This window comes from Pseudomonas graminis, from assembly GCF_013201545.1.
GTDB lineage: Bacteria > Pseudomonadota > Gammaproteobacteria > Pseudomonadales > Pseudomonadaceae > Aquipseudomonas.
This window is the reverse complement of sequence record NZ_CP053746.1, coordinates 1064523-1121591: the sequence shown is the minus strand read 5'-3', so window position 1 is coordinate 1121591 and position 57069 is coordinate 1064523. Positions and strand designations below refer to the sequence as shown.

The following is a 57069-nucleotide window of genomic DNA, read 5'->3' as shown; positions in this document are numbered from 1 at the left end:
GAAGTCGTTGATACCCCGGAAAACCGTGGGATGATCAACAAGGCTTACTACATGCTGCGCGTCGAGGGTTAATCGATGAAACTCAATGATCTGAGTCCAGCGCCGGGTTCCCGTCGCGAAAAGCATCGTCCGGGCCGTGGTATCGGTAGCGGTTTGGGTAAGACCGGTGGCCGTGGCCACAAAGGTCAGACCTCCCGCTCCGGTGGCACCATTGCTCCGGGCTTCGAAGGCGGCCAACAGCCGTTGCATCGTCGTCTGCCTAAGTTCGGCTTCGTCTCTTTGAAAGCTATGGATCGTGCTGAAGTTCGCACCTCCGAGCTGGCTAAAGTAGAAGGCGTCGTCACTGTGCAGTCCCTGAAGGATGCCAACGTGATCAACCAAAACGTGCAGCGTGTGAAAATCATGCTGTCCGGTGAGGTTACTCGCGCAGTCACCCTCAAAGGTATCGCAGCCACCAAAGGTGCGCGTGCGGCTATCGAAGCAGCTGGCGGCAAGTTCGAGGAATAAATGGCTAAGCAAGGTGCTCTCTCAGCGCTAGGCAAAAGCGGCGGGTTGTCCGAACTCTGGGCTCGTCTGCGTTTCCTGTTCCTGGCGATTATCGTCTATCGGATCGGTGCGCATATTCCAGTTCCGGGTATCAACCCTGACCGACTGGCGGACCTGTTTCGACAGAATGAGGGGACCATTCTTAGCTTGTTCAACATGTTTTCCGGCGGTGCGCTGGAGCGCATGAGCATCTTTGCACTGGGGATCATGCCGTATATCTCGGCATCGATCATCATGCAGCTCATGACCGCAGTCAGCCCACAGCTGGAGCAGTTGAAGAAGGAAGGTGAGGCTGGTCGTCGTAAGATCAGCCAGTACACCCGCTATGGCACCGTCGTCCTGGCCTTGGTTCAAGCCATTGGCATGTCCATTGGTTTGGCCGGTCAGGGCGTTGCGTTCTCAGCAGATATCGGCTTCCACTTCGTTGCAGTTACCACGTTTGTTGCTGGTGCACTGTTCATGATGTGGCTGGGCGAGCAGATCACTGAGCGCGGTGTTGGCAACGGTATCTCGATGTTGATTTTTTCGGGTATCGTCGCCGGTCTTCCGAGGGCGATCGGGCAGTCTTTCGAGTCTGCGCGTCAAGGTGATATCAATATCTTCGCTTTGGTCGCCATCGGTTTGCTGGCAGTAGCGATCATCGGTTTCGTGGTATTCATCGAGCGTGGTCAGCGTCGTATTGCTGTTCACTACGCCAAGCGTCAGCAGGGCCGCAAGGTCTTCGCAGCGCAGACGAGCCACTTGCCCTTGAAAGTGAACATGGCGGGCGTAATTCCTGCCATCTTCGCGAGCAGCATCTTGCTGTTTCCGGCTTCGCTGGGTGCCTGGTTCGGTCAGTCTGAGGGTATGGGCTGGTTGCAGGACATCTCGCAGTCGATCGCACCTGGTCAGCCGTTGAATATTCTGCTGTTTAGTGCAGGGATTATTTTCTTCTGCTTCTTCTATACGGCGTTGATGTTCAATCCGAAAGACGTAGCGGAAAACCTGAAGAAGTCCGGTGCCTTTATTCCGGGCATTCGTCCTGGTGAGCAGTCTGCACGCTATATTGATGGCGTTCTGACTCGTCTGACCATGTTCGGTGCTCTCTACATGATGGCCGTATGCCTGCTTCCACAGTTTCTCGTGGTCGCTGCAAACGTGCCGTTTTACCTTGGCGGGACCTCGTTGCTGATCGTGGTCGTGGTTGTGATGGACTTCATGTCCCAAGTGCAATCGCACCTCGTTTCGCACCAGTATGAATCCCTGATGAAGAAAGCCAACCTGAAGGGCTACGGCAGCGGCATGCTGCGCTGAAGCACCCATAAGGTTCGAGGAGTTGGTGATGAAAGTTCGTGCATCGGTGAAAAAGCTGTGCCGCAACTGCAAGATTATTCGCCGCGAAGGTGTTGTTCGAGTAATTTGCAGCGCGGAACCACGTCACAAGCAGCGCCAAGGCTAAATGTGATCTGTGCTAAAAGCCCAGCAGCTAGTGCGCTGCTGGGTTGATTATTTGTTATTACAGCGATATTATCTCGCGCCCTATTTCTTGGCTTCCGGGGCGTAGGTAGCTGTCAATTGGAGTCCCACTGAATGGCCCGTATTGCAGGCGTTAACATTCCAGATAACAAGCATACTGTTATCTCGCTGACCTACATCTATGGTGTTGGTCGCACAACTGCACACAAAATCTGTGCTACTACCGGGGTTAACCCGGCGGTGAAGATCAAAGATCTGAGCGACGAGCAGATTGAACAGCTGCGTGGCGAAGTCGCGAAGTTCACCACTGAAGGTGATCTGCGTCGCGAAATCAACATGAAAATCAAGCGCTTGATGGACCTCGGTTGCTATCGCGGTCTGCGTCATCGTCGTGGTCTTCCAGTGCGCGGTCAGCGTACCAAGACTAACGCGCGTACCCGTAAAGGTCCGCGTAAGCCGATCCGCAAGTAATCGCCCCAGCGAATCGACAGGAATTAAATCATGGCAAAACCTGCTGCTCGTCCTCGTAAAAAAGTTAAAAAGACAGTGGTTGATGGCATCGCCCACATCCATGCATCTTTTAACAACACAATCGTGACCATCACCGACCGTCAAGGTAACGCTCTTTCCTGGGCAACCTCCGGTGGTTCGGGTTTCCGCGGTTCTCGCAAGTCCACGCCGTTTGCTGCTCAAGTAGCTGCTGAACGTGCTGGTCAAGCTGCGCTGGAATACGGCCTGAAAAACCTCGACGTCAACGTCAAAGGTCCAGGTCCAGGTCGTGAATCTGCTGTCCGTGCTTTGAACGGCTGCGGCTACAAGATCGCCAGCATCACCGACGTGACGCCAATCCCGCATAACGGGTGCCGTCCGCCGAAGAAGCGCCGCGTGTAATCCAGGAGATTGTAAAGAATGGCTCGTTACATTGGTCCAAAATGCAAACTCGCTCGTCGTGAAGGCACCGATCTCTTTCTGAAGAGCGGCGTGCGCGCGATCGAATCGAAGTGCAACATCGAAGCAGCACCTGGTATCCACGGCCAGCGCCGCGGTCGCCAGTCCGACTACGGCACCCAACTGCGTGAAAAGCAGAAAGTCCGTCGTATTTATGGCGTTCTCGAGCGTCAGTTCAGCGGTTACTACAAAGAAGCTGCCGGCAAGAAAGGCGCAACTGGTGAGAACCTGCTGCAACTGCTCGAATGCCGTCTGGACAACGTTGTATACCGCATGGGCTTCGGTTCGACTCGTGCCGAATCGCGTCAGCTGGTATCGCACAAGTCGGTAAGCGTAAACGGCAAAACCGTGAACGTTCCGTCCTACCAGGTCCGTGCTGGTGACGTAGTGGCAATTCGCGAAAAAGCGAAGAACCAACTGCGTATTGTCCAGGCTCTCGATCTGTGTGCCCAACGTGGCCGCGTAGAATGGGTAGAAGTAGACACTGAGAAAAAATCTGGCGTCTTCAAAAGCGTCCCAGCCCGCAGTGATCTGTCCGCCGACATCAACGAAAGCCTGATTGTCGAGCTCTACTCCAAGTAAGGGCTAGAAAATAGGTGCATCCATGCAGATTTCGGTAAATGAGTTCCTGACACCCCGCCACATTGATGTGCAGGTTGTCAGTCCGACCCGCGCCAAAATCACGCTCGAGCCTCTCGAGCGTGGTTTCGGCCATACCCTGGGCAACGCGCTGCGCCGCATCCTGTTGTCCTCCATGCCCGGCTGTGCAGTAGTCGAGGCCGAGATAGACGGTGTACTCCATGAGTACAGCGCCATCGAAGGCGTACAGGAAGATGTCATTGAAATCCTGTTGAACCTTAAAGGTCTGGCTATCAAGCTGCACGGTCGAGACGAAGTTACGCTGACCTTGTCGAAGAAGGGTTCGGGGGTGGTTACCGCTGCCGATATTCAGCTGGATCATGATGTCGAGATCGTGAACCCCGATCACGTAATCGCTAACCTGGCGTCTAACGGCGCCCTGAACATGAAGCTCGTTGTAGCTCGTGGTCGCGGTTATGAACCAGCAGACTCGCGTCAGAGCGATGAAGACGAAAGCCGCAGCATTGGTCGCTTGCAGCTCGACTCTTCGTTCAGCCCGGTTCGTCGCATTGCATACGTGGTGGAAAACGCCCGTGTCGAGCAACGTACCAACCTGGACAAGCTGGTTATCGATCTGGAAACCAACGGTACTCTGGATCCTGAAGAGGCTATCCGTCGTGCAGCAACCATTCTGCAACAGCAGTTGGCTGCGTTCGTCGACCTCAAAGGTGACAGCGAACCCGTTGTAGTCGAACAGGAAGACGAGATCGATCCGATCCTGCTTCGTCCGGTTGACGATTTGGAACTGACCGTACGTTCGGCCAACTGCCTTAAGGCGGAGAACATTTACTACATCGGCGACCTGATTCAGCGCACCGAAGTAGAACTGTTGAAGACTCCGAACCTGGGCAAGAAATCCTTGACCGAGATCAAGGACGTTCTGGCTTCTCGTGGTCTCTCCCTCGGCATGCGCCTCGACAACTGGCCGCCTGCAAGTCTTAAGAAGGACGACAAGGCGACTGCCTGATCGTCGTAATCACCGAACGTAGTGTTTGGTAAGGAATGAACCATGCGTCATCGTAAAAGTGGACGTCACCTGAGCCGTACCAGCTCTCACCGTAAGGCCATGTTCCAAAACATGGCGGTGTCGCTGTTCGAGCACGAGCTGATCAAAACTACCCTGCCGAAAGCCAAAGAACTGCGTCGCGTTGCTGAGCCGCTGATCACCTTGGCCAAGATTGACAGCGTTGCTAACCGTCGTCTGGCATTTGACCGTACCCGTTCGAAAGAAATGGTCGGCAAACTGTTCAACGATCTGGGCAAGCGTTACGCAACTCGTGAGGGTGGCTACCTGCGCATCCTCAAGTGTGGCTTCCGCGCTGGCGACAACGCGCCAATGGCGTACGTCGAACTGGTTGATCGTCCTGTCGGTGGCTCTGTAGAAGCCGCTGAATAAGACATCAGTCACTACAAAAAACCGGGCCTAGTGCCCGGTTTTTTGTTGTCTGCAACAAAGCCTCTTGGATGGCCGGACTTTGCTCAATCAGCGGTGATTCTAAGTGATAAACGGAACCCTCCTCATTTACCGGCGTTTTCGATACCAAATGTCCGAATTTCGCCGGGTTTCCGCGTTTATTTGCTATCCCCTGGGGTGACCAACCAGGCTGGTTGGTTCAAACTAACGCCTTTCACCAAGAGATGGACGGCGATGCAAGGCCACCCGGATGTAATTGATTACCTCAACACGCTGCTGACAGGCGAACTCGCTGCGCGCGACCAGTATTTTGTCCACTCGCGGATGTACGAAGATTGGGGTTTCAGCAAGCTGTACGAACGTATCAATCACGAGATGGAAGAAGAGGCTCAACACGCTGATGCGTTGATGCGCCGGATTCTGATGCTCGAAGGCACCCCACGCATGCGTCCTGACGACTTGGATGTGGGTACTACGGTCCCCGAGATGCTCGCCAGCGACCTTCGCCTGGAGTACAAGGTGCGAGCCGCGCTATGCAAAGGCATCGCGCTCTGTGAGCAGCACAGGGATTATGTAAGCCGTGACATCCTCCGCATTCAGCTCGCTGACACGGAAGAAGATCACACCTATTGGCTTGAAAAACAGCTGGGCCTGATCAAATCCATCGGCCTCGAGAATTATCTCCAGTCGCAGTTCTGAGAACTGAAACCGCCGCTACAAAAAAGCCCCTGCCGCATATCGCGACAGGGGCTTTTTATCAGGACGATGCAATCAAGCGCGATCGCGCTCCAGAAGCGGCTTCAGATAGTGGCCGGTGTAGGACTGTTTCATGTCCGCCACCTGCTCTGGCGTACCGGTTGCGATGATCTGTCCGCCTTTCGAACCCCCTTCGGGGCCTAGGTCGACCAGCCAGTCGGCTGTCTTGATCACATCCAGGTTGTGCTCGATAACAACAACCGTGTTGCCGTGGTCGCGAAGTCGATGCAAGACGTCCAGCAGTTGCTGAATATCCGCGAAGTGCAGGCCGGTGGTGGGCTCGTCGAGGATGTACAAGGTTTTGCCGGTGTCACGCTTTGACAGCTCGCGCGACAGCTTCACCCGCTGCGCTTCACCACCCGAAAGCGTAGTCGCTGACTGGCCCAGCTTGATATAGGACAGACCCACATCCATCAGCGTTTGCAATTTCCGAGCGAGGGCAGGCACGGCGTCGAAAAACGCCCTCGCTTCCTCGATCGTCATCTCCAGGACCTCGTGAACGTTCTTGCCCTTGTACTTCACCTCAAGGGTTTCACGGTTGTATCGCTTGCTCTTGCACACATCGCAAGGGACGTAGATGTCAGGCAGAAAATGCATCTCGACCTTGATCAGGCCGTCACCTTGGCACGCTTCGCAGCGACCACCCTTGACGTTGAAAGAGAATCGGCCAGGTCCGTAACCCCGGGATCTTGATTCAGGCACGCCCGCGAACAGCTCACGGATTGGCGTAAACAGCCCGGTGTACGTCGCAGGGTTGGATCGCGGCGTACGTCCAATAGGGCTCTGGTCAATATCAACGACTTTGTCCAGGTGCTGCAGGCCGTCAATGCTGTCGTGTGCCGACGCCTCGAGCGTTGTTGCTCCATTGAGTGCAGTGGCACTGAGCGGGAACAGGGTGTTGTTGATCAGCGTCGACTTGCCCGAGCCCGACACGCCTGTCACGCAGGTCAGCAAGCCAATCGGTATTTCAAGATCGACATTGCGCAGATTGTTGCCCCGCGCGCCTTTGAGTTTGAGCGACAGCTTTTTATTACGAGGCGTTCGCTTGGCAGGCACGGCGATCTTCACCCGGCCCGACAGGTATTTGCCCGTCAGCGAGTCCGGATGATCCATCACTTCCTGTGGCGTGCCTTCCGCGACAATCTTGCCGCCATGCACGCCTGCACCCGGACCGATGTCGACCACATAGTCGGCTAGTCGAATTGCGTCTTCGTCGTGCTCGACCACGATGACCGTATTACCGATGTCTCGCAGGTGCCGCAACGTATCCAGCAGCCGATCGTTATCGCGCTGATGCAAGCCGATTGAAGGCTCATCGAGGATGTACATCACGCCGACGAGGCCTGCGCCGATTTGGCTGGCCAGACGAATTCGCTGCGCCTCGCCACCGGAGAGCGTGTCGGCGCTCCGGTCCAGTGTCAGATAGTCCAACCCAACGTTGACGAGGAACTGCAGGCGTTCGCGAATTTCCTTGAGAATCTTGTCGGCAATCTCGCCGCGGCGGCCCGTGAGCTTCAACTCACCAAAATAGTGGGTAGCGTCGCCAATTGGCATGTTGGTAACGGCTGGAAGTGTCTTCTCACCAACCCATACGTGACGTGCCTCTCGGCGCAACCGCGTGCCACGGCACTCGGGGCACGGCTGCGTGCTGAGAAACTTCGCCAACTCCTCGCGAACCGTGGTCGATTCAGTTTCGCGATAGCGCCGCTCGAGGTTGGGAACGATGCCTTCAAACGGGTGCGCACGTTTAACGATGTCGCCGCGGTCGTTAAGGTAACGGAAATCAACGCTGTCCTTACCGCTGCCGCCGAGCAGCACCTTCTGCAAATCCGCAGGCAGTTCCTTGAACGGCACCTCAAGGCTGAAGCGGTAATGTTTTGCCAGCGAGCCGAGCATCTGGAAGTAATAGACGTTTCGCCTGTCCCAGCCTCGAATCGCGCCTTCTGCCAGCGTGAGTTCGCCATTGACCAGGCGTTTGGTGTCGAAGAATTGCTTCACGCCCAGCCCGTCGCAGGTCGGACATGCGCCTGCAGGGTTGTTGAACGAGAACAGCTTTGGTTCCAGCTCGCTGATCGCATGGCCACAGATCGGGCAAGCGAATCGCGCGGAGAAAATGATCTCTTCGCCGGGCTCGTCGTCCATCGGCGCCACCAGCGCGATGCCGTCAGCCAGCTTCAGCGCGGTCTCAAAAGATTCGGCCAAACGCTGTTGCAGGTCCGACCGCACCTTGAAGCGGTCAACGACGACATCGATCGAGTGCTTCTTCTGTTTATCGAGCTTGGGAAGTTCGTCCAGCTCGCACAGCCGACCGTTCACCCGAGCCCGGACGAAACCCTGAGCGCGAAGCTCTTCGAAGACTGCCAGGTGCTCGCCTTTTCGCTCCCGTACCACGGGGGCAAGCAGCATCAGTTTGGCGCCTTCCGGCTGGGCCAGGACCAGGTCGACCATCTGACTGACGGTTTGCGCCTCCAGGGGAATGTCGTGATCCGGGCAACGCGGCTGACCCACCCGCGCATATAGCAAACGCAGGTAGTCGTAGATCTCGGTGATGGTGCCGACGGTCGAGCGTGGGTTGTGGGACGTGGACTTTTGCTCGATGGAAATGGCGGGCGACAGACCTTCGATCGTATCGACGTCCGGCTTCTCCATCATCGACAGGAACTGGCGCGCGTAGGCGGACAGCGATTCGACGTAGCGACGCTGGCCCTCGGCATAGAGCGTATCGAACGCGAGGGACGATTTTCCTGAGCCGGACAATCCGGTGATGACGATCAGCTTGTCGCGTGGAAGGGTCAGGTCGATGTTCTTCAGGTTGTGGGTTCGAGCCCCACGAATCAAGATCTTGTCCAAAGCTGGCCTCGCACGGCGGGCGTGTAAAACGTGGAAGTATACGGGCAAATACTGGATGGATACACACTATTGAAGCTGGGGCTGCCTCACCCGGAAAAAAAGAAACTTCCTGCGATGCGCGGCAAACCGTCGTATGTGCTCTCAACGATGGGACTGGTAGAATCGCCGCCGGTTCATACGAGGTTCCTTCATGCACGATTCTCACAGCGAGCGCATGAGCGGCAGCGAAACCCGCGCCGCGGGCGGTCTGGCGCTAGTGTTCGCCTTCCGTATGCTTGGCATGTTCATGGTGCTGCCCGTACTTGCCACTTACGGAATGGACCTGGCCGGCGCAAGCCCGCCACTCATCGGTCTGGCCATCGGCGCGTACGGCCTGACACAAGCGGTGTTGCAGATTCCGTTTGGCATCATCTCTGATCGCATTGGCCGTCGCCCCGTCATTTATCTGGGCCTGATCGTGTTTGCGCTCGGCAGCGTGCTGGCGGCCCAGTCCACCTCCATCTGGGGCGTAATCGCCGGTCGGGTTTTGCAAGGCGCGGGTGCTATTTCCGCTGCGGTCATGGCGTTGCTTTCCGATTTGACCCGCGAGCAGCACCGCACCAAAGCCATGGCCATGATTGGCATGACGATTGGCGTGTCCTTCGCCGTTGCGATGGTGGTCGGCCCCATTCTGACCGGTGCATTCGGCTTGTCAGGTCTGTTTCTGGCGACGGGCGCGATGGCGCTTGTCGGCGTGGCGATCGTTGCCTTCGTCGTGCCCAAGTCCACGGTTACCCTGCAGCACCGCGAATCCGGTCTGGCGCGACAGGCGTTGGGGGCGACGCTTCGTCATCCTGACCTGTTGCGTCTGGATCTGGGTATCTTCGCGTTGCACGCCATGCTGATGTCCAGTTTCGTGGCGTTGCCATTGGCGCTGGTCGAAAAAGCCGGCCTGCCCAAAGAGCAGCACTGGTGGGTCTATCTGACTGCGCTGCTGATTTCTTTCTTCGCGATGATCCCTTTCATCATCTACGGCGAAAAGAAACGTCAGATGAAGCGTGTTTTGCTCGGCGCCGTGCTGGTGCTGATGCTCACTGAACTATTCTTCTGGGAGTTCGGCGACACGCTGCGAGCGCTGGTCATCGGCACGGTGGTCTTCTTTACCGCATTCAATTTGCTCGAAGCGTCGTTGCCGTCGCTGATCAGCAAAGTGTCACCGGCGGGTGGGAAGGGCACGGCGATGGGGATTTATTCCACCAGTCAGTTCCTGGGTTCTGCTGCCGGGGGCATCTTGGGAGGGTGGCTTTTCCAGCACGGCGGACTGAATGTGGTGTTCCTGGGAGGCGCCGGGCTGGCCGCCATCTGGCTCGCGTTTGCTGTTACCATGCGCGAACCTCCCTACGTAACCAGCCTTCGCTTGCCGTTGTCGCCCGAGGCTCAACGCGACACAGGCCTTGCCGATCGCGTGTTGGCCGTACGTGGAGTAACAGATGCAGTAGTGGTTGCCGACGAGGCTGCCATCTATATCAAATTTGACAAAGAACTGTTGGATCGGGCGTCTTTCGACGAAGTGGTCAATCCAGCGTCGGAAACGTGTGAAGCCTAGGAGAACGTTATGGCCCGTGGGGTTAACAAAGTCATATTGGTCGGCACATGCGGCCAGGATCCCGAAGTCCGCTACATGCCTAACGGTAATGCCGTGACCAACCTGAGTCTGGCAACAAGCGAACAGTGGACCGATAAGCAAACCGGTCAGAAGGTCGAGAAGACCGAATGGCACCGTGTTTCGATGTTCGGCAAGGTCGCCGAGATCGCTGGCGAGTACCTGCGCAAGGGTTCACAGGTCTACATCGAAGGCAAGCTGCAGACCCGCGAGTGGGAAAAAGACGGCATCAAGCGTTACACGACCGAAATCGTCGTCGACATGCAAGGCACCATGCAGTTGCTGGGTGGCCGTCCTCAAGGCGACGGTGCTCCTCAGGGTCAGGGTGGTGGCGGTTATCAGAACTCCGCGCCGCGTCCGCAGCAGCAGGCCCGTCCGCAGCAGTCCGCTCCTCAGCCACAGCGTGAATCACGTCCTGCGCCTCAACAAGCGCCGCAGCCAGCGCCTGATTTCGACAGCTTCGATGACGATATTCCGTTCTAAGCTGCGCATGACCCAATCGCGATAACGCTGCAAACAAAAGCCCCCGTACAGCTCAGCTGTCGGGGGCTTTGTTTTGAGTATCGTTCGGGGACTACAGACCCAGATCCGACAACCCGGGATGGTCATCAGGTCGGCGGCCCAGCGGCCAGTGAAACTTGCGATCCGCTTCTTTGATGGGCATGTCATTGATGCAAGCGAAGCGTCTCGCCATTAGGCCGTCTTCATTGAATTCCCAGTTTTCATTGCCATACGAGCGGAACCAGTTCCCTGAGTCATCGTGCCATTCGTAGGCGTAACGGACCGCAATGCGGTTGTCGGTAAATGCCCAGAGCTCTTTGATCAAGCGGTAGTCGAGCTCTTTATTCCACTTGCGGATCAGAAACTGCTTAGCCTCTTCACGGTTCCCGGCGAAATCAGCGCGATTGCGCCATTGGGTGTCGAGTGTGTAGGCCAGCGACACCTTTTCAGCGTCCCGGCTGTTCCAGCCATCTTCCGCCAGGCGGACCTTTTCGATGGCGGATTCTCGAGTGAAAGGGGGAAGTGGCGGGCGAGTCTGGGCATTGGACGACATGATGGACCTCCAGGCGGTGATGATTCGGCGGTGAGTGGGACGTGTATGGCTAGGAACTGGAACGCAAGCGTTCTTCAAGTATTAACTGCGCAACAGCCTTGGCGCTTTCTGCAGCGCTGTAGTCGCCCATGACGCGGGCAACGGTGATTGCGCCTTCCATGAGGATGAGTAACTGGTTGGCCAAGGCCTGCGGATCTGCAATCCCAAGCTGCTCGCAGAGCCCCAGCGTGTAGTCCAGCAGCTTCTGTTTGTGCAGCTTGGCGATCAGACGGATAGGGTCCTCTGAGTCGCCGACTTCGCCTGCCGTGTTGATAAATGCGCAGCCGCGAAAGCCTTCGGACTCGAACCAGCCTTTGAGCACGTCAAACATATTCAGGATGCGCGCTTCAGGGGTGTCGGCCTTGTTTGATTCACTCCGAAACCAGTCCATCCAGCGCACGTCACGGGCGTTGAGCGCAGCGGCCGCGACCTCGTCTTTGGTAGCGAAATAGCGATAGATGCTTTTCCTCGCGACGCCCGACGTCTTCACCAAAAGGTCCATGCCGGTGGCCTGGATGCCGTTCTGGTAAATAAGCTGTTCGGCGGTCGCGAGGATTTTCTCGCGGGTGTTGGTCGTTGATGTATTCATGACGTTGAAGGTAGAACGTACGTTCTCCCACGTCAAGCCGCTCATTCAAAAACAGGCTCAACGCACTTGGTCGGACTCCGGCAGCGCACGTTTCAAATCCTCTGCGCTGGGTGAAGCCTTGGCCAGCGTAACCGGAATCGATTTGGCAGCAGGCACCTTGCTGCGTTCAGCGTGATGCCACAGCGGAACCAGTGGATTGCATTCAGGGTAATACGCCGCGCAGCAGTTTTCGGGGATGTCGTAGGCGATGATCTGCAGAGGTCCTACCGAACGCGAGACCTGTGGCTCGATGGCTGTAGTCACGTTGACCCAGTCTCCCGGTGTGAAGCCCAGTCGGAGGACATCGTTGCGGTTCATGAAAATGACTGCACGGGTGCCGCTGACGCCCCGGAAGCGATCTTCGTAGCCATAGATCGTGGTGTTGAACTGGTCATTGCTGCGCAGCGTCATCAACTGCAGCACGTCGCGACGCGTGTGGTTCGGGTACACATCATCGTTTTCTTCCAGCAGCTCGGGCGTGATGAACATCGCGCGGCCGCTCTCGGTTTTCCATTCGCGCTTAGCCGCCGCAAGGGGTCGGTGGAAGCCTCCGGGTTCCCACATGCGGGTTTCCATGTCGTGGAAAATCTCGGGGTAGACCTGAGCGATGCCCTGACGAATCAGCGCGTAATCGCGGCGCCAGGCGCTCCAATCGATTCGGGTGGCACCGGGTAATGTTGCCTCGGCGATGCCAGCGAGAATGGCGACCTCGGCACGGGCATGGGCGCTGGCCGGTTCGCTATTACCCTGCCAGGCTCGCACGCAGCCGGTGCTGTCTTCGGTGGTATAAACCTGCTCGACGCCGTCTTGCACATCCTTTTCGATGCGCCCGAGGCAGGGCAGTATCCACGCGTTTTTCCCCGGAACCAGATGCGTGCGGTTCAGCTTCGTGGCGATCTGAACGTTCAGGTCCAATGTATTCCAGGCCGGCTCCATGCGCGATGTGTCAGGGACTGCGCGCAGAAAATTCCCGCCGAGCCCGATGAATCCGCGCACGCTCCCGTCCAGAAGTCCTTCGCAGGTCTCGACGGTGTTCAGGCCTTTTTTCGACGGGACCGTGAAACCGTATAATTCCTCAATCTTATCCACAGGAATCTTTTTCGGGTCTTCGGTAATGCCGACCGTGCGCTGCCCTTGCACATTGGAATGACCGCGCACCGGGCAGATCCCGGCACCGCGCTTGCCGATGTTGCCGCGTAGCAGGAGCAGGTTCACCAGCATCTGCACGTTGGTCACGCCGCGCCGGTGTTGGGTGATGCCCATGCCGTAAACCAACATCACTCGCTCATGTCTGGCGTACACCGTCGCTACTGCCTCCAGCGCGCTACGGCTGAGTCCTGCCTGACGCTCGATGGTTTCCCACGGTGTTTCGAGCACGCAGTTGCAGAACTCGGCGAACCCTTCAGTGTGCTGGGCGATAAACGCCTGATCGATGATCCCGGGCTGACCCTTTGCCAGCGCCGCCTCGTCCATCTCAAACAGCGACTTGGCGATGCCTAGCACAACCGCCGTGTCGCCACCGATTGCCAACTGATGGTATTGGGTGCTGATGACCGTCGACTTCGGCCCGAGCATTTCCACCGGGGACTGCGGATTGACGAAGCGCTCGAGGCCGCGCTCGCGGATCGGGTTGAACGTGATGATCGGCACGTCACGCTGCCGGGCTTCACGCAGTTGGTGCAGCATCCGCGGGCTGTTGCTGCCCACGTTCTGGCCGAAAAACAGGATGCAGTCAGTGTGCTCGAAGTCATCCAGGGTCACCGTTCCTACAGGCACGCCGATACTTTCCTGCAAGCCGACCGAGGTGCTCTCGTGGCACATGTTCGAGCTGTCGGGCAAATTGTTGTTGCCGTAGGCGCGGGCGATGAGCTGGTACATGAACGACGTTTCCAGCGAGGCCCGGCCCGATGCATAAAAAACCACGCTGTCGGGCGTCATGCTTTTCAGCTGCGCGCCAATGTCACGGTAGGCTTCCTCCCACGTGGTTTCCTGGTAGCGATCGGTCGCAGCGTTGTACCGCATGGGGTGCGTGAGGCGGCCCTGTTGCTCCAGGTCGTAATCGGGCCACTGGCGCAGTTCGGTGAGCGTGTGACCGGCGAAAAAGGCCGGGTCGGTCTTGCGCGACGTCAGCTCCCAGGCCGTGGCCTTCGCGCCGTTTTCGCAAAACTCGAGGCTGTGGGGTTTGCCGGGCTTGGCCCACGCGCAGCTGACGCAGGCAAACCCGCCGGGCTTGTTTTGCTTGATCAGCGGCAGGCCTGCTCGAATCGGCGCCTGCTCGCGCCAGAGGATCTCCATCACCGACTTTGCCGAGCCCCAGCCGCCGGCGGCAGACGTGTAGGGGCGGTAATGGGCTTTGGGATGGATGAGCGACATGGGGTTGATCCTCGGCGGAGCGGGCGCACTGGAGACAGTCGCCCTCGTTAAGGCTACGACGAAGCGGCTCGGTAAAGGTTCGTTACATTTGCTGGCGGGCGGACCGTCAACGGCCAACATGACGATTGCGCCTAGGAAACGAACTTGCCGGATGAAATTCGATCAGTTCCAGAAGGCCTATTTTTCCACGGTTCCCTGACCGAAGGAGTGACTCGCGTTTTGCCGAATTTCAAACCCTTTCTGTTGCTGTGCCTGCTGTTGAGCGTTTTCAGCGTCAATGTTCAAGCCGCCGACGCCCCCGCCGCTGCCACTGCTCCCGCTGCCGCACCTGCCGACCCGGCGCCAGAGGATCCTGCCAAAGCGGAGATTTTGGTCAAAGGCGGATTGCTCGGCGCCATCAGTTCCAGCATCGACAGCGTGCAAGACAAGCTCGATGTAGATGGCCACTTGCTCGACTCCTGGCGCCTGCGCGCCGACCGAGCCGCTGACGAGATCGACGCGCTGGTCAACAAACCGCAGTCGCGCTCAGCGTGGCGGATCGCCGGCGATTTCGTGATGCTGTCCCTGGTGTGGGCGGGCGCGTTCCTGCTGCTCAACCGCATCGGCGCGTTTCTCGTCACTCGGTTATCACGGCATCGGTTCCTGATTCGCCGCGATCGCGTGGTCGGGGTGCTGGGCTATGTGTTGCCGTACATGGTGCCGGCGCTGATCTGCCTGCCGCTGACGCTCTACGTCAGTCACTTCATGCCGACCTCGGTGGGGCGCGCGCTGGCGCTGTGTCTGGCGTACTCGACCAGCAGCGGGATTTTCTCCACATCCGTGCTGTTGTCGCTGATCGTGCTGTTCAATTCGGGCCACAAACGGCCAGCGGTGCGCATCATTCGTCACTACGCGCCGCACCCGTTGTTCATCATCGGCTTTCTCGCGGCGTTGAGCGACGCGCTGACCAGTCCGCAGATTGCCCGGCTGTTCGGCGGCAACGTGACCACCAGCATCGCCGCGTTCACCGGGCTGATGGCGTCGGTCATGTTTGGCATGGTCGTCATCCGCATGCGTCGGCCGATCGCGCATCTGATCCGCAACCGTTCCCTCGGCGCCCGGCTGGCGCGGCCCGCGGTGCAACAGACGCTGAAGATCTTCTCCAGCCTGTGGCATTTGCCGATTCTGCTGATGATTCTGGTCTCGGCCGTGAATCTCATCGGCGCCGGCGAAGGCAGTCAGGAAGCCCTGCGTTGTGCGTTGCTGACGACGGTGTTGTTGATTGGTGCGGTGTTTCTCAGCACCTTGTTTCAGCACATGTTCAAGCCCACCGAGGTGCGAACCAACAGTGTTTACAAGGAGCGTTTGCTGAGCCTGTTGCACGCGGTCATGCGTATTGCGCTGGCGATCGGCTTCATCGAGCTGCTGGGGCGAATCTGGGGTTTTTCGCTGCTCGAATTCGCCCAACGCAATGCACTGGGCAAGGTGATCAGCGATTCGCTGAGCAGCATCGGTTTGATTTTGCTGGTGACCTGGCTGCTGTGGGTGGTGATGGACACGGCCATTCAGGAAGCCCTGAAGCCTCCGGCCAACGGACGTTCCGGGCGTCAGCCGAGCACGCGGGTTAAGACCATTCTGCCGCTGCTGCGCAACGCGATGAAGATCATCCTGGTGGTGATCTGCACCATCACGACCATGGCCAATCTGGGCATCAACGTCGCGCCGCTGCTGGCCGGTGCCGGGGTGGTCGGTCTGGCGATCGGTTTCGGTTCGCAGCAGTTGGTGCAGGACGTCATTACCGGGCTGTTCATCATCATCGAGGACACCATCTCCATCGGCGACTGGGTGGTGCTGGATTCAGGCCACGCCGGTACGGTCGAGAGCCTGACCATCCGCACCCTGCGTCTGCGCGACGGTAAGGGCTTCGTGCATTCGGTGCCGTTCGGGCAGATCAAGGCCGTCACCAACCAGTCCCGGCAATTCGCCTACGCGTTCTTCTCGTTCCAGTTCACCTACGACACGGACGTAGACGCGGCGACCTCGCTGATTCGTGAAGCGGGCCAGTCGATCAGCGATGATCTGCTACTGGCGAGCAAACTGCAGGGGCCGCTAGAAGTGTTCGGGCTGGACCGCATGGACATGAACGGCATTGTGATCACGGCGCAGTTCCGTACGTCATCGGGCGGGCAGTATGCAGTCAGTCGGGCGTTCAACGATCGACTCAAGCGACTTGTGGATAAGTCGGCGGAGGTGCGCTTCGCCCAAACTTATCCACAACTGGTGATGAGCCCGCACAATCGTCAGGCACCTGAAGGGGAAGAGGGCGCCGAGCAACAAGCGCTGCCCGGCAAGACCTCGGTGGTGAACAAGGACGGGTCAGAAAGCCCTGCCTGAGATCGGGCCACAGCCGAGTCGAGCGTCGTAACACGCCCCACTCGGCTGCGCTTATCTGAACAGCCGATCGCGCACCTGCAACATCAGCGCCTCATCCACCTCGCCCCAGTACTGCGGCTTGCCGGCGATAATGGCGGCGATGGGGATGCCGTCGCGGTAAACCAGCTTATTGCCCACAATCGCCGGGACTTTCGCGCCGGGCAGCAGCGTCCCGGCGAGATTGAGCGGGTCGACCCCGCTGACGGCAATCAAGCTGCCGTCCAGCGGACGTTTGCGGACTTCGCGCAGCAACGGGATGGCTTCGGGCAACGCGAACTGTTCACCCGCCAGGCCTGCCACGAAGCGCCCGCCGCGGATCTCTCCGCGCGCCTCAAGCCGATGGAACGTGCGCAGCAACTCGCGCCAGGTTGGCAGCCAATCCGCCTCGCGCTCCAGCAGGCGCCAGAACACCACACCGTATCGGCGCAGCAACGTCATTGCGACATGCTCCAGCGTGTCGCTGTCGATCCTTTGCGACGCGCCTTCTTCCTTCGCCGGCGCGCGACGCAACAATGCCCAGCGTCCGGCGTCGTCCATGCCGCCAATAAACGCACCGCGATTGCGTCGGCTGGTGTGGCTGGTGCGCTTGCTCGCCGGGGTAATCAGCGCCCGCAGCCCGGCGAAACTGTCGGCATTAACCAGCCCGGCGCCCACCAGCTCCTGCAGCGCCGTTTCCAGCTCGGCCCGCAGCAAGTGCGCCTCGCCGGTCAGCTCGTCGAAAAACATTGCACCCTGGCTCGACAACACCTCATGAACCTTCTGCGCGCGCAGGGATAATTCGGTCGGCGCCGGCTGCTCGGTCAGCCCGGTCCACAGGCGAACCTGAGGTCGGGGCAGCAGCACAATCGGCGTACTGCGCAACGCGGCGCTGCCAACCTTGCTGCGACTGGTCAGACGCATCCACACCACTTTGCCGGACCGACACAGGTCATCCAGCCAAATCGATGAATAATCCTTCAAGCGTGCCGGCAGCAGATCACTGTCCCACGCGCCTGCCGCCGACGAGAAACCCTCCAGCTGCGCGACGACTTCCGGCAGCGCGGCTTTGCCCTGGCTTCGGGTCGTGGCAGATAGATGCTGCCAGTCGAACAGGAATCGAGTGAAGTCTTGCAGCGACACAGGCTCGATTTCCCGGCGCAGGCGCTTGACCGTGTAACGGTGGATGCGCGACAGCAGATGCCGCTCGCACCATTCTTCCTCGCGGGCGTCAGGGTTGAACTGGCCGCGCAACACGTAACCTTCGTTCTCCAGCTGCGCCAGCGCCTGAGCGACCTCGTTCTGTGTCAGCGCCAACGGCTCGGCAATGGCCGGGACGGTGAGCGGGCCGAAACCGCTCAGCCGCGCACGCACGATTTCAACCCGCGCTTCGTCCTCGTTCCACGCTTCGTCGAACCCGGCCAGTGCCGCCAACGGCGGGTGCATTTCCGCAGCGGGGTAGAGCGCCTGCAAACAGGTCAGCCGCTCCAGCGGAATCCACAACGCCTGTTCCGGGGTGACCTGCAAGCGCGTGCCACGACCCGAGCGGGCCAGGCTTTCCAGCCATTTCATCCAGTCGCCGTGCTCGCGGGCCTCCACGCCGGTGATGCAGCCCAGGCTCATGAGCGCCTCGTGCATCTCATCCACGTTTTGCGGCTGCGGCCAGGCTTCATCGGCCACCGCTTTGATCGCATCGACATCCAGCGCGCCGAGATCGTCGGTGGATTCCGGGTCGCTCCAGCGCCGATTGAGCACCGCCTGGGTGCGACGTTCTTCCAGCGGCGCGTTGTCGAGAAACGCATACGGCTTGGCGTTGAGGATTTCCGCCGCCAGCGGCGAGGGCGCGGGCAAATCGCGACTGACCAGACGCACCTCGCCGTTCTCCATGCGCCGCAGCAGTTTCAGCCAGCTCTCGGCGTCCATGGCTTCGTGCAGGCAATCGTCCAAGGTCTGCTCGATCAGCGGATGCTCCGGCACTTCCCGCTCGCCCACCAGATTTTCCAGGCAGGCGATCTGGTCCGGAAACACCGTGGCAATCAAATCGTCGCTCTTGATCCGCTGCAGCTGCGGCGCCACTTTTCGCCCGCCGGTGTAACGCGGCAGGGCCAGTGCGACACCGGCGTTCCAGCGCCAGCGCACGCCGAACAGCGGCGCATCCAGCACTGCCTGAATCAGTAAATGCTCGGCAGTGGCGGAGTTGAGATAACGCCAGACTTCATCGAGCGCAAAACTGTGCGCCGTGGACAGCGACAGCACGATCGCGTCCTCGCTGGCGGCGGCTTGCAGCTCGAAGTTGAAGGTGCGGCAGAAGCGCTTGCGCAGCGCCAGGCCCCACGCGCGATTGACCCGGCTGCCGAACGGGGAATGAATGACCAGCTGCGTGCCGCCGGATTGATCGAAAAAGCGCTCAATGACCAGCGTGTCCTGTGACGGCAGCGCACCCAGGGCCGAGTGCGCGCGAGCGAGGTATTCAATGATCTGCTCGGCGCTGGCGAGGTCCAGGCCCAGGCTTTTCATCAGCCAGTCGGTGCAGGCCAGAAGGTTGCCGGGATGGGCGCTGAGCTGCTCATCGATGTCGGCCTGCAAACGTGCGACGGCAAAAGACAATTCATCGCTGCGCCCTGGGGCCTCGCCCATCCAGAACGGGATGTTCGGCGGCATGCCGTGGGCGTCCTCGACCCGCACGCGGCCGGACTCGACCCGCAGAATCCGGTAAGAGGTATTGCCCAGCTGGAAGATGTCACCCGCCGCGCTTTCCACGGCGAAGTCTTCGTTGACGGTGCCGATGTTGAGCGCCTGGGGTTCGAGGACCACGCTGTAATCGGCATTGTCCGGAATCGTGCCGCCGCTGGTGACCGCGGTGAGTTTGCTGCCGCGCCGACCACGCAACGTGCGGGTTACCGCGTCGCGATGCAGGTACGCCGCGCGCACGCCCTGACGCCCGCTGTAACCCTCGGCGAGCATGCTCAACAGCGCCTGATAATGGCCTTCGTCAACGTCGGCGTAGGGCGAAGCCTTGCGGAACAGCGCCAGCAGGTCCTGCTCCTGCCATTCCTGACAACTGACTTCGGCGATGATCTGCTGCGCCAGGACGTCCAGCGGTGCTTTGGGAATGACCAGCGTGTCGAGCTCGCCGCGCCGCACGCAATCCAGCAGCGCCGCGCACTCGATCAGATCATCCCGAGACACAGCAAACAGCCGTCCCTTGGGCGTGCCGCCTACGTGGTGACCGGAACGGCCGACGCGCTGCAAAAAGGACGCGATGGAGCGGGGCGAGCTGATCTGGCAGACCAGATCGACGTCGCCGATATCAATCCCCAATTCCAGCGAAGCGGTGGCGATCAGGACTTGGAGCTCACCGCGTTTCAGGCGCTGCTCGGCTTCGAGCCGCTGTTCCTTGGCCATGCTCCCGTGATGCGCGGCGACCGCCTCTTTGCCCAGCCGCTCGCTCAGATGCCGCGCCATGCGCTCGGCCAGCCGCCGGGTGTTGACAAAAATCAGTGTGGTGCGATGTCCACGCGCCAGCACAGCGAGCCGGTCGTAGACCAGTTGCCAGACGTCACTGGACATCACGGCGCTCAGGGCCACCGGCGGCACTTCGATAGCCAGATCCCGAGGGCGCGCGTGGCCGATGTCGACGATGGCGCACGATCGGCTGACCGGATCGCTGCCGACCAGAAAGCGCGAGACTCGCTCGATGGGTTTCTGCGTCGCCGACAGCCCGATGCGCAGCAGCGGTTTTGCGCACAGCGCCTGTAAACGCTCCAGCGTCAGGGCGAGATGACTGCCACGCTTGCCGGCGGCGATGGCGTGAATTTCGTCGACGATGACCGTCTGCGTGCTCGACAACATGCGCCGCCCGGAATCCGAGCCCAGCAGCACGTACAGCGATTCCGGCGTCGTCACCAAAATGTTCGGCGCAGTTTTACGCATCGCCGTGCGTTCTTTCTGCGGCGTGTCGCCGGTGCGCACAGCGGTGGTGATTCGCAGCCCGGGCAGCCCTTGCTGAATCAATTGATCGGTGATGCCCGCCAGCGGGTTTTGCAGATTGATCTGGATGTCGTTGGACAGCGCTTTCAAGGGCGAAACGTAAACGACAAACGTCTCATCGGGCAGCTCGCCGCCTCTCTCCAGCCCTTGATGCACCAGATCATCGATGACCGCCAGAAAGGCGGTCAGGGTTTTACCGGAGCCGGTGGGCGCGGCGATCAACGTGGACTCGCGGCGTTTGATCAGCGGCCACGCCTGGGCCTGGGCCGCGGTAATGGCCGGGAACGTGGAGCGAAACCACGCGCTGACCGCCGGATGAAAGGCGTCGAGCACCGGGTCGGGTGTCTGGAGAAGGTTCATCGCTAATTAATGCGGGCGCAGGAAGGCAGATGCAAGAGGCAGATACCGGGCCGAGTGATCGGCGGCGCGCCTCAGCAGCTTCACGCAGTCCGGCGCGCCCGAGGCTGTTGGGACTTGCCCGTCGACGTGTTATGTTTGCGGACGTTTTTCACCTATTTTTAATCGACCTGAAGACTGAGCCTGCTGACTCTATGCGAATGCGCCTTATGCTACTGGGCGGCGGGAATGCCCTCGGGCAGGCGTTGATTCGTCTGGGTGCCGAGGAGAACATTGGATTCCTCGCGCCGCGTCCACCGCAAGACGGTTGGGATGCGGCAAGCCTGACGCAACTGCTCGATGACACCCGCCCGGATGCCTTGATCAATCTCGCTTATTACTTCGACTGGTTTCAGGCGGAGCGGGTAAGCGCTGACAGGCTGGATAATCAGGAACGCTCCGTCGAGCGTCTCGCCGAACTGTGCCAGCACCACAACATCGTCCTCGTTCAGCCGTCCAGCTACCGCGTGTTCGACGGTTCGCGGGCGACGGCTTACAGCGAGAAAGACGAGCCCGTGCCGCTGGGTTCCCGTGGCCAGGCTTTATGGCGCATCGAGCAAAGCGTGCGCGCCACCTGCCCGCAGCATGTGCTGCTGCGTTTCGGCTGGTTGCTCGACGACAGCGCCGAAGGCGTACTCGGGCGCTTTCTCAGCCGCGCCGAATCACCCGGTGAATTGCTGCTGGCGGACGACCGTCGGGGCAATCCGACCCCGGTCGACGATGCCGCAAGAGTGATCATTTCGGTGCTCAAGCAGCTTGATTGCGCCGCGCCGCTGTGGGGCACTTACCACTACGCCGGCCACGAAGCGACCACGCCACTGGCGTTTGGTCAGGCCGTGTTGACCGAAGCCCGTCTGCTGCGCCCGCTGGCGATCGAAACGCCGACTGCGCAAGCCCACGCCGCGCGTCCGGATGCCGCCGAAGAGCCGCAGAACGCCGTGCTCGCCTGCAAGAAAATCCTCCACACTTTCGGTATCAAGCCACGCGCCTGGCGTGCTGGCTTGCCCAACCTACTGGACCGCTATTACCGCCATGTCTGATGCTCCTGTCCTCATCACCGGCGGCGCCGGTTTCATCGGTTCGCACCTGACCGACGCGCTGCTCGCCAAAGGCTACGCCGTGCGCATCCTCGACGACCTGTCCACTGGCAAACGCAGCAACCTGCCGCTGGACAACCCACGCGTGGAGTTGATCGAAGGTGATGTCGCCGATGCCGCGCTGGTGGCCCGGGCGGCGGTGGGTTGTCAGGCCGTTGCGCATCTGGCTGCCGTCGCGTCGGTGCAGGCCTCGGTGGATGATCCGGTGAAAACGCACCAGAGCAATTTCATCGGCACGCTGAATGTCTGCGAAGCCATGCGCCAGGCCGGTATCAAACGCGTGGTGTTTGCTTCAAGCGCTGCGGTGTACGGCAACAACGGCGAAGGTGAGGCCATCACCGAAGACACCCCCAAAGCACCGCTGACCCCGTATGCGTCGGACAAATTAGCCGGTGAGCACTACTTCGATTTCTATCGCCGTCAGCACGGCTTCGAGCCTGTCGTATTCCGCTTCTTCAACATCTTCGGCCCGCGCCAGGATCCTTCATCGCCGTACTCCGGCGTGATCAGCATCTTCGCGGAGCGTGCGGTAAACGGCCTGCCGATTGCCGTCTTCGGTGACGGCGAGCAGACTCGCGACTTCTTCTACGTCGAGGACCTGGTTGATCTGGTCGTGCAGGGGATCGAGATGCCGACGGTGGCAGAGGGCGCGGTCAATGTCGGCCTGAACGCCACCACCTCGCTGAATGAATTGCTGGGAGCCCTTGCCGAGGTGGTCGGCGATCTGCCGCCGGTGAGTTACCTGCCGGCGCGATCAGGGGACATCAAGCATTCCCGGGCGAGCAATCAGCGTTTGCTTGAGCGCTTTGAAGTGCCTGAGCCGACGCCGCTGAAGGTCGGGCTGGCGCGACTGCTGGGGCGTTGAATCCCGCGCAGCAAAAAGGCACCGAGGAGGTGCCTTTTTTGTGCATGCTCGTTCGGGCGCAAGCGCTTCGAACTTCAAGCGCTTAGAACTTGTAGCCCACGCCGACCATGTACACCCACGGATCGACGTCCACGTTCACTTTGGTCCGGCCGACACCCAGTGCAGACGGGCCGTCCAGCGTGGCTTGGGTGTCGATGTCCACGTACCAGACGGCGGCGTTGACCATAATCTTGTCCGTCAGCATGTAGTCCGCGCCGATCTGTCCGGCCCAGCCCCAGGAGTTCTTGATGTGCAGGTTGTTCATGCCCTGGCCCTTGCGTTCGCTGCTCAGGTTTTCGTCGTAGAACCAGGTGTAGTTCACGCCGACACCGGCATAGGGCTGGAATTTCGACGTCGCGTCCATCGGGTAGTACTGCAGCGACAGGGTAGGCGGCAGCTGTTTCACGTCCGCCAGCTTGCCATCCAGACCCGGCCCCAGGCCTTTGACGGCGACTGTGTGCTGGAAGGGCGTTGCCGCCAGCAGCTCAAGGCCCACGTGATCGGTGAGCATGTAGGCGAAGGCCAGGCCCAGTTGAGTGTCGCTGTCCAGCGTCGCTTTGGTGCCCGGGACTTTGGTGCCGTCCAGCTTCAGGTTTCCGCTTTCTTCGTTGGGCGCTGTGGTGGCGGCACCGGCGCGAATAATAAAATCACCGGCCTGGTGGGCGTGAGCAGCGAGGGGGACACCGAGTGCAAGCGCGAGCAGGGGCACGCTGAGCAGGGACTTGTGCATGGGGGCTCCGTAAGGGCGTAAAAAGTTATGCCCTATGTTACGAAGCGTCTAGTTCGCGGTTTTTGACCTGGCTCAATGAAAACGTTAATTAAGGCGGCCCATGATAGAAGGGTCGACGCCCGTGTCGGCGTAAACATAGCCTTTGTGGGAGTGAGCTTGCTCACGAAGACGGCGGTCCAGGCGCTAGAAGTGCAGCGGTTGTCTTGTCCCCTTCGCGAGCAAGCTCGCTCCCACGAGGACTGCGCGTGTCCGTCAATGCGCCTCCTGCTAACGACCCTTACTGCTCATCCGGCATTTCGTAGACCAGAATCTTGTCTGCTTCCATCTGGTAACCGGCATCGGCCAACTCGCTGGTCGACGGTTTAACCTGCATCGGGCCTTCGATCCAGTAGGGTTGGTACAGCTCATCCACCTTGACGCCCAATTCGCTGGTCACGTGGACGATTTGATTCGGCGGCGGCGGTGGCACGTGGATGCAGGCACCGAAGTAGGGCACCAGCAGAAACTCGGTCACCCGGCCTTCCTCGCTGACTTCCAGCGGCACGATGTAACCCGGCAGCCGCACTTGCTGGCCGTCCAGCGACTTGACCACCGGCGCGTGGGGCGCCAGTTGATGGGCGGCGGGCGCGGACTCGACTGACAGTGTATCCGCCAAGCTCGACAGATTGTGCATCGGCGTGGTGATCAGCTTCACCGGCGGCGCGTCGGGCGGGATCATCTCCTGCCACGTCAGCACGCGCAGGTCCTGCGCCCACAACGGCGTCGCGACGAGCATCATCAACAGCATCCAACCCATCCGCATCACAACGACCTCATAAACGAATCGACAACCCGTCTGCCAGCGACTGGCGATAGGCACGCCACGCGGGCACGGTCCCCATCAATACGGCAGCGCCGAGAATGCCTGCCAGCAGCGTCCACTCGTACGTGCTGGGCAGCGACAGCGGCAGATACAAACCGTAATTGGCCTGCACGTAACCCTGCGCGGAGGCGATGCCGATGTAAAGCAGCGCCAGCCCGCAAACCGAACCTCCCAGCGCCAGGGCGAAGGCTTCCAGCACCAGCAGACTGGCGATGTGCCAAGGCCGTGCCCCCACCGAGCGCAGAATCGCCATCTCCCGACGCCGCTCGTTGAGGCTGGTGAGAATCGCCGTCAGCATGCCGATCAGCCCGGTCAGTACGACAAACAGCGAAATCACGAACAGCGCTTTTTCAGCCGTACCCATGAGGCTCCACAGCTCCTGCAACGCCACCCCAGGGAGGATCGCCAGCATCGGCTCGCCCCGGAACCCGTTGATGTCGCGCTGCACCGCAAAGGTCGCGATCTTGCTGTTCAGCCCAAGCATGAAGGCGGTGATGGCGGTGGGCGTGAGGTCCATGTTGCGTGCCTGGTCGGCGCTGATACGCCCGGCGCCTTGGGCGGGCACGCCGTTGTGCCAGTCGATGTGAATCGCTTCCATACCGCCGAGGCTAATGTGCAACGTGCGGTCCACCGGCGTGCCGGTGCGTTTGAGAATGCCTACGACGGTGAACGGCTTGTCGTCATGCTTGACCAGACTCACCGTTGCGACGCCGTGGGCCAGCACCAGCTTGTCACCGAGCTTGTAATGCAGCGCGTCGGCCACTTCCGCGCCGAGCACCACTTCGAACGGGTCGGTGGCGAACGGCCGGCCGTCGGCCAGCTCCAGGTGTTGCTGACGACCGTACTGATAATGCTCGAAATACGATTCGTTGGTGCCCATCACGCGATAGCCGCGATGGCTGTCGCCGAGGGAAATCGGGATCGCCCACTTCACCTGTTTGCTGTTGGCGAAGTGTTCGAAGCTGTCCCAGCGAATGTTGTTGGTGGCGTTGCCGATGCGAAACACCGAATACAGCAGCAGGTTGACCGACCCCGAGCGCGCGCCGACGATCAGGTCCGTCCCGCTGATGGTGCTGGCGAAACTCGCGCGCGCTTCGGTGCGCACCCGTTCGACCGCCAGCAGCAGGCACACGGAGAGGGCGATGGCGAACGCGGTGAGGAAGGCAGTGAAGCGGCGGTTGGCGAGGCTGGCCAGCGCCAGACGAAGAAGATACATCTCAAACCTCTGCAGCGACGGCGGCGCGATTGAGTTCGGCCAGCGACAGGTTGCGATCGAACAGCGGCGCCAGGCTCTGATCGTGGCTGACGAACAACAGGCTGGCGCCGGCCTCGCGGCATTCGGCGAACAGCAACTGGATGAACGCTTCCCTGGCGTCGGCATCCAGCGCCGACGTGGGTTCGTCGGCGATGACCAGTTCCGGCTGGCCGATCAGGGCGCGAGCGGCAGCGACGCGCTGCTGCTGACCGATGGACAGCGAGTCGGCGCGGCGGCTGAGCATTTCAGGGTCTTTCAAGCCCAGGTGAGCGAGCAGGCTTTCAGCCGCTTTGTCGACGCTGCCGTGGCGTTGCGTTGCCCGCTGCGTGCGTAATCTGGAAAAGCGGCACGGCAGCTCGACGTTCTCGCGCACCGACAAAAACGGCAGCAGGTTGAACTGCTGAAAGATGTAGCCCGTGTGATCGACACGAAAGCGGTCCCGCGCCCCGGCCGAGAGCTGCGTCAGCTCCTGACCGAGCAGGCGAACGCTGCCCCGACTCGGGCGCTGCACACCGCCCAGCAGACCCAGCAGCGTGGTTTTACCGCTGCCGCTGGGGCCTTTGAGAAACAGGGTTTCGCCGGCATCGAGGCGAAACGCCGGAATGTCCAGCAGCTGCGGATGCCCCGGCCAGCTGAAGCCGAGTTCGGACAGTTCAATGAGCGCTTGAGTCATGACCACACGTGCGTCTGAAAAGTGATCGACCGGGAAGCCCGGCCGTTGAAGAAATGGTGCTGATTAAAATTTGACCACCGGATTGCTCGGACGCACTTCAGCGCCCATTTGGCGTTTCGGTGTCACCAGTTGCACCTGAATGGTCTGGGTGGCCGGGAAGCTTTTGAACAGTTGGGTCAGATCAAGCTTGTTGAGCACATTCGGCGCGCTGCAGGTGAATTGATAGTGGCCGTGAATTTCGCTGTGCTCGTGTTCAGCGGCGTCGCCATCGGCGTGGTCGTGATCGTCGTCATCCTTGTCGCCGAACAGCGTGCTTTCCACACGCTGTTTGGTGGCGGTGCACCCGGCGCCTTCCGGGAGACTGAACAGCGCGTGGGGCTTGAGCAGCGTTTCCTTCGCCAGGGCCAGGGTCATCTTGTCGGCGGCGGTGGTTGCCGGGTGCTCGAAGCCGACGATGTTCATGGCCGGGGTGTCGAGTTCCAGTTCCAGCGTGCGACCGTCCAGCGCCATATCCAGCCGCGCGACACCGTGCACATGCGCGCCGAGACTGCCGTGCTCATGATCGTGGTCATGTTCATCGGCCGCTTGAGCAGCGGCGAGGGGCATCAAGGCGAAGGGCAGGGCGAGCAGCAAACGACGCATGGGGGAAGCTCCGAGGGCAAGTCTGAAAGTTGTTATGTGATCTTATAACAATGTGTTGCGCCGTTTCTTAACTTTTTCAATCAGCTTTGTAGGAGCGTGGGCTGTCAGGGATCGCGTGCAGGTCGCCAATTCCTGTGGGACCATGCCGGTCCGCCTTATCAAAGGACACACCCCATGCTCCGAATCCGTGGAACCGTCGGCGATCTCCCGGTGGATCTGACTGTGGAAATGGACGACGCCGACTGGGCTCGGCTGGGCATTCAGCTAGGCGCGCAGGTGCAGGAAACGTCTGCGCCCGCTGATACCCCCGTCAAGCCGGCGGCCAGTCGCAACGATGCTGTCTGGGATATCGCTCAAGCACTGCTGCGCAAGGCAGGTCACTTGACCGGGCCGGATCTGCTCGGTCAGTTGGAAGGTCTGTCGGGCAGCACCGCTGCGGGCAAACGCCTGATGGTGCGGATGCGCCACAGCGCTAATGTGAAAGTGGAAAGCCAGGGCGACACGCCGGTGTATCACTGGATTGAGTGATACACACGGGCGTTTTGGACCCGTGTGGGACCGGCTTTAGCCGGGAAGGCGTCATCCGTCACACCACAAAATTGAGGGTGCTCATGCGGGCCTCTTCCCGGCTAAAGCCGGTCCCACAAGTAGACCGCGTACATTCCTTGGGACTGGCTCGGTCTATCAAAGGACCGGCTTCAGCCGGGAAGGCTAGTAAAGCGCTGCAAACAACCGACGACGATACGTAGTGACCAGCGGGTGATCATTCCCCAGCAGGTCAAACACCTGCAGCAGCGTCTTGTGCGGCTGGCCTTCGTTGTAGCTGCGGTTGCGGATGAACAGCTTCAGCAGTCCTTCCAGCGCGGCTTCGTATTGCTGGCGGGACAATTGCTGGATCGCCAACTGGTGCGCAGCTTCATCGTCCTGCGGGTTCTGCGCCAGGCGCGATTTCAACTCGGCGACATCAGGCAGCGCGGCGGCTTCAGCCAAAAACGTCAATTGCGCCTTTGCTCCGGCCAGCGCGGCCTTGTGCTCATCCCCTTTAACCGCATCCAGCACCGTGCGCGCTTCTGTCAGCTCGCCGCGTTCGGCCAGGCAGCGCGCATACAGAATCAGCGCGGCGGCGTTGGTGTTGTCCTCGGCGAGGATGGTCTGCAGGACCGCTTCGGCTTCGGCAAAATGGCTCTCGGCGAACATCGCCTGCGCGGTTTTCAGCGGGTCGGCGGCGGCTGGCGGCGGCATCTGCACATGGGGCTCAAGCAGCGCGCGGATTTGCGATTCAGGCTGGGCGCCGGAGAACCCATCGACCGGCTGGCCGTCCTTGAACAGCACCACGGTGGGCAGGCTGCGAATGCCGAAGCGCGCCACGATGTCCTGTTCAGCGTCGCAGTCGACCTTCGCCAGCAGCAATTCTCCCTGATAACTCTCGGCAATCTGCTGCAGCAGCGGCATCAGCACCTTGCACGGCGCACACCACTCGGCCCAGAAATCCACCAGCACGGGTTTGTGAAAGGAATTCTCGATGACCATCTGATCGAAAGTGGCGGTGGTCGCATCGAAGATATACGGCGTGTCCTGGCTCATCGCGGGTCTCGAAAAAAGGCTTGATGGCGCGAACTATAAAGGGCTGGGGGGATTGTCGGAAGCGGGGTTGATGCCTCTCGCTAAATTGCAGGCGCGAAGCAAGTCATGACCTGGTCGCATGATAAAGACTCACCCTGCGAAACTCCCACGGCTCGGCCAGATCCGGCAGCGTTAGCGCTTCCAGAATTCCCAACCGCGTATAAAGTGGGTGCTGAAAGTCCCGCACCCGGGAATCAGCCACCAGCACTTGTTTTCCACGACTGAGAAACTGATCCAGCAGCGGCAGGTTGGCGCGGTCGTACAGCACGTCCGCCACGAGGATCAGGTCGAAACGATCGTCTTCGGCGAAGAAGTCCCCCGAATATTCAAGTGTCACGCCATTCAATTCGGCGTTGGCCCGGCAGGCCTCGATCGCCAGCGGATCAAGATCACAGGCGACGGCTTCAAGCGCCCCGGCTTTCATCGCCGCAATACCTGCGACACCCGACCCCGCGCCGAAATCCAGCACCCGCTTGCCCGCGACCCAGTGCGGCTGCTCGGCGAGAAAGCGCGCCAGCGCCAGGCCACTGGCCCAGCAGAAACTCCAGTAAGGCGGGTCTTCAAGAATGCGCCGGGTTTCCTCGGGGCTGAACGCGCGATCCATATTGTTAGCGTCGATCAGCCACAACTTCAGGTCCGTCCCCGGCAGCGCTTCGGCGACCAGTTGCGCATCGCCCAGCAGCTCGCTCAGTGCGGCTTGCAGGTGGAGCGGGGCGGTCACGGCGCGGTAGCGAATTGCAGCTGACCCAGCGCCTGAGTGGTGGGTTGAGTGATCAGTACGGACGGCAGATGCAGAATCAACTGACCCGACTTGCTGGCGCGTCCACGCAGTTCCACGCGCGCTCCGACCGGGAAAGCTTCCGGATTGAAGCGCAACTGGAACGGCAGCGACTGGTTGTTGCCCATCAGTTTGGTGCTGGTCAGCAGCTTCTGCGGGCGGTTGCGATCGTCGATCACCAGCAGCGCCAGCTCGACTTCTGCGCCGGCTGGCACACCCAGCAGCTGGCCGCTCAATTCGCGCTGAAACGGCTGCAACGGACCTGGCCCTTCCGGCAGTGTGATGGCGTTAGGGGCAGGCTTGGCGGGCGCGGCAGATTTCGGCGCCTCGGCCGTGCTGCAGGCAGCGAGCAAGCCCACAAGGCTGATTACAGCAAGCGTACGTAGCGTCATGAACAGCTCCAGAAAAAACAGAAGGCGGGCGAGATAGGCGCGGGATGACGCAGTATCGCTGAGTGCAGCGGGTTTCACCGCACTAGATGCGCGTCTATATACCTCAAAGCCTCGCACTTGTCTTGCCAGCGAGATGCGCTACCATGGCCCTCCCTTTTTTTGTTGCCTGCCACCATGCACTGTCCCTTTTGCGGTGCCAACGACACCAAAGTCATTGACTCGCGCCTTGTTGCTGAAGGCGATCAGGTTCGCCGCCGCCGCGAATGTGTCGCCTGCGAAGAACGCTTCACGACATTCGAAACCGCTGAACTGGTTCTGCCCCGGCTGATCAAGCAGGACGGCAGTCGTCAGCCCTTCGACGAAGAGAAGCTGCGTGCCGGCATGCAGCGTGCGCTGGAAAAGCGCCCGGTCAGCGTCGAGCGGCTGGAAGCGGCCCTGGCCCATATCAAAAGCAAGCTGCGCGCGACGGGCGAGCGCGAAGTCAAATCGCTGATCGTCGGTGAGCTGGTGATGGGCGAACTGCAAAAACTCGACGAAGTGGCTTACATCCGCTTTGCTTCTGTTTATCGGCGGTTTCAGGACCTCAACGAATTCCGCGAAGAAATCGACCGGCTGGCCCGCGAGCCGGTTAAAGAGTGAGCATGACCTCCACAGAGCAAAGCGTGCTCGACGCAGCCTATATGGCGCGGGCGCTGGAACTGGCGCGCAAGGGCGTCTACTCGACGCACCCCAACCCGCGTGTCGGCTGCGTGATCGTGCGTGATGGCGCCATCGTCGGCGAAGGCTGGCACGTGCGCGCCGGTGAACCCCACGCCGAGGTGCATGCCCTGCGCCAGGCGGGCGACAAGGCCAAGGACGCGACCGCTTACGTCACCCTCGAGCCCTGCAGTCATCATGGCCGCACGCCGCCGTGCGCCGACGCGCTGGTCAACGCCGGTGTCGCGCGAGTGGTCGCCGCGATGCAAGACCCCAATCCCGACGTTGCCGGCCGTGGCCTGTTGCGCCTGATGAACGCTGGGATCGCGGTGCAGAGCGGCGTACTCGAAAGCGAAGCGCGGGCGCTGAACAAAGGTTTCCTCAAGCGTATGGAACACGGCCTGCCCTACGTGCGGGTCAAGCTGGCGATGAGCCTTGACGGACGCACGGCCATGGCCAGCGGTGAAAGCCAGTGGATCACCGGCCCCGAAGCGCGCTCCGCCGTGCAGCGCCTGCGTGCGCAGTCGAGTGTGGTGCTGACCGGCGCCGATACCGTGCTGGCCGACAACGCGCGGCTCACTGTCCGTCCTGACGAATTGGGCCTGAACGCCGAACTCACCGCCCTGGCCGCGACCCGACCGCCGTTGCGCGTGTTGGTCGACGGGCGTTTGCGGGTGCCCCTTGATGCGCCGTTCTTTAAAGCGGGCAATGCGCTGGTGGTGACCTGTGCGGCAGCCTCGGCCCGCGAGCGTTACCACGACGAAGGCCACGACATGCTGGCGCTGCCAAGTAGTGGCGGGCATGTCGACCTGCGCAAGTTGCTGGTTGAACTGGCGGCCCGGGGCGTCAATGACGTGCTGGTCGAAGCCGGTCCCAAACTGGCCGGCGCGTTTACCCGGCTAGGCCTGGTGGATGAATTCCAGATCTTCGTGGCGGGCAAATTCATGGGCTCGTCGGCGCGGCCGTTGCTGGACCTGCCGCTGGCGCAGATGAGCGAGGCGCTCGAACTCAAGATCGTCGAAATGCGAGCGGTCGGCAATGACTGGCGAGTCATTGCGATACCCGCGTCGCACCCCGGCGTATAATTCCGGCTTCCGCGCTCAGCGCTGGCCCTGTTTTCCAGGAGCACCCATGTTTACCGGCATCATCGAATCCATCGGCAGCATCCGCGCCATCACTCCGAAAGGCGGCGACGTCCGCGTTTACGTAGAGGCCGGCAAGCTCGACCTTTCCGACGTCAAGTTGGGCGACAGCATCGCGGTCAACGGCGTCTGCCTGACCGCCGTTGAACTGCCAGGCGACGGCTTCTGGGCTGACGTCAGCCGCGAGACCCTGAACGTCACCGCGTTCGTCGATCTGAAGACCGGCAGCCGCGTCAATCTGGAAAAAGCCCTGACCCCGACCACTCGCCTGGGCGGCCATCTGGTCAGCGGCCACGTCGACGGCGTCGGCGAAGTCTTGTCCCGCGAAGAAAACGCCCGTGCGATCCAGTTCCGCATGCGCGCCCCTCGCGAGCTGGCCAAGTACATCTCCCACAAAGGCTCAATCACCGTCGACGGCACCAGCCTGACCGTGAACGCGGTCAATGGCGCCGAGTTCGAGCTGACCATCGTTCCGCACACGCTGGCCGAAACCATCATGGGCGACTACCGCCCGGGCCGTAAGATCAACCTGGAAGTCGACCTGCTGGCGCGTTACCTCGAGCGTTTACTGCTCGGTGACAAAGCGGCTGATCCGACGCCGGCCCAGGGCGGCACCATCACTGAAAGCTTTCTGGCCGCCAACGGCTACCTCAAATCCTGAATTGAAGGGGGTGCCGCGTGGCGCTCAACAGCATCGAAGAACTGGTTGAAGACATTCGCCAAGGCAAGATGGTCATCCTCATGGATGACGAAGACCGCGAGAACGAAGGCGATCTGATCATGGCCTCCGAGTGCGTCAAGGCCGAGCACATCAACTTCATGGCGCGTTACGCCCGCGGCCTGATCTGCATGCCGATGACCCGCGAGCGCTGCGAAGCCCTGAAACTGCCGCTGATGGCGCCGCGCAATGGCTCGGGCTTCGGCACCAAGTTCACCGTGTCCATCGAAGCCGCCGAAGGCGTGACCACCGGGATTTCTGCCGCCGACCGCGCGCGCACCGTTCAGGCGGCTGCGGCCAAGGACGCGAAAGCCGAGGACATCGTCAGCCCAGGCCACATCTTCCCGCTCATGGCCCAGGCCGGCGGCACGCTGTCCCGCGCAGGCCATACGGAAGCGGCGTGCGATCTGGCGCGCATGGCCGGTTTCGAACCGACCGGCGTGATCTGCGAAGTCATGAACGACGACGGCACCATGTCCCGCCGCACTGAGCTGGAAGCTTTCGCGGCCGAGCACAACATCAAGATCGGCACCATCGCCGACCTGATCCATTACCGGATGATCCACGAACGTACCGTTCAGCGGATTGCCGAGCAGCCCCTCGACAGCGAACTGGGCCATTTCAATCTGGTGACCTATCGCGATTCCGTCGAGGGCGACGTGCACCTGGCGCTGACGCTGGGCAAGATCTGCGCGGAAGAAGCCACGCTGGTTCGCGTGCACAACATGGACCCGCTGCGCGATCTGTTGATGGTCAAACAGCCCGGCCGCTGGAGCCTGCGCGCGGCCATGGCCACGGTGGCAGCGGCTGGCAGCGGCGTTGTGTTGCTGCTCGGTCACCCGCTCGATGGCGACACGGTTCTGGCCCATGTGCGTGAAACCGCCGGCGGCACACCGATCAAGACCCCAACCACTTACAGCACTGTCGGTGCCGGTTCGCAGATCCTTCGTGACCTCGGCGTGCGCAAAATGCGCCTGATGAGTTCGCCAATGAAGTTCAATGCGATATCCGGTTTCGATCTGGAAGTTGTAGAATACGTGCCCTCCGAATAAAGACCGGCAGGTGACAGGTCCCGACAGCGCTTTGCCGTTGGTGGTTTTGTCCCTGCAGTCGCCCGATTCGTGGCCTAAAATCCCTGAAAGCGCGCCCGATGCGCGCTTTCATGCTCTTTAATACGAGAACACGAGACTCAGCCGAATGACCCTGAAGACCATCGAAGGTACCTTCATCGCCCCCCAAGGTCGCTATGCCCTGGTGGTTGGCCGCTTCAACAGCTTCGTCGTCGAAAGCCTCGTCAGCGGCGCCGTTGATGCCCTGGTTCGCCATGGCGTGAGCGAAAGCGACATCACCATCATCCGCGCACCGGGCGCGTTCGAAATCCCGCTGGTTGTGCAGAAGGTCGCTCAACGCAGCGAATTCGCCGCCATCATCGCGCTCGGCGCCGTCATCCGTGGCGGCACCCCGCACTTCGAATACGTCGCTGGCGAATGCACCAAGGGCCTGTCCCAGGTGTCCATGGAGTTCGGCGTGCCCGTCGCATTTGGCGTCCTGACAGTCGATTCCATCGAGCAGGCGATCGAGCGCTCCGGCACCAAGGCCGGCAACAAAGGCGCTGAAGCTGCCCTGTCCGCCATCGAGATGGTCAGCCTGTTGGCGCAGTTGGAGGCCAAGTGATTAACGACGAAAGCGATCAGTTCAACCCGCGTGATCCGCGTGCGGCCGATGCTGGCAAACCATCGAAAAGCGAGAAGCGCCGTGCGGCTCGCCAGATGGCCATGCAGGCCTTGTACCAGCGCCATATGGCTGGCCAGTCGCTGAACGAGATCGAAGCACAGTTTCGCGTCGACAACGATTTCACCTCCGTTGATGCGAGCTATTTCCACGACATCCTCCACGGTGTCCCGGCCAATCAGGACAAGATCGACGCGGCGCTGGCCCCTTGTCTGGACCTGACCATTGAAGAGCTGGACCCGGTTGAGCTGGCGGTATTGCGCCTGTCGACTTGGGAACTGCTGGAGCGCATCGACGTGCCGTACCGCGTGGTCATCAACGAAGGCATCGAGCTGGCGAAAGTCTACGGTTCGACCGATGGCCACAAGTTCGTCAACGGCGTGCTCGACAAGCTGGCTCCGCGTCTGCGCGAAGTCGAAGTGAAGGCGTACAAGCGCTGAGGCTTCTGGGTTTCTCCAGAACCTGAGCGTCTCCGCCATGGGCGAGTTCGAGCTGATCCGCAATTACTTTGCCGCTGCGCCCTGCGCGCAGCCCGGCGAGGGCGTTGCCTTGGGGATCGGCGACGACTGCGCCCTGTTGTCGGTGGCCGCTGGCGAACAACTCGCCATCTCCACCGACACGCTGGTCGCCGGGGTGCATTTCCCCGACGTCTGCGATCCTTTCCTGCTCGGCCAGCGCGCACTCGGCGTCTCGGCCAGCGACTTGGCCGCCATGGGCGCCAGCCCCCTCGCATTTACCCTTGCCCTGACCTTGCCGCAGGTTTCCGCCGAGTGGCTGGAAGCGTTCGCCCGCGGTTTGAACACCATGGCCCAGGGCTGTGGCCTGCGCCTGGTTGGCGGCGACACGACACGCGGGCCTCTGAGCCTGACCCTTACTGTCTTCGGCACCGTCCCGACCGGAAAGGCCTTGACCCGCAGCGGCGCACGGCCTGGCGATTTGCTGTGCGTAGGCGGTCCCCTGGGCGACGCGGCCGGGGCGCTGCCGTTGGTGTTGAACCAGCGCACCACCGAGGCGTCTACCACTCAGGCCTTGCTGACGCGCTACTGGTCGCCACAGCCGCAGTTCGAGTTGGGTATCGCGTTGCGCGGCAAGGCCAGCGCGGCGCTGGACATCTCGGACGGCCTGCTCGCCGATTGCGGACACATCGCCACGTCATCGGGCGTACGCTTGCTCGTTGAGCGCGACCAAGTGCCGATGTCTGACGCGCTGCTGAGGTTTTTCGGGCCTGATGCGGCGTTGAATGCCGCGCTCAGTGGGGGCGATGACTACAGACTGGCCTTCACGCTGCCGCCATCATGGCTGGCTGAGTTGCAGGCCGCCGGCTTGCCTGTTTTCGTTCTGGGCCGAGTCGTCGAAGGTCACGGTGTGGCGCTGATTGACGCACTTGGGCAGGACGTCACCCCGTCGACTCGGGGCTATCAACACTTTCAGGAGACACGGTGACAGATCATCCTAATCAGGTCCCGGCGGAAAACGTTCCTCCGTCGGTATGGACCAACCCGTGGCATTTCCTGGCCTTCGGTTTCGGCTCCGGCACATTGCCCAAAGCGCCCGGCACCTGGGGCTCAATGGTTGCTGTGCCCTTTATCCCGTTGTGGCAAATGCTGCCCGACTGGGGCTATTGGCTGGTGCTCGGCCTGACGATACTGTTCGGCTTCTGGCTGTGCGGAAAAGTGGCGGACGACCTGCGCGTTCACGACCATGAAGGCATCGTCTGGGACGAAATGGTCGGGATGTGGATTACCTTGTGGCTGGTGCCCGAAGGTTGGCCTTGGCTGCTGGTCGGTTTTCTGGTGTTCCGCTTTTTCGACATTCTCAAGCCCTGGCCCATTCACTGGATCGACAAGCACGTACACGGCGGCGTCGGCATCATGCTTGATGATGTCCTGGCCGGTGTCTTCGCGTGGCTGGCGATGCAGGGGCTGGTCTGGCTATGGGCCGTGATGTAGGGGCTGCGCTCATGAGGCGTTCAGGTGTGGGATGGCTGCTCGCTGTTTGGTTGCTGATGACAAGTGTCTGGGCGACTGCCGATGCGGCAACGCCCGCACTGATGCCCGACGAGCCCTCCGACATCCTGCTGGTGAGCGAGCACTGGATTGGCTACACCGAAACCGATGGCACCGGTCTAGGTTGGGATCTGATGCGTGAGATCTTCGAACCGGCCGGCGTCAAGGTGGAGCAGCGCATCGAGCCTTATACCCGCGCGGTGGGGCTGGTGCAGCGCGGGGAGGCCGATGCCTGGATCGCCGCCTACCAGGATGAGGTCGAGGGCACGCTGTATTCCACGTGGCACTACGACACTGACGAAATCTACACGCTGGGTCTGGCCTCCAAGCCGCTGCCTTCGCTGCAAACGTTGGGCAAATATCGTCTGGCCTGGGTCCGTGGCTACGAGTATCAGCACTACCTGCCCAACGTGACGCACTTCAACGAGGTCGCGAGGCGCGATCACATTCTGTCGATGCTCGAATACGGGCGTGCGGATCTGTATATCGACGCCAAACCGGAAATGGACTTCGTGCTTGCCCAAAGCAACGATCCCCAGCGTTATCGGCTGACCTATCTCACCTCCATTCCTTTGTATCTCAGCTTCGCGGACAACCCACGAGGGCGCGCGCTGCGCGATCTATTTGATGCGCGCATGAGCAAACTGGTGCCCAGCGGCAGGCTTCGGCCAATCTTTTCGCGCTGGAAGCATCCGTATCCGTTCGATGCAGACGATGCAGACGATGCTCAGCCTCGCGCTGGCGTCAGCCACTGATCAAACGTGTTGATCTGATTGGCCAACAATTCAGCCTAAGCGTCTCTCGGAACCTGCTGTTACAATGTTGCGAATTTCCAGCCCTCATACTGATCAGGAGCACCCGGTGCCCGTCGTATTTGTCGCGGCTTCCAAGCTGCCTACCCCCTTTGCCACTTTCAAGATGAACGGCTTTCTCGAGCAGGAAAACGGTCGCGAGCACGTCGTACTGACCCTCGGTGATGTGTCGGATGGCGCCCCGGTGCTCGGTCGTGTGCATTCCGAATGCCTGACCGGTGATGCGCTGTTCAGTCAGCGCTGTGATTGTGGTTCCCAACTTGAAGCGGCGTTGCGCGCCATCGCCGCTGAAGGCCGTGGCGTGCTGTTGTACCTGCGCCAGGAAGGTCGCGGCATCGGGCTGATGAACAAGATCCGCGCGTATGAATTGCAGGACGGCGGTGCCGACACCGTTGAAGCCAACGAGCGTCTGGGCTTTGCCGCTGACCAGCGTGATTACGCCATTTGCCTGCCGATGCTGGAACATCTGGGCATCAAGTCTCTGCGTTTGATGACGAATAATCCGCGCAAGGTCAAAGCGCTCACTGACATGGGCATCACCGTCGCCGAGCGCGTGCCGCTGCACACCGGCCACAATCCGCACAACAAGCTCTATCTGGCGACCAAGGCCGGCAAGCTGGGTCACATGATGGGCAACGAGCATCAGAGCGAAGTCGATCCGGCGTGACACTCGGCAGTCTCTGCTATCGCCCGATGCGGCCTGGAGACGCTTGATGCGCCCACTGATTGGCTGCCTGGTGTTGCTGATCGCCTTTCAGGCCAGCGCTGCCCAGCGGGTGGTCAGCCTCGCACCCTCTCTTACCGAGATCGTTATCGAACTGGATGCCGCCGATCTGTTGGTCGGCGTGCTGGACGGCGGCCCGCGCCCACAAAAAGTACTGGGCCTGCCTTCGGTGGGTCGATACGGCCAGCTCGACATCGAGGGTTTGCTCAGTTTGCAGCCTGATCTTCTGCTGCTGTGGCCCGGCAGCGTTAGCGCGGCCCAGCGCGATCAACTCAAGCGCCTGAGCATCCCCACCTACACCGCCGAGCCTCACACGCTGAACGAGCTGGCTGATCAGATCGAGCAAATGGGCGAGCGCCTTGGCCGCGCTGACCGTGGACGACAGGCAGCGAACGATTTCCGTCAGCGATTGGCCGCATTGCGTGAACGCTATCGGCGTGATGTGCCGCTGAAGGTGTTCTACCAAGTGTGGGATCAGCCGCTTTACACCGTAGGCGGCGGGCAGATCATCAGTGATGCCCTGACCGTGTGCGGCGCTCGTAATGTCTTCGATGACCTGACCCTGCCGGCGCCGCAGGTGAGTATCGAATCAGTGCTGCAGCGTGACCCGGATGTGATTCTGGCCAGCGACGCTGCGTTGTTGCCGGCATGGAAAACCTGGTCGCAGTTAATGGCCGTGAAAGCCGGTCGCCTGTTTGCCGTGCCCGATAAAGGCTTAGAACGGGCAAGCGGACAGATGGTGGGCGCGGTGGCGAAGCTGTGCCGCGTGGTGGCGCCAGATCGCTAGATCAGGCAGCTGCAAATCTACAGCTCCGGCGTCCAGGTCACGCCAAACATCCACGTCCGGCGCTCTTCGCGATAGCCGTAATTGCTGCCATCGAAGCTGTACAGCGTGCGGCTGTAGCGTTTGTCCAGGGCATTATCCAGCTTGAACTCCAGCTTCACTTCGTCGCTGGCTTTCCAGCTGCTGCGCAACCCGAACAACGAATAGCCGCCGATATGCTGGGTGTTGGCCTCGTCGTTGTAGCTGTCGCTGACGGCCTGCCAACTGGCGCCGACAGCGAGGCGATCAAACTGACGGTCGAGATCGAGGTTCAGGGTGCGGCGAGCACGACGGTTGAGCGTATGGCCGGTGTCTCGGTCACGTGGGTCGATGACCGACGCGCCGAGCTTGCCGGTCCAGCCGAACAACTGCTGCTCAAGGGATGCTTCGAAACCGTTGATCCGTGCCGAGCCGATATTTTCAGGACGGAAGTCGCTGTCGAGAGCAATCGCGTCCTGCAGATCCGTGCGATAGAGCGAGGCCTCAAGGCGAGAGGTTTCGCTCAGGCGACTGCGCCATTGCAGCTCGTAGGTTTTCGAATGCTCGGGTTTGAGATTCGGGTTGCTGAAGTCCGGGTAATACAGGTCATTGAATGTCGGCGCGCGGAAGCCCTCGCTGTAGGACAGCAGCACATCGTTGGCGTCATTGAGCGGCACGGTGAGCGTGCCGCTCCAGGTGTTCTGACTGCCGAACTGCTCATTCTGGTCGTGGCGCAGGCCCAGCTCGGTCGAAAAGTGCTCACCTTTGAAACGATGCTGAATGAACGCCGCGCGGTTCCAGCGGCTGTCCTCGTCGAACGCCGTGCTGCTGTTGACGCGATCTTCGTACCAGTCGCCGCCCAGCATTAGGCTGTTGCGCCCGTCCAGGGCCAGATCGTTCTGCCAATTGACCGAGTCGCGGTAGGTGTTGAACACGTAGTGATCGTCGCTCAACTTATCCAGCGTCTTCTCGCGGTTTTCGCTATGGCCGAGCTCCAGGCGGGTTTTCCAGGTCCGGTTGATGCGGGCATCGACGTAGGTGCCGAGGCTGCTCAGGTCAAACTTGCTGTACTGCTGCTGCCCTACGGTATCGAACGTGACCGGGTCGAACAGGCCGAACGGATTGTCGAACTCGGTCTTGCCCCGGTTATCCAGCGCGTTGAAGCCGACTTCCACATCGTCGCTGAGCCAGTGGCTGAGGTTCAAGCTCAGGGATTTATTGCGGTAGGCGTCGTGGTCGCCATCGCTGGCGAAGGACGGGCCGGTGCGGTCGATGCCTGCCGTTTGATCCAGGCTGGTGCTGAGGTTGAAGTGCGTCTGCTGATCGCCGCCCGACAGGCCGAGGCTCTGCTGCTGCGTACCTCGATTGCCGAAACCCGTATGCAGGCGTGCCTGAAGGCCTTGTTCGGCGCCCCGTCGGGTGAAGATCTGGATCACGCCGCCAATGGCGTCAGCGCCGTAAATGACCGAACGTGAACCGCGCAGCACCTCCACGCGCTCGATCTGCTCGACGTCGAGGTATTGCAGGTTACTGTCCGCCGACGTGGCATTGGCAATACGCTGGCCATCGACCAACACCAGACTCTGCGCAGCCTTGGTCCCGCGAATGAAAATTCCCGGCAGACTCCCGCGACCGCCGCTGGGCGCGACTTGCACGCCGGGCACGCGACTCAGCAGGTCGGTGACGCTACTCGGTTGCAGCCGCTCGATGTCGGCGCGGGTGAACACAGTGTTAGCCGCGCTACTGGCGTCACGTTGCTCAACCTGGCGATCGGCGCTGATCAGCACGTTGTCCAGCTTCAAGGCGCTTTCGCGATCAGGCTGATCGGCAAAGGCCTGCGTGGCGGGGATGAGGGACAAGGCAAGGGCGACACGGGAAAGGGTCATTTTTTGTACAACCAGGCTGTCTGACACACATGCCCCCAGTGGGAGCGAGCTTGCTCGCGAATGCTGGGTTACAGGCGATGAAGATACGTTGAACGGGCAGACGTCTTCGTGAGCAAGCTCACTCCCACAGGATTCGCGTTTGTCAGGCGATTGCGGTGTACAACCGCAACAGGACAGTCTCATGTCTCCCATCAACCGGACAATGCCAGAGATGGGCTTGCTGACAAATTAACTGTGGGAGCGAGCTTGCTCGCGAATGCTGAGGGTCAGGCGATGAAGATGTATTGAAGGCACGAATGTCTTCGCGAGCAAGCTCATTCACACAAGTTCGCGGAGTGGGCCAGTGATTCGGCGCCACTCCGGTCGAACCTGCAAGTGGTTACATCTTCAGCAGGCGCTGGTTGATCGACGCTTCGATCCCGGCGGCATCCAGCCCGCACTCTGCCAGCATCTGCGCCGGTTTTGCGTGCTCGACGTACACATCCGGCAGGCCCAGGTGCAGCACTGACTTGAGAATGTTCTCCCGCGCCAGGAACTCGCTGACCGCCGCGCCTGCGCCGCCCATGATGGCGTTTTCTTCGATCGTCACGAGCAAGTCGTGGCTGCTGGCCATTTCGCGCACCAGTGCCTCATCCAGCGGTTTGACGAAGCGCATGTCGACCACGGTCGCGTCGAGCTTCTCCGCCACGATCAGCGCTTCGGTCAACTGCACGCCGAACACCAGCATCGCGACGTTGCTGCCTTGACGACGAACCACGCCCTTGCCGATTTCCAGCGGTTCGAGACTGCTCTCGATCACCGCATCGGGGCCGTTGCCGCGTGGGTAACGCACGGCGGCGGGGCCTTTGAACAGGTGACCGGTGGTCAGCATCTTGCGCAGCTCGTTTTCATCGCTCGGCGTCATGATCAGCATGCCGGGAATGCAACGCAGGTACGACAGATCGAAACTGCCGGCGTGGGTCGGGCCGTCCTCGCCCACCAGACCCGCGCGGTCGATGGCGAACAGCACGTCCAGATTCTGCACAGCGACGTCATGAATCAGCTGGTCGTAACCGCGTTGCAGGAACGTCGAATAGATCGCCACGACTGGCTTGGCGCCTTCGCAGGCCATGCCCGCTGCCAGCGTCACCGCGTGCTGCTCGGCGATGGCAACGTCGAAATAGCGCTCCGGGAAACGTTCGCTGAACGCCACCAGATCCGAGCCTTCTTTCATGGCGGGCGTGATGCCGACCAGACGCTCGTCCGCTTCAGCCATGTCGCACAGCCACTGGCCAAATACGCCGGAATACTTCGGCCCGTCGGCTTTTTTGGGCACGACAGGCGCGTTCAGCGGGTCGAGTTTTGTGATCGCGTGATAGCCGATCGGATCAACCTCGGCCGGGGCGAAGCCTTTGCCTTTCTTGGTGACCACATGCAGGAACTGCGGACCCTTGAGGTCACGCATATTGCGCAGGGTGGCGATCAGGATAGGCAGGTCATGGCCGTCGATCGGGCCGATGTAGTTCCAGCCAAGTTCTTCGAACAGCGTGCCGGGCACCAGCATGCCTTTGGCGTATTCCTCGGTACGACGGGCGATTTCCCACGCGCCGGGCAGACGCGACAGCACTTTCTTGCTGCCTTCGCGCATGCTCGCGTACGTGCGGCTTGAGAGGATTTTCGCCAGATAATTCGACAGCCCGCCAACGTTGCGCGAGATCGACATGTCGTTGTCGTTGAGAATCACCAGCATGTCGGCGTTCACTTCGGGCGCGTGGTTCAGCGCCTCGAAGGCCATGCCGGCGGTCAGTGCGCCGTCGCCGATCACGGCAATGGATTTACGCTCACTGCCTTGCAGCCGGGAGGCGATCGCCATGCCCAGCGCGGCGCTGATGGAGGTGCTGGAGTGACCGACGCCGAAGGTGTCGTATTCGCTCTCGCTGCGACGCGGAAATGCCGCCACACCGCCTTTCTGGCGCAAGGTTGACATCTGCTCGCGACGACCCGTGAGGATCTTGTGCGGGTACGCCTGATGACCGACGTCCCAGACCAGCCGGTCGTCGGGCGTATCGAAGACGTAGTGCAAGGCCACGGTCAGTTCGATGACGCCGAGGCCGGCGCCGAAGTGGCCGCCGGTCTGGCCAACGGTGTAGAGCAGCTCCAGGCGCAGTTCGTCCGCCAGGGCTTCAAGCTCTGCTTCACCTAAGCGGCGCAGGCCGTCCGGCGTCACTGCCTTGTCGAGCAGGGGCGTGGACGGGCGCTCGCGGGGAATCTCTTTGAACGTCGTGGGCATCAGGCGAATCGTTATAAGTAAAAGAGGCGGCAGTTTACCTGATGCATTGCCGGCTGCGCACGATGTGCAGCAATGCGATGTTCAGGGGTAACGTTTACCGGCGAAATCGGGCAGCGGCAGCAAGGGCTGCCTGCACCCGATAAATGCTATGACCTGCGCTTAGTTGCGGCGTTCGACGATATAACGTGCCAGGGCCCGCAAGGGTTCGGCGGCCGCGTCGAACGGTCGCAGCGCCACGAGGGCCTGGTCGCGCAACTCAAGTGCGTAATGTTTGGCTTCTTCCAGGCCGAGCAGCGCGGGGTAGGTCGGCTTGTCACGAGCGATGTCAGCACCCTGACGTTTCCCCAGCGTGGCGGTATCGCTCTCGACATCGAGAATGTCGTCCTGCACCTGAAAGGCCAGGCCGATGGCGCGGGCGTAAATCTGCAGCGAATCAAGCTGGACCTGGGTTGCGTTGCCGCTGGCCAGAGCGCCGAGCCTGACGCTGGCTTCGATCAGTGCGCCGGTCTTGTGCCGGTGCATGAATTCAAGCGCCTTCTGGTCGAGCTTGAGTCCGACCGAGCCGAGATCAATAGCCTGCCCGCCGACCATGCCGGCAGGGCCGGATGCACGGGCGAGGGTGGCGACCATTTTCAGCCGGGTGTCGGCGTTTTGCGGGGTCAGTGCGTTGTCGCTCAGCACGCTGAACGCCAGGGTCTGCAGGCCGTCGCCAGCGAGGATCGCGCAGGCCTCGTCAAAGGCTTTGTGGGTGGTGGGCAGGCCACGACGCAAATCGTCGTCGTCCATGGCCGGCAGGTCGTCGTGAACCAGCGAATACGCGTGGATCAGTTCGACCGCGCAGGCTGCGCCGTTGGCGTGCTCGGCGTTGCCGCCCAAGGCTTCGCAGGCGGCGTAAACCAGCAGCGGGCGCACGCGCTTGCCGCCATTGGTGACGCTGTAGCGCATGGCGGCGTAAAGGCGGGTCAATTCAGGGGCGGGCGCATCGAACAGAGTCTCCAGCGCCGCGTTGACGCGAGCCTGGCTGAGTGCCTGATACGCCGCGATCATTCCGGCTGTTCCGCGTCGAACGGCTCTTCGGCGAGCTCGCCGTCGCGCTCCAGCAAGACCTGCACTTTCTGCTCGGCCTGGGCCAGCGCGCTCTGGCACTCGCGGGTCAAGCGGATGCCTTGTTCGAAGGCGGTCAGTGAGTCTTCCAGCGACAGCTCACCGTTCTCCAGACGCTCGACGAGCGTTTGCAAATCCGTGAGGGACTGTTCGAAATCCAGTGCAGCTTTCTTGCGGGCCATGGCGGCTATCCCGGTAGACGTTAAACCGGCGCGACACTAGCAGAGCGCAGGCATCGGGGCAAATGAGAAGGGGGGCGCCGGTGACGGCTTGCCGTGCATCACTCCCACAGGAATTGCATCTGCCTCGCGGATGTTGGCTGCAGATGATGGACATGTGGGCGTCGAGCTTGCTCGCGAAGGGGGCCGAACATCCGCTAAATCTTCAGCGGCTGTAATACCGTCTTCGCGAGCAAGCTCACTCCTACTGCGCTTTCGCGCGACTGACTATGCCTGCACGATCAACGAGTCGGCGCAGGCGCGGCGTCGATCTTCACCCGCAGCAGGCTGTAGGGCTTTTCGCGCAGATCCTTGCCGTCGTGGAAACCGGCCTGGCGCTGCAACTGGTTGGCGATGAAATACAGGTAGCCATCCGGCCCGACCGACAGGGTGTCCGGCCACAGCACGCGAGGGTCGTGAACGATGGTCTGCCAGCTGCCGTCGGCCAGGCGTTTGCGGATGCCGTTGTGCTCGTAGTCGCCGGCGTAGACCGCGCCATTCGCGTCTGATTCCAGACCGTCCGAGGCACCTTTTTCGCCGAGGTCTTTAACCGCAGCGTTCAGTTGCGCCTCGCTCACGCTGGCATCGCGCAGCATCTCGGTGGGTACGGCAAACAGGTGGCGGCTGGAAAGTGCGCTGAAGTACAGCGTCTTGCCGTCAGCGGACAGGGCGATGCCATCAGACGCAACGGCCATGGTTTTCGGCTTGCCGTCCTGGCCTTTGGTGACCAGGGCGGCCTGGCCTTCGACCACTGGCTTGAAGTCAGGGTCGGCCGAAGTGGATTTAGCGCCGCTCAAGCGACGGGTCGCCTTGCCGCTGGCGATGTCCATGACGATGATGGCGCCGGGCCCGGAGACCGACGAATCTGTCACGTAAACCGTGCCTTCCTTGCCAGCGCGGAAATCAAAGCGCATGTCGTTGACGTAGGTGCTCGGCAGGATGACGTTGGCCGGGAAGACCAGCGTCTTGACCACTTTGTTACTGGCCAGATCAACCGCCATCAGCTTGGCGCCGCCGGCTTTTGGTGCGGCGAAATTCGGCGCAGCGGTGTCCAGCAGCCAGACGCGGCCCTGACCGTCGGCGACCACGCTCTGCACGCTGATCAGCCCTTTGGCCGGGTCTTTGGGGTCTTCTTTGTTGATGGCTGCACCGGGATAGGCGACAACCTTGCCGTCGCGGATTTCACCCACGGTGAACGGCACGTCGTCGCCCCAGTGCGGGAAGTTGACGAAGATGCGCCCGGTTTCCGTCACGGTCACGCCGGTGGGCATGGCGTCATGGAAGGCGAACACCTGCTCAAGCTGACCGATGGTCTTCTCCGCCGGCGCATTGGCGGGCAGGGCGGTGGCGGGGGTTGCGGTCGTGGCGGCGATGCCGGTCTGGCTGATCAAAGAGACTGACAGGGCCAGCGCCGACAACATCACGTTCTGCTTCATGGACACAAACGGCTCCCGGCCTGCCGCGGCAGGCCATTCAAATAATGGAAACAGGTTCAGAAACCTTCGAGGACGATCTTGCCCTTGGCCTTGCCGCTTTCGATGACGGCGTGGGCGCGACGCAGGTTCTCGGCATTGATCGCGCCGAAATGCTCACCAAGGGTGGTCTTCAGCACACCTTGGTCGATCAGGTCGGCGACGCGATTGAGCAGTTCATGCTGGGCAATCATGTCCGGGGTTTCGTAGAGCGAGCGGGTGAACATCAGTTCCCAGTGCAGCGACAGGGCCTTGCGTTTCATCGGCACGACGTCGAGGGATTTCGGGTCATCGATCAGCGCCAGCTGGCCTTGTGGTTTCAAGGCTTCAATGAGCTGCGTGAAGTACGAATCGGTGTGGGTCAGGCTGGCGACATGACTCACCTGGCCGACGCCGATCCAGTTCAGTTGCTCGACCAGCGGCTGGCTGTGATCGATGACGTGGTGGGCGCCCAGGCTTTCGACCCATTCGCGGGTTTCCGGACGCGACGCTGTCCCGATCACGGTCAGTTTGGTCAGTTGGCGGGCCAGTTGCACCAGAATCGACCCGACGCCGCCACCGGCACCGATGATCAACAGGCTGTCACCTTCGCCGCCGCCTTCTTCAACGCCCAGACGGTCAAACAGCAACTCCCACGCGGTGATCGAGGTCAGCGGCAGCGCGGCGGCGTGGGCGTTGTCGAGGCTCTTGGGTTTGTGCCCGACGATGCGCTCGTCGACGAGGTGGAATTCGCTGTAGCTGCCAGGACGGGCGATGGAGCCGGCGTAGAACACTTCGTCCCCGGCTTTGAACAGGGTGACGTCGCTGCCCGTTTCACGCACAACCCCGACGGCGTCCCAGCCGACCACTTTGGGTTCGGTGGCGGCAGAGCCGGCGCGGATTTTGGTGTCGACCGGGTTGACCGAAATCGCTTTGACTTCGACCAGCAAATCGCGAGGGCCGGGCGTCGGCTTGGGCAGGTCCATGTCGAGCAGCGAATTGGGGTCTTCGATGGGCAGACCGTGCTGGGTGAAGGCGATGGCTTTCATGGCGATCTCTCTAATCAATGAACACAAGGTGGCTTAAACGTTGGACCCATCTTGTTCTTGTTCGTCATGCTGAAAAACCAGCAGAATCCGGCAACACTTTCACGGCTGGAGTGAAGATGATCCGTATCGACGACCTGACCCTCTTCGTCCGCACCGCTGCGCTGGGCAGCTTCTCCAATGCTGCGCGGGAGGTGGATCTGTTGCCGGGGCAAGTTGCGGCAGCCATCAAGCGCCTCGAACGGGAGCTGGATATTCGGCTGTTTGCCCGTTCGACGCGCAGCCTGCGCCTCACCGCCGAAGGCGAGCAGTACCTGCCGACCGCCCAGACGGTGCTCGATGCCTTACGGGATGGCCGGGAAAAGCTGCGGCGGGAAAGTGCCGAGCTGCAGGGCACTTTGCAAGTGGCCGCGCCTTCGGATCTGGGGCGAAACATGCTGCTGCCCTGGCTGACGGATTTCCGCAGTCAACACCCGGCGCTGAATCTGCGCCTGTTTATCTCCGATCAAGTGGCCGATTTGTTTCGTGATCCGGTGGACGTCGCCATTCGCTACGGCGTGATCGAAGACGCCAACTACATCGCGTTGGCCCTGGCGCCGTGGAATCGCCGGGTGTTGGTGGCATCGCCGGAGTATCTGGCGCGCAAGGGCCGGCCCATGGTCTCGGACGACTTGCTGCGGCACGAATGTTTGCTGTTCACCCTGGCGGGGCGGGTGTACGACAAGTGGCGGCTAGGTGGTCGGGTGTTTTCGGTATCGGGCCCGTTGCTCACCGATGACGCGGATCTGGTGAGGCGTTGGGCGGTGGCGGGGCAGGGTGTGGCGTACAAATCGTGGCTGGATGTCTGCGAGGACGTGCACGCCGGGCGGCTGGAACTGTTGCTGCCGGATTACCCGGGCGAGCCGACTCCACTCAACCTGATCTGCCCGCACCGCAAACAGTTTTCCCCGGCGGTGCAGCAGTTGCATTCACTGTTGAAAAACCGCTTCGCCGGAATGGAGAAGGGGTTGCCGGCGTTGTTGTGAGGATGAGTTGTGATCGTTCCCACGCTCCGCGTGGTAATGCCGTTCCTGACGCTTCGCGTCACCTGACAGCGGACGCGGAGCGTCCAGAAATGCGTTCCCACGCAGAGCGTGGGAACGATCAGGGCAAGTCACCTGGCACAGTTGGAGTGGCGTCGTGCTCCAGACCTTCCACTCAGTGGGAATGCCGCGGCTCGCCACTCCGTGCAATCACCCGCAAATGCAAGGTCGCCGGTTCCAGGCATCCGCCGGTGGACAATTGCCCCACCAACTGCCGATACAGCTCCTGCCACGGGGTTTGCGAGGCCGGCATCTTCGGCTCGAACAGCGCGCGGCGTGCAGCCATTTCCTCGTCGCTGACCAGCACGTTGACGCTGCGGTTGTTCAGATCCACGCGTAGCCGGTCGTTGGTTTTCAGCAGGGCCAGGCCGCCGCCCACCGCCGCTTCCGGCGACATATTGAGGATCGAAGGGCTGGCCGACGTGCCGCTTTGCCGGCCATCGCCCAGGCAGGGCAACGAGTCGATGCCCTGTTTGATCAGCGCAGACGGCGGCGCCATGTTCACCACTTCGGCGCTGCCGGGATAACCGACCGTGCCGGCGCCACGGATCACCAGAATGCAGCGCTCGTCGATTTCCAGCGAAGGGTCGTTGATCCGCGCGTGATAATCCTCCGGGCCCTCGAACACAATGGCGCGCGCCTCGAAGCTGTTCTCCGCGCCCGGCTCGGACAGATAGGTCTTGCGGAACGCTTCGCCGACCACCGACATCTTCATGATCGCGCTGTCGAAAAAATTGCCGCTCAACACGATGAAACCGGCGCGGTGCTTGAGCGGGTCTTCATACGGACGGATCACGTCGGCGTCGTGGGCGACGGCGTTACGCACGATGTCACCGATGGTCTTGCCGGAAACCGTGCCGCAGTCTTCGTGCAGCTTGCCGGCCTTCTGCAACTCGTGCATCACCGCTGGCACGCCGCCTGCGCGGTGAAAGCCTTCGCCCAGGTACTTCCCGGCGGGCATGCAGTTGACCAGCAACGGCACGTCTTCGCCGATGCGCTGCCAGTCGTCGAGGCTTAACTCGACGCCCATGTGCCGGGCGATGGCGATCAGGTGCGGCGGGCAGTTGCTCGAAGCCCCCAGGGCCGAGGCCACCGCGATTGCGTTTTCAAAGGCTTCGCGGGTCATGATTTGCGAAGGACGCACGTCTTCACGAACCAGATCGCAGATGCGCTTGCCGGTCATGTAGGCCATCTGCCCGCGCTCGCGGTACGCCGCCGGAATACTCGCGCAGCCGGGCAGCGACATGCCCAGTGCCTCAGCCAGCGCGTTCATCGAAAGCGCGGTGCCCATGGTGTTGCAGTGGCCCACCGACGGTGACGCCGCCGTGGTCATTTCCATGAAGCCTTCGTAGTTGATCTCGCCGGCCGAGAGCAGATTGCGCGCATGCCACAGCACCGTGCCGGAGCCGATCAATTCGCCCTTGTGACGACCGTCGAGCATCGGCCCGCCGGACAACACGATGGCCGGCAGGTCAGTGGTCGCCGCCGCCATCAGGCAAGCTGGCGTGGTTTTGTCGCAGCCGGTTGTCAGGACAACGCCGTCCAGCGGGTAGCCGTGAAGAATTTCCACCAACCCGAGGTACGCCAGGTTTCGGTCCAGGGCCGCGGTCGGTCGGCGGGTTTGCTCGGCCATCGGGTGCACCGGAAACTCCATCGGAATACCGCCCGCATCGCGAATGCCGGCTCTGACCCGCTGGGCGAGCTCCAGGTGATGGCGGTTGCAGGGCGCCAGATCAGAACCCGTCTGAGCGATGCCAATGATCGGTCGGCCCGATTGCAGCTCCTCGCGGGTCAGGCCATAGTTCATGTAGCGCTCGACGTACAGCGCCGTCATGTCAGCGTGTTCCGGATCATCGAACCATTGCTGGCTGCGAAGGGGGCGTTTCGGCGTGTCGGACATGGTTCGGGTCTCTCTTGGAATTAGGTGTGCTGCGTAAGGTGTTCAGCGTTACAACAAACCGCGCACGGCGAGGTTGCGCAGCAGTGCGCCGACGCCAAACGTCCACGGCGACGCGTCACTGCTGTGGGTCACCTCGTTGTGCAGGCCGCCGAACAGGCTGCTGCTGATACTGACCTGATCGCCCAACTTGTGGGTAAAACCTCCGCCGGCATGGTCGCGGTCGGCGGTCGGGGCGAAGAGGGTGCCGAGAAACAGCAGGAAACCATCCGGGTATTGGTGGTTGGCATTGAGCGCCTGGCCAGCGATGTCGGCCGGATCGCGGCTGATCTGCGACATGGAGCTTGAGCCTTTCATGACATAACCGTCGTTGCCTTTCACCTGCAGATCGACCACGCAGTTGCGCACGTCATCCAGGGAAAAGGTTTCGTCGAACAGCCGAATGAACGGGCCGATCGAGCACGAGGCGTTGTTGTCCTTGGCCTTGCTCAACAGCAGCGCGCTGCGCCCTTCGAAGTCCCGCAGGTTGACGTCGTTGCCCAGTGTCGCGCCGTGGATCTGCCCGCGGCTGTTCACCGCCAGCACCACTTCCGGCTCGGGGTTGTTCCACTCTGATTTCGGATGAATGCCCACTTGGCTGCCGCTGCCCACCGCTGCCAGCACCGGCGCTTTGGTGAAAATCTCGGCGTCCGGCCCGATGCCGACCTCAAGGTATTGCGACCACATGCCTTGCTCGATCAGCAGCGCCTTGAGTGTGCTGGCTTGTTCGGAGCCCGGTTTGATGTTGCGCAGATTGTCGCCGATCGCGTTCTGCACGATGGCGCGCACGCTTTCCGCCTTGGCCGGATCGCCTGCCGCCTGCTCCTCGATCACCCGCTCGATCATGCTTGCGGCGAAGGTCACCCCTGCGGCCTTGATCACTTGCAAGTCCGCTGGCGCCAGCAGGTACGGTTTGTTGGGATCAGGCGTCGCGGTCGAATTCGCCAGCAACTCTTCGAGGCTGGCGACGCGCGTGCCCTGGGCTTCGCGTACCGCAGCCACCGGCGATTCCAGCTCCAGCAAGTTGCTCAACGTGGCGAAGCTCGACGAAAGATCGAACACTCCATCACTGCGCAACACCACGGGCGACGGGCCGCCGACTTTACCGGGCACCCAGGCGCGGCCGATCAACGTGCCATTCAGGCCGTCGGCGGGGAGGGTGTTTTCGGGAGTGAGCTGAATCGGCATGGTGAAGTCCTCAACGCTTTTTATGGTTTATCAGCGACCCTAATCAGCACCGGCGATAAACTCCAATGACATCTGCTTAATAATCGATAACACTGGGTTATCGCTCCTTGAGGCCGCGCTCATGTCGGATATTTCATTCTCAACAGTCTGTAACTGGCTCAAGTTCAAGCATCTGGTGCTTATCGAAACCCTTGCGCGGACCCGCAACATGCACGCGGCGGCGCAACACATGAACCTCAGCCAGCCGGCGGTGAGCAAAATGCTGCGCGAGATCGAGCGCCTGCTGGGCTTCGATGTGTTCGAGCGTCTGCCGCGCAACATGCCGCCGACTGCCCTCGGTGAGCACGTGGTGCGCTATGCGCAGATCGCACTGAACGACGCGAGCAAGTTCGTTGATCAGATCAGCAGCCTGCGGGAAGGCGGGCATGGTTTTCTCAAAGTAGGAGCGATTTTCGCGGCAACTGCGGTGGTGCTGCCGGAAGCCATCGTGCAATTGAAAGCTCGCTGGCCGCTGCTGTCGATCGAAGTGGTGGAGCAGACCAGCGATCACCTGATGGAAATGCTCGACGACAAGAAGCTTGATCTCGCGGTGGCGCGCTACACCAACGAAAACCAGCAGCAGGTGTACGACTTTCAGGCTCTGGCGCCGGAGCCATTCTGCATGGTCGTCAACAGTCGTCATCCGCTGACCGAACTGGCGCAGACGTCGCTGCAAGCACTTGGAAACTGGCCATGGATTCTGTATCCACTGGGCACTCCGATTCGCGCACGGATGGAGCAGGCCTTCGCCAAAGCGGGCATCCCCACGCCGAAGAACACCATCGACACCATCTCGATGCAGACCTTCCTGCAAGTCCTGCAGGCAGGGCCGATGATCGCGATGTTGCCCGCCTCCATGGCGCAGCCGCACCTGGATTCGGGCCTGTTGAAAGTGCTGAACACGCCGCTGAAACTGGCGCCTCAGGACTACGGAATTCTTACTCGCCGCGGCGAGCCGTTGCTGGGAGCGGCGTCGGAATTCGCCGAAATCCTGCTGGCGAATGCACGGCTGGCGCATCAATGAGCGATAACCCGGCGTTATCAATCAATGGAAACAAGTCATTATCCTAATCAATACCCTTGTCAGTAACATCGGCCCGTGTTTCGACCCTCCATAACAACAATACAGGCGCGTCCGAGTGCCTGGAGGTCCCACCATGGAAACCGTTTCCCAGCGCCTGCCCGAGTCCTCGGGTCCCGGGCACGCCAGCTTTGAAGACCGCACCTACCGCAAAGTCATTCTGCGCATCCTTCCCGTCCTGCTCCTGTGTTACATGGCGGCCTATCTCGACCGCGTGAACATCGGCTTCGCCAAGCTGGATATGCTCAACGATCTGCAATTCAGCAATACCGTCTATGCCCTCGGCGCGAGCATGTTCTTCTGGGGCTATTTCATCTTTGAAGTACCGAGCAACCTGCTGCTGCATCGCTTCGGCGCGCGGTTCTGGATCGCCCGGATCATGCTCACCTGGGCCATCGTCTCCATGGCCGTCGCGTTTACCGTGCCGCTGGCGAAGTTTTTCCATATCGAGTCGGAAACCATATTCTACGTGCTGCGCTTCTTGCTCGGCATCTGTGAGGCAGGCTTCTTTCCCGGCGTCATCCTTTACCTCAACTACTGGTTTCCTACCCGTCGGCAAAGCCGGGTGATGGCAGGTTTCCTCATGGCAATGCCCATCAGTCTGACGCTGGGCGGTGTGATTTCCGGCTGGTTGATGACCCGGATGCAGGGCGTCAACGGCATGGCCGGCTGGCAGTGGCTGTTGATCATCGAAGGCCTGCCGTCGGTGGTAATGGCCTTTGTGGTGCTGGCGTTCATGGCCAATAACATCGACGCGGCCAAATGGCTGTCGCCCCAGGAAAAGGCCATGCTCAAGGCCAATCTGGAGAGCGACAGCAAAGGCAAGGCGACGAGTCTGCGCGAGGTGTTTTTCAACGGACGCGTATGGCTGCTGGTGCTGATCCTGCTGACCTTCAACACCGGGTTCTACGGGCTCGCGTTCTGGATGCCATCGATCATCAAAAGCGCCGGCGTCTCCAATCCGATGGACATCGGTCTGCTGACGGCCATCCCCTACGGCATCGCTGTAATCGCCATGACCCTCAACGCGCGGCACTCCAACAAGACCGGCGAGCGCCGCTGGCACGCAGCGATTCCGGCGATCATCGGCGGTATAGGCCTGATCCTCAGCGCCTACTTCGCCAGCAACGTGGTGCTGTCGATCATCTTCCTCAGCGTTTCCGCGTCCGGCGTGCTGAGCCTGATGCCGATCTACTGGACCCTGCCGGGCACCGTGCTGTCTGGCGTCGCGGCCGCTGCGGGGATCGGCATGATCAACGCCATCGGCAACCTGTCAGGCTTCACCGGTTCGATGATCACCGCTGTGGCCGAGAACCTCACCGGCAACATCAACAACGGCACCTACGTGCTGGGCGCCTGTTTGTTCATCAGCGCCGGACTGATTCTGTCGATCCCGCGGGCGATGTTGGGCAATCACAAGGCCGAATCGCCTGCGCGAGGCGAGGTGCTTTCTCACGCGTAAACGAGGTAAAGCGAACGCCGCTTTTCCCTGTGGGATATTCCTCTGGTCCAGACGCCAAGGTTTCGCGCAGTAAACGCGGTACCTGTGGGAGTCGAGCTTGCTCGCGAAGACGGTATTCCAGCCGCCGAAGATTCAGCGGATGTTCCTGCCTCTTCGCGAGCAAGCTCGCTCCCACATGAACGGGTGCCAGCACTACTATCGCGCCCCGGTCATCCCTACCTTTTTTTGCCTGCCGTCGCCAGCCGCGATGGCAGGCTCGCCATTGCCTGATATACGACGCTCTCGGTCACTCCTAGCATCGGTCGCACATGACCTCGCCGTCGGCGAAATGGAGAAGACCCTGTGAGAAATTTCCGGATTGGCCAGATCGTCCCCAGCTCCAACACCACCATGGAAACCGAGATCCCCGCGATGCTGACGTCGCGGTATTCCCTGTTCCCGGACGAGCGCTTCACCTTCCATTCCTCCCGCATGCGCATGATGAAAGTCAGCCCCGAAGAGCTGAAAAAGATGGACGTCGACAGCGACCGTTGCGCGCTGGAATTGAGCGATGCCCGGGTCGATGTCATGGCGTACGCCTGCCTGGTGGCAATCATGTGCCAGGGCGCCGGTTACCACAAATTGTCGCAGGATCGTCTGAGTAAAACCGTTGCCAGCAATGCTTCCGACGCACCCGTGCTGAGTTCGGCCGGTGCGTTGATCGACAGCCTCCACATGCTCGACTACAAGAAAGTAGCGATCATCACGCCCTACATGAAGCCACTCACCCAGCAGGTCATCGACTACATCGAAGCGGCCGGCATCGAGGTGGTGGACGCCATCAGCCTGGAAGTCTCCGACAACCTGCAAGTCGGACGCATCGACCCGATGGATCTGGTTTCCCACGCCGACCGGCTCAACATCGGGCAAGCCGACGGCATCGTTCTGTCGTGCTGCGTGCAGATGCCATCGCTGCCCGCCATCCAGGTCGTACAGGATCGACTGGATAAACCGGTGCTGTCCGCGTCCGTGGCGACCGTCTACCAGATGCTCAAGACCCTCGGCCTTAAGGCGCATGTTCCCAACGCCGGCCATCTGTTGTCGGGCGCGTTCTGAGGCGATGTCTGACGGGGTACTATGGCGGCCACTCAGGCCAGCACGCCCGGTACCCCACATGAAACTCGACCCCGTCTCGCTGCGCCTCTTCGTCAGCGTTGTTGAAGAAGGCACCATTGCTGCTGCCGCCAAGCGAGAACACATCGCGGCGGCGGCCGTCAGCAAGCGGCTCAGCGAACTGGAAGAGCTGCTCGATTCCCGGCTGCTCAACCGCACCAACAAAGGCATCACGCCGACCGACGCGGGGCTGTCGCTGCTGTTCATGGCCCGCAGCGCGCTGAACAACCTCAACGACATCGTCCTGCAGATGCGCGACTACTCCAACGGGACGCGCGGCTCGGTGCACGTGCTGGCGAACATCTCTGCCATCACCCAATTCATGCCCGGCCTGATCAAGTCGTTCATGGCGCTTTACCCGCTGATCAACATCATCCTCGAAGAACAGCAAAGCCTGGCGATCACCAAAGCCGTCGCCGAAAACCGCGCCGAGATCGGCATTTTCACGCGCCTGCCCCACGGCGCCGACATCGAAGTCTTCCCGTTCCGCACCGACCGCCTCGTGTTGATCGTGCCCAACGACCACCCGCTGGCAGGCCGCGAGTCCGTACGGTTCAGCGACACCCTCGACCACGAATACGTCGCCCTGCGCAGCGGCACCCACCTTAATTTCCAACTGATCAAAGCCGCCAACGACGTCGGCCGGTCCCTGAGAATTCGCATGGAAGTCGCCAGCTACGACGCCCTGAGCCTGATGGTTCAGGCAGGCGTCGGCATCGGCATCATGCCGGAGGGCAGCGCAGGGATTTACCGAATGGACGGGGCGAAAGTGGTTCAGCTGGAAGAAGAATGGGCCAGCCGCGAGCTCAACATTTGCGTGAGGTCGAGGGACGGGTTGTCGGTGGCGGGGGCGTTGTTTTTGCGGCATGTGTTGGCGGGGTGAGGATTATCGCCGGTATATTCAAGCATCGCCGAAGGGATCTACAGGTGTGGTGAACCGCCTGGCTCTGTCCCCTCGATGCGTCACGCAGGCTGGTGAGGGGCTGCCTGACACTGATCTCATCCGCCAGCAGCTGGATACCCGACAACAAGGAACGTTTACATGGTTAATTGGCCTGCCGTAACAGCTGTCTTCTCGGTCTACTGTGCCGGCGTGATCATCCCCGGCCCCAACTTCGTGGCTGTCGCGCACAAGGCGGTTTCAGCGACAACGGCGCACGCACTGATGCTGGTGGCGGGCATCGTGGTGGTGAATCTGTTCTGGGCGACATGCGCCATTCTGGGCATTGGCGCGGTTTTCTCGCTGCTGCCGTGGTTGGCGTTCGTCGTCAAATGCCTTGGCGCGGGTTATCTCGTCTGGTTCGGGATGCGCCTGATATTTGCCTCCGGTAAACCGCCCACCCTCAACGCCCGCGCTGGCCAGATGCCGAGCCTGCGAAGCGCATTCAAACAGGGCGTCGCGACCAACATTGCCAACCCCAAGTCAGTCGCGTTTTACGCCGCGATCTTTTCCGCTGCCGCGCCTAGTCATGTCGAGGTTGAAACCTTCGCGGCAATGCTGGCGATGGTCGGCCTCGTGTCGTCTGCCTGGTACGCACTGATCGCGACTGCGCTGTCACGGCCTCGGATTGCGGGTGCGTATGCCGGCAAAAAGAAGGCGATTGATCGGGTGTGTGGGGCGGTGATTGTGATGCTTGGGGTTAGGCAGATGATTCGGTGAGTACTGAGCTTGCCAGTTAATCCGTTGCGTTAGGCTTTCATTCCCAAAGCCAACGACTGTTGTTACCTTCTTGCTCCGGTTCTATGGAAAGAGTGAGCGTCAACATGGCAACAATGTGGATGATCCGAGGTGATGGTGGCCGTCTTTATGACGATTTCAGGGAGCGTAATCTGGCTGCCATAGGTTGGGCTCAACTGGCTCCTGCCGCGAAACCCGGTGTATCCCGGAAGTCATTGATCCAGGCTTACAAGGATCTTCAGCCGGGGATCAAAGACGCGAGCGCTGTGTCTGGTGCATCCCAGGTATTTCGTTTCGTCAACGAAATCAAGGAAGGCGACACTGTAGTCACTTACTCTCCCGCGAACCGCACCTACCTGGTAGGCCGTTTTGTAGGCCCTTGCCAGTTTCGTCCCGATCTTGCGGACAACGGTATGTCTTTGACCAGGCCTGTAGATTGGTATGCGCAAGAAGTCGACCGCGACAAGCTACAGGCGATCAGCAGAAACAGTCTGGGATCGACTCTCACAGTGTTCAAAGTCGCTGAAGCCGCGCAGAAAGAGTTGGTTGCCCTTGCTGCCGGCAAACCAGTTTCAGCGGTTGTGAAAGATTTAGGCGACGAACCCGAAGCGCTTGATGATCCTTTGAAGGGTGTTCAGGAAATCGCCTTCGAGCGTATCAAAGATCAAATAAACAGCCTGGATTGGTCGGAGATGCAGGACTTGGTCGCAGGTATCTTGCGTGCTATGGGATACAAGACCCTCGTGTCGCCAGCCGGGGCGGATCGGGGCAA

55 protein-coding genes (2 of these 55 running past the window's edge) are annotated in these 57069 nt (G+C 61.0%); 34 read left to right on the top strand and 21 right to left on the bottom strand.

The window, feature by feature from the left end:
• The 10 genes from rpmD to bfr form a co-directional block, all read left to right on the top strand.
• A protein-coding gene (gene rpmD, locus FX982_RS05085) for a 50S ribosomal protein L30 (protein ID WP_028621547.1) crosses the window boundary here: on the top strand, positions 1–72 show its final stretch. Its footprint begins 105 nt before the window's first position; 72 of the gene's 177 nt are visible here — the last part of the coding sequence; the start codon falls outside the window, past its left edge; the stop codon is at positions 70–72.
• A 3-nt stretch (positions 73–75) separates the two neighbouring features.
• A complete protein-coding gene (gene rplO, locus FX982_RS05080) occupies positions 76–507 on the top strand; it encodes a 50S ribosomal protein L15 (protein ID WP_037017733.1) in 432 nt (143 codons plus the stop codon).
• Positions 508–1839: a preprotein translocase subunit SecY gene (gene secY, locus FX982_RS05075; RefSeq protein ID WP_065988454.1), complete on the top strand. Its 1332-nt coding sequence runs from the start codon at positions 508–510 to the stop codon at positions 1837–1839.
• A 28-nt stretch (positions 1840–1867) separates the two neighbouring features.
• Positions 1868–1984 carry a 50S ribosomal protein L36 gene (rpmJ, locus tag FX982_RS05070; RefSeq protein WP_002555468.1) on the top strand — a complete coding sequence of 39 codons (117 nt, stop codon included), beginning with the start codon at positions 1868–1870 and terminating at the stop codon, positions 1982–1984.
• Between the two features lie 131 nt (positions 1985–2115).
• Positions 2116–2472, top strand: a complete 357-nt coding sequence (gene rpsM, locus FX982_RS05065; protein ID WP_037017739.1) for a 30S ribosomal protein S13 — start codon at positions 2116–2118, stop codon at positions 2470–2472.
• A gap of 30 nt (positions 2473–2502) precedes the next feature.
• On the top strand, positions 2503–2892 hold the full coding sequence (gene rpsK, locus FX982_RS05060; RefSeq protein WP_002555466.1) for a 30S ribosomal protein S11: 390 nt from the start codon (positions 2503–2505) through the stop codon (positions 2890–2892).
• An 18-nt stretch (positions 2893–2910) separates the two neighbouring features.
• Positions 2911–3531 (top strand): 30S ribosomal protein S4, encoded by a 621-nt coding sequence (gene rpsD, locus FX982_RS05055; protein WP_037017742.1) that lies wholly within the window; start codon positions 2911–2913, stop codon positions 3529–3531.
• 22 nt (positions 3532–3553) lie between these two features.
• Positions 3554–4555 carry a DNA-directed RNA polymerase subunit alpha gene (locus FX982_RS05050; RefSeq protein ID WP_007970428.1) on the top strand — a complete coding sequence of 334 codons (1002 nt, stop codon included), beginning with the start codon at positions 3554–3556 and terminating at the stop codon, positions 4553–4555.
• A gap of 42 nt (positions 4556–4597) precedes the next feature.
• Positions 4598–4984, top strand: a complete 387-nt coding sequence (gene rplQ / locus FX982_RS05045) for a 50S ribosomal protein L17 (RefSeq protein WP_074891753.1) — start codon at positions 4598–4600, stop codon at positions 4982–4984.
• Positions 4985–5236: 252 nt separating this feature from the next.
• A complete protein-coding gene (bfr, locus tag FX982_RS05040; RefSeq protein WP_122623962.1) occupies positions 5237–5701 on the top strand; it encodes a bacterioferritin in 465 nt (154 codons plus the stop codon).
• Positions 5702–5773: 72 nt separating this feature from the next.
• Here bfr and uvrA read toward each other — a convergent pair whose 3' ends face one another.
• Positions 5774–8608 (bottom strand): excinuclease ABC subunit UvrA, encoded by a 2835-nt coding sequence (gene uvrA, locus FX982_RS05035; RefSeq protein ID WP_172609874.1) that lies wholly within the window; start codon positions 8606–8608, stop codon positions 5774–5776.
• A 190-nt stretch (positions 8609–8798) separates the two neighbouring features.
• Between uvrA and FX982_RS05030 the strand changes: the two genes are divergently transcribed.
• Together FX982_RS05030 and FX982_RS05025 are read left to right on the top strand one after the other, a co-directional pair.
• Positions 8799–10193 (top strand): MFS transporter, encoded by a 1395-nt coding sequence (locus tag FX982_RS05030; protein WP_172609873.1) that lies wholly within the window; start codon positions 8799–8801, stop codon positions 10191–10193.
• 9 nt (positions 10194–10202) lie between these two features.
• The gene (locus FX982_RS05025) at positions 10203–10733 is read left to right on the top strand and encodes a single-stranded DNA-binding protein (RefSeq protein ID WP_172609872.1); all 531 of its coding nucleotides are present in this window, start codon (positions 10203–10205) and stop codon (positions 10731–10733) included.
• Positions 10734–10824: 91 nt separating this feature from the next.
• On the opposite strand, the gene FX982_RS05020 is transcribed toward FX982_RS05025, so the two are convergent.
• Genes FX982_RS05020 through FX982_RS05010 form a run of 3 tightly spaced genes read right to left on the bottom strand, consistent with a single transcriptional unit; the run spans position 10825 to position 14344 of the window.
• Positions 10825–11304 (bottom strand): DUF1348 family protein, encoded by a 480-nt coding sequence (locus FX982_RS05020; RefSeq protein ID WP_172609871.1) that lies wholly within the window; start codon positions 11302–11304, stop codon positions 10825–10827.
• 49 nt (positions 11305–11353) lie between these two features.
• A complete protein-coding gene (locus FX982_RS05015) occupies positions 11354–11932 on the bottom strand; it encodes a TetR/AcrR family transcriptional regulator (protein ID WP_172612987.1) in 579 nt (192 codons plus the stop codon).
• Between the two features lie 57 nt (positions 11933–11989).
• Entirely contained in the window at positions 11990–14344 is a 2355-nt protein-coding gene (locus FX982_RS05010) for an FdhF/YdeP family oxidoreductase (protein ID WP_172609870.1), read from the bottom strand.
• A gap of 219 nt (positions 14345–14563) precedes the next feature.
• On the opposite strand from FX982_RS05010, the gene FX982_RS05005 reads away from it, so the two are divergent.
• The gene (locus FX982_RS05005) at positions 14564–16717 is read left to right on the top strand and encodes a mechanosensitive ion channel family protein (RefSeq protein WP_172609869.1); all 2154 of its coding nucleotides are present in this window, start codon (positions 14564–14566) and stop codon (positions 16715–16717) included.
• A 51-nt stretch (positions 16718–16768) separates the two neighbouring features.
• Here FX982_RS05005 and FX982_RS05000 read toward each other — a convergent pair whose 3' ends face one another.
• A complete protein-coding gene (locus tag FX982_RS05000; protein WP_172609868.1) occupies positions 16769–21082 on the bottom strand; it encodes a DEAD/DEAH box helicase in 4314 nt (1437 codons plus the stop codon).
• A 191-nt stretch (positions 21083–21273) separates the two neighbouring features.
• Between FX982_RS05000 and FX982_RS04995 the strand changes: the two genes are divergently transcribed.
• Together FX982_RS04995 and FX982_RS04990 are read left to right on the top strand one after the other, a co-directional pair.
• Positions 21274–22158 carry a sugar nucleotide-binding protein gene (locus FX982_RS04995; protein WP_172609867.1) on the top strand — a complete coding sequence of 295 codons (885 nt, stop codon included), beginning with the start codon at positions 21274–21276 and terminating at the stop codon, positions 22156–22158.
• The gene (locus tag FX982_RS04990) at positions 22151–23080 is read left to right on the top strand and encodes an NAD-dependent epimerase/dehydratase family protein (RefSeq protein ID WP_172609866.1); all 930 of its coding nucleotides are present in this window, start codon (positions 22151–22153) and stop codon (positions 23078–23080) included. Before FX982_RS04995 ends, FX982_RS04990 begins: the two co-directional genes overlap by 8 nt.
• 82 nt (positions 23081–23162) lie before the next feature.
• Here the strand turns inward: FX982_RS04990 and FX982_RS04985 are convergent, their stop codons facing one another.
• The 5 genes from FX982_RS04985 to FX982_RS04965 form a co-directional block, all read right to left on the bottom strand.
• Entirely contained in the window at positions 23163–23849 is a 687-nt protein-coding gene (locus FX982_RS04985) for an OmpW/AlkL family protein (protein ID WP_122536836.1), read from the bottom strand.
• A 277-nt stretch (positions 23850–24126) separates the two neighbouring features.
• On the bottom strand, positions 24127–24636 hold the full coding sequence (locus FX982_RS04980) for a DUF3299 domain-containing protein (protein WP_438826299.1): 510 nt from the start codon (positions 24634–24636) through the stop codon (positions 24127–24129).
• A gap of 25 nt (positions 24637–24661) precedes the next feature.
• Positions 24662–25927 (bottom strand): ABC transporter permease, encoded by a 1266-nt coding sequence (locus tag FX982_RS04975; protein ID WP_172609865.1) that lies wholly within the window; start codon positions 25925–25927, stop codon positions 24662–24664.
• 1 nt (position 25928) lies between these two features.
• Complete coding sequence (locus FX982_RS04970) at positions 25929–26639, bottom strand: ABC transporter ATP-binding protein (RefSeq protein ID WP_172609864.1); 711 nt, start codon at positions 26637–26639, stop codon at positions 25929–25931.
• Positions 26640–26702: 63 nt separating this feature from the next.
• A complete protein-coding gene (locus tag FX982_RS04965; RefSeq protein ID WP_172609863.1) occupies positions 26703–27281 on the bottom strand; it encodes a DUF2796 domain-containing protein in 579 nt (192 codons plus the stop codon).
• Between the two features lie 174 nt (positions 27282–27455).
• Here FX982_RS04965 and FX982_RS04960 point away from each other — a divergent pair, with 174 nt between their 5' ends.
• Positions 27456–27809: a hypothetical protein gene (locus tag FX982_RS04960; protein WP_172609862.1), complete on the top strand. Its 354-nt coding sequence runs from the start codon at positions 27456–27458 to the stop codon at positions 27807–27809.
• Between the two features lie 183 nt (positions 27810–27992).
• Here the strand turns inward: FX982_RS04960 and trxA are convergent, their stop codons facing one another.
• From trxA to FX982_RS04945, 3 genes are all read right to left on the bottom strand, one after another.
• Positions 27993–28865 (bottom strand): thioredoxin, encoded by an 873-nt coding sequence (gene trxA, locus FX982_RS04955; protein ID WP_172609861.1) that lies wholly within the window; start codon positions 28863–28865, stop codon positions 27993–27995.
• A 103-nt stretch (positions 28866–28968) separates the two neighbouring features.
• Positions 28969–29625, bottom strand: a complete 657-nt coding sequence (locus FX982_RS04950) for a class I SAM-dependent methyltransferase (RefSeq protein WP_172609860.1) — start codon at positions 29623–29625, stop codon at positions 28969–28971.
• Positions 29622–30074, bottom strand: coding sequence for a YbaY family lipoprotein (locus FX982_RS04945; RefSeq protein WP_172609859.1), 453 nt, complete (start codon positions 30072–30074; stop codon positions 29622–29624). Before FX982_RS04945 ends, FX982_RS04950 begins: the two co-directional genes overlap by 4 nt.
• Positions 30075–30248: 174 nt before the next feature.
• Between FX982_RS04945 and nrdR the strand changes: the two genes are divergently transcribed.
• The 11 genes from nrdR to FX982_RS04890 all read left to right on the top strand — a co-directional run bounded on the left by nrdR (position 30249) and on the right by FX982_RS04890 (position 38690).
• Positions 30249–30713 carry a transcriptional regulator NrdR gene (nrdR, locus tag FX982_RS04940; RefSeq protein ID WP_065988433.1) on the top strand — a complete coding sequence of 155 codons (465 nt, stop codon included), beginning with the start codon at positions 30249–30251 and terminating at the stop codon, positions 30711–30713.
• 2 nt (positions 30714–30715) lie between these two features.
• Entirely contained in the window at positions 30716–31855 is a 1140-nt protein-coding gene (gene ribD, locus FX982_RS04935) for a bifunctional diaminohydroxyphosphoribosylaminopyrimidine deaminase/5-amino-6-(5-phosphoribosylamino)uracil reductase RibD (RefSeq protein WP_172609858.1), read from the top strand.
• Positions 31856–31901: 46 nt separating this feature from the next.
• Positions 31902–32573, top strand: coding sequence for a riboflavin synthase (locus FX982_RS04930; protein ID WP_172609857.1), 672 nt, complete (start codon positions 31902–31904; stop codon positions 32571–32573).
• Between the two features lie 17 nt (positions 32574–32590).
• Complete coding sequence (gene ribBA, locus FX982_RS04925; protein ID WP_172609856.1) at positions 32591–33682, top strand: bifunctional 3,4-dihydroxy-2-butanone-4-phosphate synthase/GTP cyclohydrolase II; 1092 nt, start codon at positions 32591–32593, stop codon at positions 33680–33682.
• A 145-nt stretch (positions 33683–33827) separates the two neighbouring features.
• Positions 33828–34304 (top strand): 6,7-dimethyl-8-ribityllumazine synthase, encoded by a 477-nt coding sequence (ribH, locus tag FX982_RS04920; protein ID WP_037017809.1) that lies wholly within the window; start codon positions 33828–33830, stop codon positions 34302–34304.
• The gene (gene nusB, locus FX982_RS04915) at positions 34301–34801 is read left to right on the top strand and encodes a transcription antitermination factor NusB (protein WP_172609855.1); all 501 of its coding nucleotides are present in this window, start codon (positions 34301–34303) and stop codon (positions 34799–34801) included. Before ribH ends, nusB begins: the two co-directional genes overlap by 4 nt.
• A 37-nt stretch (positions 34802–34838) precedes the next feature.
• The gene (gene thiL / locus FX982_RS04910) at positions 34839–35804 is read left to right on the top strand and encodes a thiamine-phosphate kinase (protein WP_172609854.1); all 966 of its coding nucleotides are present in this window, start codon (positions 34839–34841) and stop codon (positions 35802–35804) included.
• Entirely contained in the window at positions 35801–36310 is a 510-nt protein-coding gene (locus tag FX982_RS04905) for a phosphatidylglycerophosphatase A family protein (RefSeq protein WP_122536850.1), read from the top strand. The genes thiL and FX982_RS04905 overlap by 4 nt, the downstream gene beginning before the upstream one ends.
• Before the next feature lie 11 nt (positions 36311–36321).
• A complete protein-coding gene (locus FX982_RS04900) occupies positions 36322–37122 on the top strand; it encodes a substrate-binding periplasmic protein (protein ID WP_172609853.1) in 801 nt (266 codons plus the stop codon).
• A gap of 106 nt (positions 37123–37228) precedes the next feature.
• On the top strand, positions 37229–37846 hold the full coding sequence (gene ribA, locus FX982_RS04895) for a GTP cyclohydrolase II (RefSeq protein ID WP_163022095.1): 618 nt from the start codon (positions 37229–37231) through the stop codon (positions 37844–37846).
• A 46-nt stretch (positions 37847–37892) separates the two neighbouring features.
• Positions 37893–38690, top strand: a complete 798-nt coding sequence (locus FX982_RS04890) for a cobalamin-binding protein (protein ID WP_172609852.1) — start codon at positions 37893–37895, stop codon at positions 38688–38690.
• A 17-nt stretch (positions 38691–38707) separates the two neighbouring features.
• On the opposite strand, the gene FX982_RS04885 is transcribed toward FX982_RS04890, so the two are convergent.
• The 6 genes from FX982_RS04885 to FX982_RS04860 form a co-directional block, all read right to left on the bottom strand.
• Positions 38708–40591: a TonB-dependent receptor domain-containing protein gene (locus FX982_RS04885; RefSeq protein ID WP_172609851.1), complete on the bottom strand. Its 1884-nt coding sequence runs from the start codon at positions 40589–40591 to the stop codon at positions 38708–38710.
• 379 nt (positions 40592–40970) lie between these two features.
• Complete coding sequence (gene dxs / locus FX982_RS04880) at positions 40971–42860, bottom strand: 1-deoxy-D-xylulose-5-phosphate synthase (protein ID WP_172609850.1); 1890 nt, start codon at positions 42858–42860, stop codon at positions 40971–40973.
• Between the two features lie 159 nt (positions 42861–43019).
• On the bottom strand, positions 43020–43907 hold the full coding sequence (ispA, locus tag FX982_RS04875) for a (2E,6E)-farnesyl diphosphate synthase (RefSeq protein WP_172609849.1): 888 nt from the start codon (positions 43905–43907) through the stop codon (positions 43020–43022).
• Positions 43904–44146, bottom strand: a complete 243-nt coding sequence (locus FX982_RS04870; protein WP_062384761.1) for an exodeoxyribonuclease VII small subunit — start codon at positions 44144–44146, stop codon at positions 43904–43906. The genes ispA and FX982_RS04870 overlap by 4 nt, the downstream gene beginning before the upstream one ends.
• Positions 44147–44424: 278 nt before the next feature.
• Entirely contained in the window at positions 44425–45624 is a 1200-nt protein-coding gene (locus FX982_RS04865) for an L-dopachrome tautomerase-related protein (RefSeq protein ID WP_438826298.1), read from the bottom strand.
• A gap of 50 nt (positions 45625–45674) precedes the next feature.
• Complete coding sequence (locus FX982_RS04860) at positions 45675–46682, bottom strand: zinc-binding alcohol dehydrogenase family protein (RefSeq protein WP_172609847.1); 1008 nt, start codon at positions 46680–46682, stop codon at positions 45675–45677.
• A 116-nt stretch (positions 46683–46798) separates the two neighbouring features.
• On the opposite strand from FX982_RS04860, the gene FX982_RS04855 reads away from it, so the two are divergent.
• Positions 46799–47704, top strand: a complete 906-nt coding sequence (locus FX982_RS04855) for a LysR family transcriptional regulator (protein ID WP_172609846.1) — start codon at positions 46799–46801, stop codon at positions 47702–47704.
• Positions 47705–47876: 172 nt separating this feature from the next.
• Here FX982_RS04855 and FX982_RS04850 read toward each other — a convergent pair whose 3' ends face one another.
• Both FX982_RS04850 and FX982_RS04845 read right to left on the bottom strand, forming a co-directional pair.
• A complete protein-coding gene (locus tag FX982_RS04850; protein ID WP_172609845.1) occupies positions 47877–49661 on the bottom strand; it encodes an IlvD/Edd family dehydratase in 1785 nt (594 codons plus the stop codon).
• Between the two features lie 48 nt (positions 49662–49709).
• Positions 49710–50885, bottom strand: coding sequence for a fumarylacetoacetate hydrolase family protein (locus FX982_RS04845; RefSeq protein WP_172609844.1), 1176 nt, complete (start codon positions 50883–50885; stop codon positions 49710–49712).
• Positions 50886–51006: 121 nt separating this feature from the next.
• Between FX982_RS04845 and FX982_RS04840 the strand changes: the two genes are divergently transcribed.
• The 6 genes from FX982_RS04840 to FX982_RS04815 form a co-directional block, all read left to right on the top strand.
• Entirely contained in the window at positions 51007–51948 is a 942-nt protein-coding gene (locus FX982_RS04840) for a LysR family transcriptional regulator (protein ID WP_172609843.1), read from the top strand.
• 133 nt (positions 51949–52081) lie between these two features.
• The gene (locus FX982_RS04835; RefSeq protein WP_172609842.1) at positions 52082–53467 is read left to right on the top strand and encodes an MFS transporter; all 1386 of its coding nucleotides are present in this window, start codon (positions 52082–52084) and stop codon (positions 53465–53467) included.
• A 342-nt stretch (positions 53468–53809) separates the two neighbouring features.
• Positions 53810–54562: a maleate cis-trans isomerase family protein gene (locus FX982_RS04830; protein WP_301952917.1), complete on the top strand. Its 753-nt coding sequence runs from the start codon at positions 53810–53812 to the stop codon at positions 54560–54562.
• A gap of 58 nt (positions 54563–54620) precedes the next feature.
• Positions 54621–55502, top strand: coding sequence for a LysR family transcriptional regulator (locus FX982_RS04825; RefSeq protein WP_172609841.1), 882 nt, complete (start codon positions 54621–54623; stop codon positions 55500–55502).
• 159 nt (positions 55503–55661) lie between these two features.
• Positions 55662–56279 carry a LysE family translocator gene (locus FX982_RS04820; protein WP_172609840.1) on the top strand — a complete coding sequence of 206 codons (618 nt, stop codon included), beginning with the start codon at positions 55662–55664 and terminating at the stop codon, positions 56277–56279.
• A gap of 104 nt (positions 56280–56383) precedes the next feature.
• Positions 56384–57069, top strand: the 5' portion of a protein-coding gene (locus tag FX982_RS04815; protein ID WP_172609839.1) for a restriction endonuclease. The gene runs 316 nt beyond the window's last position; only the first 686 of its 1002 coding nucleotides appear in the window; its start codon is at positions 56384–56386; its stop codon lies off the right edge, out of view.

Bases quoted from the DNA above. Each gene is read 5' to 3' on its own strand.
- rplO (WP_037017733.1), top strand. From the start codon at position 76: ATGAAACTCAATGATCTGAGTCCAGCGCCGGGTTCCCGTCGCGAAAAG.
- secY (WP_065988454.1), top strand. From the start codon at position 508: ATGGCTAAGCAAGGTGCTCTCTCAGCGCTAGGCAAAAGCGGCGGGTTG.
- rpmJ (WP_002555468.1), top strand. From the start codon at position 1,868: ATGAAAGTTCGTGCATCGGTGAAAAAGCTGTGCCGCAACTGCAAGATT.
- rpsM (WP_037017739.1), top strand. From the start codon at position 2,116: ATGGCCCGTATTGCAGGCGTTAACATTCCAGATAACAAGCATACTGTT.
- rpsK (WP_002555466.1), top strand. From the start codon at position 2,503: ATGGCAAAACCTGCTGCTCGTCCTCGTAAAAAAGTTAAAAAGACAGTG.
- rpsD (WP_037017742.1), top strand. From the start codon at position 2,911: ATGGCTCGTTACATTGGTCCAAAATGCAAACTCGCTCGTCGTGAAGGC.
- FX982_RS05050 (WP_007970428.1), top strand. From the start codon at position 3,554: ATGCAGATTTCGGTAAATGAGTTCCTGACACCCCGCCACATTGATGTG.
- rplQ (WP_074891753.1), top strand. From the start codon at position 4,598: ATGCGTCATCGTAAAAGTGGACGTCACCTGAGCCGTACCAGCTCTCAC.
- bfr (WP_122623962.1), top strand. From the start codon at position 5,237: ATGCAAGGCCACCCGGATGTAATTGATTACCTCAACACGCTGCTGACA.
- FX982_RS05030 (WP_172609873.1), top strand. From the start codon at position 8,799: ATGCACGATTCTCACAGCGAGCGCATGAGCGGCAGCGAAACCCGCGCC.
- FX982_RS05025 (WP_172609872.1), top strand. From the start codon at position 10,203: ATGGCCCGTGGGGTTAACAAAGTCATATTGGTCGGCACATGCGGCCAG.
- FX982_RS05020 (WP_172609871.1), bottom strand. From the start codon at position 11,304: ATGTCGTCCAATGCCCAGACTCGCCCGCCACTTCCCCCTTTCACTCGA.
- FX982_RS05015 (WP_172612987.1), bottom strand. From the start codon at position 11,932: ATGAATACATCAACGACCAACACCCGCGAGAAAATCCTCGCGACCGCC.
- FX982_RS05010 (WP_172609870.1), bottom strand. From the start codon at position 14,344: ATGTCGCTCATCCATCCCAAAGCCCATTACCGCCCCTACACGTCTGCC.
- FX982_RS05000 (WP_172609868.1), bottom strand. From the start codon at position 21,082: ATGAACCTTCTCCAGACACCCGACCCGGTGCTCGACGCCTTTCATCCG.
- FX982_RS04995 (WP_172609867.1), top strand. From the start codon at position 21,274: ATGCGAATGCGCCTTATGCTACTGGGCGGCGGGAATGCCCTCGGGCAG.
- FX982_RS04990 (WP_172609866.1), top strand. From the start codon at position 22,151: ATGTCTGATGCTCCTGTCCTCATCACCGGCGGCGCCGGTTTCATCGGT.
- FX982_RS04985 (WP_122536836.1), bottom strand. From the start codon at position 23,849: ATGCACAAGTCCCTGCTCAGCGTGCCCCTGCTCGCGCTTGCACTCGGT.
- FX982_RS04980 (WP_438826299.1), bottom strand. From the start codon at position 24,636: ATGCTGTTGATGATGCTCGTCGCGACGCCGTTGTGGGCGCAGGACCTG.
- FX982_RS04975 (WP_172609865.1), bottom strand. From the start codon at position 25,927: ATGTATCTTCTTCGTCTGGCGCTGGCCAGCCTCGCCAACCGCCGCTTC.
- FX982_RS04970 (WP_172609864.1), bottom strand. From the start codon at position 26,639: ATGACTCAAGCGCTCATTGAACTGTCCGAACTCGGCTTCAGCTGGCCG.
- FX982_RS04965 (WP_172609863.1), bottom strand. From the start codon at position 27,281: ATGCGTCGTTTGCTGCTCGCCCTGCCCTTCGCCTTGATGCCCCTCGCC.
- FX982_RS04960 (WP_172609862.1), top strand. From the start codon at position 27,456: ATGCTCCGAATCCGTGGAACCGTCGGCGATCTCCCGGTGGATCTGACT.
- trxA (WP_172609861.1), bottom strand. From the start codon at position 28,865: ATGAGCCAGGACACGCCGTATATCTTCGATGCGACCACCGCCACTTTC.
- FX982_RS04945 (WP_172609859.1), bottom strand. From the start codon at position 30,074: ATGACGCTACGTACGCTTGCTGTAATCAGCCTTGTGGGCTTGCTCGCT.
- nrdR (WP_065988433.1), top strand. From the start codon at position 30,249: ATGCACTGTCCCTTTTGCGGTGCCAACGACACCAAAGTCATTGACTCG.
- ribD (WP_172609858.1), top strand. From the start codon at position 30,716: ATGACCTCCACAGAGCAAAGCGTGCTCGACGCAGCCTATATGGCGCGG.
- FX982_RS04930 (WP_172609857.1), top strand. From the start codon at position 31,902: ATGTTTACCGGCATCATCGAATCCATCGGCAGCATCCGCGCCATCACT.
- ribH (WP_037017809.1), top strand. From the start codon at position 33,828: ATGACCCTGAAGACCATCGAAGGTACCTTCATCGCCCCCCAAGGTCGC.
- thiL (WP_172609854.1), top strand. From the start codon at position 34,839: ATGGGCGAGTTCGAGCTGATCCGCAATTACTTTGCCGCTGCGCCCTGC.
- FX982_RS04900 (WP_172609853.1), top strand. From the start codon at position 36,322: ATGAGGCGTTCAGGTGTGGGATGGCTGCTCGCTGTTTGGTTGCTGATG.
- FX982_RS04890 (WP_172609852.1), top strand. From the start codon at position 37,893: ATGCGCCCACTGATTGGCTGCCTGGTGTTGCTGATCGCCTTTCAGGCC.
- FX982_RS04885 (WP_172609851.1), bottom strand. From the start codon at position 40,591: ATGACCCTTTCCCGTGTCGCCCTTGCCTTGTCCCTCATCCCCGCCACG.
- dxs (WP_172609850.1), bottom strand. From the start codon at position 42,860: ATGCCCACGACGTTCAAAGAGATTCCCCGCGAGCGCCCGTCCACGCCC.
- ispA (WP_172609849.1), bottom strand. From the start codon at position 43,907: ATGATCGCGGCGTATCAGGCACTCAGCCAGGCTCGCGTCAACGCGGCG.
- FX982_RS04870 (WP_062384761.1), bottom strand. From the start codon at position 44,146: ATGGCCCGCAAGAAAGCTGCACTGGATTTCGAACAGTCCCTCACGGAT.
- FX982_RS04860 (WP_172609847.1), bottom strand. From the start codon at position 46,682: ATGAAAGCCATCGCCTTCACCCAGCACGGTCTGCCCATCGAAGACCCC.
- FX982_RS04855 (WP_172609846.1), top strand. From the start codon at position 46,799: ATGATCCGTATCGACGACCTGACCCTCTTCGTCCGCACCGCTGCGCTG.
- FX982_RS04850 (WP_172609845.1), bottom strand. From the start codon at position 49,661: ATGTCCGACACGCCGAAACGCCCCCTTCGCAGCCAGCAATGGTTCGAT.
- FX982_RS04845 (WP_172609844.1), bottom strand. From the start codon at position 50,885: ATGCCGATTCAGCTCACTCCCGAAAACACCCTCCCCGCCGACGGCCTG.
- FX982_RS04840 (WP_172609843.1), top strand. From the start codon at position 51,007: ATGTCGGATATTTCATTCTCAACAGTCTGTAACTGGCTCAAGTTCAAG.
- FX982_RS04835 (WP_172609842.1), top strand. From the start codon at position 52,082: ATGGAAACCGTTTCCCAGCGCCTGCCCGAGTCCTCGGGTCCCGGGCAC.
- FX982_RS04825 (WP_172609841.1), top strand. From the start codon at position 54,621: ATGAAACTCGACCCCGTCTCGCTGCGCCTCTTCGTCAGCGTTGTTGAA.
- FX982_RS04820 (WP_172609840.1), top strand. From the start codon at position 55,662: ATGGTTAATTGGCCTGCCGTAACAGCTGTCTTCTCGGTCTACTGTGCC.